Source organism: Streptococcus sp. FSL L8-0526, assembly GCF_038007145.1.
GTDB classification, from domain to species: domain Bacteria; phylum Bacillota; class Bacilli; order Lactobacillales; family Streptococcaceae; genus Streptococcus; species Streptococcus thermophilus.
In genome coordinates this window covers 57672-115342 of record NZ_JBBOWP010000001.1, presented here as the reverse complement: position 1 = coordinate 115342, position 57671 = coordinate 57672, and the positions used below count along the sequence as shown (strand labels likewise).

Here is a 57671-nt window from a genome sequence, read left to right as displayed (position 1 = left end):
GTTTTCTTATATAATCCTCGAATGGCTTCCATGCCTTTAATCGTGGTAGAGGCAATGCGTAAACTTCGATAGAATTTATTGCGTCTCTTTACTGGACGATGGTCTTGTTCAATCAAATTGTTCAGGTATTTAATGGTACGATGTTCTGTCCCTTGATAAAAGCCGTATTCTTTTAGTTTCTTAAAGGCACTTGTAATAGAGGGGGCTTTATCTGTGACTACAACCTTCGGTTCATCAAACTGCTTCACTAACCGCTTAAGAAAAGCATAGGCTGCTTGTGTGTCCCGTTTTTTACGTAACCAAATATCCAAGGTTAAACCATCTGCATCGATGGCTCGATACAAATAATGCCATTTTCCTTTAATTTTGATGTACGTTTCATCCATTTTCCATGAATAAAAGGATTTTTTATTTTTCTTTTTCCAAATTTGATAGAGTAGTTTGCCATATTCTTGCACCCAACGATAAATCGTCGTATGAGAAACGTTAATGCCACGATCATATAAGATTTCTTGAACTTCACGATAGCTAAGGTTATAACGAAGATAGTAGCCCACGGCTACAATAATCACATCCTGCTGAAATTGCTTTCCTTTAAAATGATTCATCGTCATTCCTCCTGCTATCTTTTTCTATTATTCTACCTTATTTGATAGTAGATTTAAAACTTTGCAACAGAACCGATTATTATATGATGGAAGATGTTTTACCAATAATCAGTCAAAACTTTATTTACTCTGAGTTGGTGAATCCAATTATTCAGAAGAAAGAGAAACAGTATCTAGTAAAAATAGCCGTTCGATATTTAGACAATGAAACAAAGATTGAAAATATTTCCCAATACCAATTAACTTTAGAGAAGAAGGATAACTGGAAAATAATAATGAATGAATAAAGAATATTAAGATGAAAACAATACTTGAATATTTAGTATAAGCAAAAAAAATTGTATGTCACTATAGCAAACTTATAATGATTTAGCATAAATAATCCAAAATATAGCGTGAAATCAACCTTCTATGAGAAGTATAAGCAAATTCACCTTTATTCTAACTTATAACTATTTTCATTACATTACTTAAAAAGGTCTCTCCAATTTTTTCCAAATAAACAGTATAACTTTTAATGATATTTTCCAAGTCAAACTTAATATTAACAATTCAAAACTATTGGAACCACTGCAAAATATTTTGTTAAGCAGTATATATTTCAAAAATTATACGTAATATATTTGTAGAAAGGTTGTGGACAGTTGTCCTATTGACCTGAAAAGTAATATAATAGCTGGATGAATAAAGAATCCCTTATGAACTTGTAAATCGTTATTAAATCGCTGAATTTTGATAGCCATTCTGAAGAGTTATCTTCAACTACTACACTAACTTCCATTAATTTCTCATTAATTTCCCTTTCGTTCAAAAAATATGGTTGGCTTTACAAGCATTCTATCATATGATAGAATTAAGATAACATTCAAAAGGAGATAATAAAAATGCGGCAAGGTATTCTTAAATAAACTGTCAATTAGATAGCGGGAATAATTAATTAAGCATCCTTATTTAAAATAAGGACTGGTTTTTTGTGCCCAGTTTAAGAATACTTTTATCATTTTATCATAAAGCATCTGTGGCTATCAGTGTGTAGTATACAGCTATTTTTGTATTAAAATCCCAGTGATAAGAGTATTTATCACTGGGATTTTTTCTGCTTTTTGAGCTTTTGAATGGAGGAAATAAAATTGAAAATTATTAATATCGGTATCTTAGCACATGTTGATGCAGGAAAAACTACTTTGACAGAAAGCTTACTATACAGTAGCGGAGCAATTAAAGAGTTAGGAAGTGTAGATAGCGGTACAACGAAAACGGATACTATGTTTTTGGAACGCCAGAGAGGTATTACTATTCAGACCGCAATAACATCTTTTCAACGGGAAAATGTTAAAGTAAATATTGTAGATACTCCTGGACACATGGATTTTTTGGCAGATGTATACCGTTCATTATCTGTTTTGGATGGAGCTATTTTGCTAATCTCTGCAAAAGATGGAGTACAGTCACAAACTCGTATACTATTCCATGCACTTAGAAAGATGAACATACCTATAATATTTTTTATTAACAAAATTGATCAAAATGGAATAAATTTGCCAGATGTTTATCAAGATATTAAGGACAAACTTTCTGACGACATCATAATTAAGCAGACTGTGAATCTAAATTTGAAACCTTATGTAATAGATTATACTGAACCAGAACAATGGGAGACAGTAATTGTGGGAAATGATTATTTATTAGAAAAATATACCATTGGGAAAACATTGAATATTGCAGAACTTGAAAAGGAGGAAAACGAAAGAATTCAAAGTTGCTCCTTATATCCTGTTTATCACGGAAGTGCAAAGAATAATATTGGAATTAAACAACTTATAGAGGTAATTACTAGCAAATTATTTTCACCCACACAACTCAATTCAGATAAACTTTGTGGAAATGTTTTTAAAGTAGAATATTCAGATGATGGTCAACGGCTTGTCTATGTACGTCTTTATAGTGGAACGCTACATTTGCGAGACTCAGTCAATATATCAGAAAAGGAAAAAATAAAAGTTACAGAAATGTATACTTCAATAAATGGAGAATTACGCCAGATAGATAAGGCAGAGCCTGGTGAGATTATTATTTTAAAAAATGAGCTTTTAAAACTAAATAACGTACTTGGAGATAAAAAAAGATTACCACATAGAGAAATTCTTGAGAATCCTCTTCCTATGTTACAAACAACAATTGAACCATGTAAATCAGTACAAAGAGAAAAGTTACTAGATGCACTTTTTGAAATATCCGATAGTGATCCCCTTCTACAATATTATGTAGATACAGTAACTCACGAAATTGTGCTATCTTTTTTAGGTGAGGTCCAAATGGAGGTAACTTGTACTCTGATTCAAGAAAAATATCATATTGAGATAGAAACAAGAAAACCAACTGTCATTTATATGGAAAGACCATTAAAAAAATCTGAATTTACCATTGATATCGAAGTACCTCCAAATCCTTTCTGGGCTTCTATTGGTTTATCTGTAACACCACTTCCTTTGGGTAGTGGCATTCAGTATGAGAGCCTGGTTTCTCTAGGTTATTTAAATCAATCATTTCAAAATGCAGTTATGGAAGGTATACGCTATGGGTGTGAACAAGGATTGTACGGTTGGAAATTAACAGACTGTAAGATCTGTTTTAAGTATGGTCTATATTACAGCCCTGTCAGTACGCCAGCAGATTTCCGAATGCTTGCGCCTATTGTACTAGAGCAGGCTTTTAGAAAGAGTGGTACAGAGTTATTAGAGCCATATCTTAGCTTCGAAATTTATGTACCACAAGAATATCTTTCGAGAGCATATAATGATGCTTCCAAATATTGTGCAAATATTTTAAATACTAAGTTAAAAGGTAACGAGGTCATTCTCATTGGTGAAATTCCAGCCCGTTGTATTCAAGAGTATCGAAACAGTTTAACTTTCTTTACAAATGGACGCAGTGTCTGTTTAACAGAGTTAAAAGGTTATCAGGTTACTAACATTAAGTCTGCTTTCCAACCACGTCGTCCAAATAATAGAATAGACAAAGTAAGGCATATGTTTAATAAAATCAACTTACATTGATAGTGAACTAAAGAGAAATTTTTAAAATGAATATTGAGTTGTTAATTAGAACAGGAGGATATAGATATTGTAAATACTAGGTGGATACTGTGCCCTATATGTGGCAATAAGACCCGTTTAAAAATGAGGGAAGATACTGAATTAAAAAATTTCCCTCTATTTTGTCCTAAATGCAGACAAGAAATTTTAATTGAAATAACGAAGTTTAGAATAACTGTAATTACAGAGCCAGACGCAAAGACGCAGAGCCGATAATTCGAGATATCAAAATCTCATTTTATCGGCTTTTTCTTTTCTATGCATACCATTGAGCTTAGTTCTTGATATCCTTTATAAGAAAATAAGTGTACTGATTTTTTTGCAGTAGCTGTATTACAGTAGACATCCCTCAAGCATAAAAAGTATACAATTAAAATTCAATACTTGATTATTGATGAAGTACAGAGTTACTCGTCATTTCAAAACTAGTATATCAGTCAAGTTTTTCCTAAGGAACAAAAACGAACTTCGCTATGGGAATCAAAGGTTCTGTTGCAAAGTTTTAAATAAAGAATAAAATCCCTTACGGTATCTATGATTTAAGCTGGGATTCCCAATAATACCTTGATTTCAGTACAGACCGAAAACCCGAAGAGAGTGCCTTCTTTTCGGGTTTTCTTATATAATCCTCGGATGGCTTCCATACCTTTAATCGTGGGTGAGGCAGTGCGTAAACTTCGATAGAATTTATTGCGTCTCTTTACTGGACGATGGTCTTGTTCAATCAAATTATTCAGGTATTTAATGGTACGATGTTCTGTCCCTTGATAAAAGCCGTATTCTTTTAGTTTCTTAAAGGCACTTGTAATAGAGGGGGCTTTATCTGTGACTACAACCTTCGGTTCATCAAACTGCTTCACTAACCGCTTAAGAAAAGCATAGGCTGCTTGTGTGTCCCGCTTTTTACGTAACCAAATATCCAAGGTTAAACCATCTGCATCGATGGCTCGATACAAATAATGCCATTTTCCTTTAATTTTGATGTACGTTTCATCCATTTTCCATGAATAAAAGGATTTTTTATTTTTCTTTTTCCAAATTTGATAGAGTAGTTTGCCATATTCTTGCACCCAACGATAAATCGTCGTATGAGAAACGTTAATGCCACGATCATATAAGATTTCTTGAACTTCACGATAGCTAAGGTTATAACGAAGATAGTAGCCCACGGCTACAATAATCACATCCTGCTGAAATTGCTTTCCTTTAAAATGATTCATCGTCATTCCTCCTGCTATCTTTTTCTATTATTCTACCTTATTTGATAGTAGATTTAAAACTTTGCAACAGAACCGTTTTTCAAAAGGTTAAGAAAAGCTTACGGGGGTTTTTGAAATCAAAAAGTAGTAGGGGACGATAAAATGAAACATACACACAAAATCATATTGGCTGTCACTTCTGTATGCACTGTTATTATTCTAGGTGTAAGTATCTTTTTTGTTACACAAGCAGTAACAAACAATAAATTAGAAAACACTAGTCAAACAACTCAACACTCAAGCAGCAGCTCAAAACCTGTTGAAGATAAACAAACGACGAAACAGCTTGATCAAGCAAAACAGCTTGCTGCAAGTTATCATTATGATGAAGCCATCGCCTTACTTGAAAAAGACGACGCCAAAGAAGCGCAACAATTGTTAGCAACTTTGAAAAAAGAAAAAGAATCCTTGGTAAAATGGGAAGACCCGACCAAAATCTCACACGTCTTCTTTCATAGTCTGATTGTTGATCCAGCTAAGGCTTTTCATACCCAGCAAGCACAAGGGTATAAAGATTATATGGTCACTATTTCCGAATTCAATAAAACCCTTGATCAGTTATATAAAAATAACTATGTTCTTGTTAATCTAAATGGATTAGTCAAAAAAGGAACAGATGGAAAACTGACCTTTACAGGTGTTTCTCTTCCAGAAGGAAAGAAACCGTTAATTCTTTCGCAAGACGATGTCAGCTATTATGAATACATGGACAATTCAGGATTTCCAAGTAAGTTGATTGTCGATAAACAGAACCAAATCAAGAATATTTATATCGACAATAAGAAGGAAACTGTTGGTGACTATGATATGGTTCCATTGATCGATTCATTCATTAAAAAACATCCCGATTTTTCTTATCAAGGCGCCAAAGGAACGTTAGCTTTAACAGGCTATAATGGTGTATTAGGTTACCGTACATCAAAATCAGAATATGGTGATAACGAAAAAACAAACAAAGAAATCGAAGCAGCCAAAAAAGTTGCTGATCAATTAAAGAAAGATGGTTGGAGTTTTGCTTCTCATACTTGGGGACACTTGAATATGACACAAGCTTCTTTAGCCGATATCCAACAAGATAATGAACGTTGGCAAAATGAAGTTGCACCTATTTTAGGCAAAACAAATATTTTGATCTACCCATTTGGCGCTGACATCAGCGATTGGCAACCTTATTCTGAAGCAAATCAAAAATTTGCTTACTTGAAACAACAAGGATTTGATATCTTCTGCAATGTCGATGCCTCAACTCCTGCATGGGGACAACTAGGAACTGACTACTACCGTAACGCCAGAATCAATATTGACGGTATCCGTTTCGAAGTTGACCTAAAAGGAGAAAATCCAATACTTGATCAATTTATCAACGTCAAAGAAGTGTATGACCAAAAAGATCGAGGATAGAGGTTGTGAAAGAAGCGTCCAGCTCCGAGCAAATAAGAACTAGATTTCTAAAATAGTTTCTCATATTTTGGAAATCTAGCGCTTATTGCTGAGGAGTTGCTTCTTGAACACCGTGGATAAGATTGTGAAAAGGCTGGTCTGCATCAAGCAATAAGAATGAACAGAGAAAAACAGCTTCTTGAATACCGCAGATAGGTTGTAAAAAAACCGTTTTGACCTGACGATAACCAGTAAAACAGAGGTGAGACCATTGCTAAAAGTAGCAGTGGTCTCATCTCTTTTTTTGCACAAGTCATATTTGATTGTTTCGTTATTTTAATCAGGATAAAGTTCTTTTTTTTCATGCTAAAGAGTGATTCTTTCTTCTCGATTTTCACTTTCTTCGTTTAACTTTTGGTAGATACTTCTGTCAGAAAAAGCTCTAGGTAGACACACGAAAGCAGATAAAAAGCCTAACTTTTGCAACAGTTTATGCTGTCGTTCAAAGATAGGCTTTTACAGTTTATAAATAGCCCTTTCTATCCATGAATCACATCAAGTAATGTCTGGAATAAGATTGCACTAGAAGCTGCTCCTGGATCAATGTGTCCAATCGCCCGCTCCCCTAAATAAGAAGCACGTCCTTTTTTTGCGACCAAATTTTTAGTATGTTCTTTGGCATTTTCGATGACGTCTGCGGTTAGCTGATTGTTTTTTAATGCTTCCGTAACAGGCAACCAAACATCTAGCATTGTTTTATCCTCTGCTTCAGCTTTTCCTCTTGCTTGTATCCCATTTGTACCTTCTTCGATGATTTTCCCTAATTGCTCTTGTGAATTGATGACGTCAACATCCTTTGTCGCTTTCATCATGTTCATGAATGCTGAACCATATAGCGGACCTGAAGCTCCTCCAACTTTGGAGATCATTGCCATCGAAAGAACTTTAAAGGTATCACGGTTCTGTTGCAAAGTTTTAAATAAAGAATAAAATCCCTTACGGTATCTATGATTTAGGCTGTTATTCCCATTAATACCTTGATTTCAGTAGACACCGAAAAGCCGAAGAGAGTGCCTTCTTTTCGGGTTTTCTTATATAATCCTCGAATGGCTTCCATGCCTTTAATCGTGGTAGAGGCAATGCGTAAACTTCGATAGAATTTATTGCGTCTCTTTACTGGACGATGGTCTTGTTCAATCAAATTGTTCAGGTATTTAATGGTACGATGTTCTGTCCCTTGATAAAAGCCGTATTCTTTTAGTTTCTTAAAGGCACTTGTAATAGAGGGGGCTTTATCTGTGACTACAACCTTCGGTTCATCAAACTGCTTCACTAACCGCTTAAGAAAAGCATAGGCTGCTTGTGTGTCCCGTTTTTTACGTAACCAAATATCCAAGGTTAAACCATCTGCATCGATGGCTCGATACAAATAATGCCATTTTCCTTTAATTTTGATGTACGTTTCATCCATTTTCCATGAATAAAAGGATTTTTTATTTTTCTTTTTCCAAATTTGATAGAGTAGTTTGCCATATTCTTGCACCCAACGATAAATCGTCGTATGAGAAACGTTAATGCCACGATCATATAAGATTTCTTGAACTTCACGATAGCTAAGGTTATAACGAAGATAGTAGCCCACGGCTACAATAATCACATCCTGCTGAAATTGCTTTCCTTTAAAATGATTTATCGTCATTCCTCCTGCTATCTTTTTCTATTATTCTAACTTATTTGATAGTAGATTTAAAACTTTGCAACAGAACTGATGTAACCGTTTATTAATCTTTTTTATCATCTATGGATAACATTTTTTTGTTACACTAGGAGTATGAAAAAGGAGATATGATGAAACAGAGCCAAGCTAAAAAGCATGACAATACGATGACTAATAAGATTTTGATGAGGTTGATTGCTCTTGTCTTAGGTTTGCTTTTTCTTGAAATTTTGATTATTCATAGTAAAAATGAGCAGCAAAAGAGTGTTTCAAATCAAGTACAGACAGCACGTATCATGGCTAATGGGGACTTGCTTTATCATGACGGTCTCTATATGAGTGCCTTGCAGGCAGATGGCAGTTATGATTTTACTGAAAATTTTACATATGTGAAGCCATGGTTAAAGCAGGCTGATTTGGTCTTGGGTGATTTTGAGGGAACTATCAATCCTGATTATCCTTTGTCAGGCTACCCTCTGTTTAATGCTCCTCAATCAGTGACGGCAGCTATTAGTGATGCCGGCTATGATGTTATGGATTTGGCCCATAATCATATTTTGGACTCTGGTTTAGAGGGAGCTTTTACAACAGCCGATGCATTTAAAGAAGTGGGCATTGACCCTGTTGGTGTTTATGAAAATCCTGTGCGTGATAAGGCGCCTCTGTTTATCAAGAATGTTAATGGCATCAAGGTGGCAATACTTTCTTATGCCTATGGTTTCAATGGCTTGGAGTCAAATCTGACCGAAAAAGAGATTGCGAATCATTTGTCGAATCTTGATGAAAAACGGATGAAAGTAGAGATTGAGCGTGCTGAAAAAGAGGCTGACGTTACGGTTATCATGCCACAGATGGGCGTGGAATATCGTTTGGAACCGACAGATGAACAGGTAAAGCTTTACCATAAGATGATTGATTGGGGTGCTGATATTATCTTTGGGGGCCACCCTCATGTGGTTGAGCCGTCTGAAGTGGTTAAAAAGGATGGACAGCAAAAACTCATTATTTACTCAATGGGGAATTTCATCTCTAACCAGCGCATAGAGACTATGGATGGTGTGGATAGTGCAGCATGGACAGAGAGGGGTGTCTTAATGGATGTCACTCTTGAGAAAAAGGATGGTCAAACCACGATTAAGACAGCTCAAGCGCATCCAACCTGGGTTAACCGCACACCTAAGGGAACAATTTCGCCAGAGGGATATCCTTTATATACTTATCAAACCTATATTTTAGAGGATTTCATTAAAGATGGAAAATACAGAAATAAACTAGATGAAGAAACTAAAGAGCGTATAGATTCTGCCTATAAAGAAATGAATGCTCATGTTAATCTAAAGTGGAAATAAAGCTAAGATATCGCTAAAATTTGGCGATATTTTTCTTTATCGACAAGTTACCAACATACTTATCCACAGGTGTGGATAAGTATGTTATAAGTGTTAAATCTTGATTTTTCAAGGTTTTATTAGACTTGTATTGTTTTACTTGTTAACAAGTTTATCCACAAGTTGTTGGATTGATAGAGACTAAATTTTATCAACGATACTGGTTAAATGTCGTAGAAACATTCGTTTTTTTCAATAAAAAAGGCTTAATTTCTATAAAAAATAGCATTTTTAATCAAAACATGCTAAAATTATACAAAATAAAATGATGGAGGCTTCTCATGAAAGCGATTATTACAGTTGTAGGTAAGGATAAAGCGGGTATTGTTGCAGGTGTTGCGACTAAGGTCGCAGAGCTTGGTTTGAATATTGATGATATCACTCAAACAATCCTTGATGAATTCTTTACCATGATGGCGGTTGTATCATCGGAAGATAAGAAAGATTTTACACACCTACGTGCTGAATTAGAAGCTTTTGGTGAATCATTAAACGTCAAAATCAATATCCAAAGCTCAGCGATTTTTGATGCTATGCACAACTTATAAAATAGGGGTAGTTGAAAATGGATATTAAACAGGTTACAGAAACCATTGCTATGATTGAGGAGCAGAACTTTGATGTTCGTACTATCACCATGGGAATTTCACTCCTAGACTGTATCGATTCAGATATTGATAAAGCAGCAGAAAAGGTATACAACAAGATTGTTTCTAAGGCTAAGAACTTGGTAGCTGTTGGTGACGAAATTGCGGCTGAACTTGGTGTTCCGATTGTTAATAAACGTGTTTCTGTTACTCCGATTTCAATTATCGGTGCGGCGACAGATGCGACAGATTATGTACCGTTTGCTAAGGCACTAGACCGTGCAGCTAAGGAAATTGGCATTAACTTTATTGGTGGTTTCTCTGCATTAGTTCAAAAGGGCTACCAAAAAGGTGATGAGATTCTTATTGATTCTATCCCACGTGCGCTTGCTGAGACTGATTTTGTCTGCTCATCTGTTAATATTGGTTCAACAAAAACTGGTATTAACATGACAGCGGTACGTGATATGGGACGTATCATTAAAGAGGCTTCTGAGGCAGATCCAATGGGTCCAGGTAAATTGGTTGTCTTTGCTAATGCGGTTGAAGATAATCCATTTATGGCAGGTGCCTTCCACGGTGTTGGTGAGGCTGACGTTGTAATCAATGTTGGGGTTTCAGGTCCTGGTGTTGTGCAACGTGCTGTTGAGAAGGTTCCAGGTGAAAGTTTTGATGTTTTAGCTGAAACAGTTAAGAAAACTGCCTTTAAAATCACACGTGTAGGGCAGTTGGTTGGTCAAATGGCTAGCGAACGTCTAGGTGTCGAGTTTGGTATTGTAGACTTGTCTCTTGCACCAACTCCAGCAGTAGGTGATTCGGTAGCTCGTGTACTTGAAGCCATGGGGCTTGAAGTTGTTGGTACGCATGGTACTACTGCGGCTCTAGCTCTTCTTAATGACCAGGTTAAAAAAGGTGGTATCATGGCATGTAACCAGGTCGGCGGTTTGTCAGGTGCCTTTATCCCTGTTTCTGAAGATGAAGGAATGATTGCAGCAGTTCAATCTGGGCATATCAACCTTGAAAAATTGGAAGCCATGACGGCTATCTGTTCTGTTGGTCTAGACATGATTGCCGTTCCAGCTGATACGCCAGATACAACAATTGCGGCCATGATTGCCGATGAAGCGGCTATTGGTGTCATTAATCAGAAAACAACAGCTGTTCGTATTATTCCTTATGGTAAGGAAGGGGACATGTTGGAACTTGGAGGTCTTCTTGGTTATGCACCAGTAATGAAGGTAAACAAAGCTTCATCGGCTGACTTCATTGCGCGTGGTGGCCAAATCCCAGCCCCTGTTCACAGCTTTAAAAACTAAACGGATGATAAGTGCTTTACCGGATTGGTAAGGCATTTTCTGATGATTTCGCTAGCTAGATAGTCAGGTGGATTTGTGCTATAATGAGTTCAAAATGACGGAAAGAAGGAGGAGTCATGAGTAAGGTTAAGTTATATATTGCGAGACACGGCAAGACTATGTTTAACACTATTGGTCGTGTCCAAGGTTGGTCTGATAGCCCTTTGACCCCGTTCGGTGAAGAAGGAATTCGTGAGCTGGGAGTAGGTCTGAAAGCGGCAGGTATCCCGTTCAAATCTGCTTATTCTAGTGATTCAGGTCGAACTATTCAGACCATGGACATCATTTTACGTGAGATGGGTTTGGAAACTATTCCTTATAAACATGACAAACGTATTCGTGAGTGGTGTTTTGGTAGTTTTGAGGGTGGCTATGATGGCGAGCTTTTTTATGGTGTGTTGCCGAGAACAGCTGCTTTTCAAGGTAAGAATATACATGATGTAACTTATCCTGAGCTTGCCCAGAGTATCCTTGATGTAGATACGGCTGGTTGGGCAGAATCTTGGGAAGTTCTCAGAAAACGTATTATAGAAGGTTTTACAGCTATTGCAGAGGATCTTGAAAGATCCGGTGGTGGTGATGCTTTCGTCGTTAGTCACAGTATGACCATTGCAACTTTTGCTTGGTTAATGGATCCTTCTGTCGAGCATCCTCCATTGGACAACGGTTCGGTTACTGTCGTTGCTTATGAAAATGGTAAATTCACATTGGAAACACTTGGCGATATGACTTATCGTCAGGTTGGACGAGAGATAATAGAAAAAAGACAATGGTAAAAGATAGCTATCCAAGTCGCCGTCAGGCGAAAAAACAAACCAATTGGTATTTGGTTATCAGTGGCGTCTTGACTGTAATTCTTTTAGTTACAGCAGGACTTTATTCAGTATTTGGTGTCAGTCGTACGGTCCAACAAACCAATGGATCGTCAGTAACAAAAAATAGTAAGGAAGTTACCGATTCGACTCAAAGCAAGGATACAAAAGGACTACCTGATGTATCGCCTAAAGACTGGAAATTGCTTTTGGTAAATCGAGATAACAAGTCTAAAGAGCTTAATCCTGAGCTTGCTAACGTAGATGGTGTTTCTGTAGATGCGAGAATTGCGAAAAATGTTGAAGAATTTTTAGCAGCAGCTCAAGAAATTAATCCAAGCTATCATTTGATTTCGGGTTATCGTAGTGTTGCTTATCAGACAGAACTTTATAACAGTTATGTTCAGCAGGAAATGGCTGATGATCCGACTTTGACAGAGTCCCAGGCTGAGAAGAAGGTTCAGACTTATTCACAACCACCAGGTGCTAGTGAGCATCAGACAGGTCTTGCGATTGACATGAGTACTGTAGACAGCTTAGATGAAGCAGATCCAGCTACTGTGGCTAAGGTCAAAAAAATAGCGCCAAAGTATGGCTTTGTTCTTCGTTTCCCAGATGGTAAGACATCGTCAACAGGTGTGGGGTATGAAGATTGGCATTTCCGCTACGTTGGTAAAGAATCAGCAGAGTACATGACTGCACATAATCTTACTTTGGAAGAATATCTGGTACTATTAAAGGAGAAAGCTAAGTGAGACGACGTTTTAAACTAAAAGCCTTTATAATCTTAGTTGCTGTTTTCGCTTTAGGGATTCTCTTACCGCTGATTCGTCATGCATCTACAGCTGATAATGCTCGTACGGTAAAGGTTGCCTATACGCAGAAAGGGTTTATTGAAAACTTAGCGCCAACAGCACAAAAAATGTCTAAAAACTATGGTGTCCCTGCGTCGATTCTCCTTAGCCAAGCCGCATATGAGTCGAACTATGGTTGTAGTCTCTTATCTGTTAAATACCATAATATCTACAGTCTCCCTGCTCGGCCAGGACAAGAACATATCTATCTAAAGGATAATGTTTATAGTAAAGGCAAATGGCAATATCAAAAAGTAGATTTTGCAGTTTTTAGAGACTGGTCAAGTTCTATGTCATCTTATCTAGAAGAACTGCACCAAGGTAGATGGGGAGAATCAACCTATAAAGAGGTGGCAGGAACTACGAGTTATAAAGTTGCGGCAGAAAAGCTACAAGCTGCAGGTTTTAATAGTGATCCTGATTACGCTAAACATCTTATTTCTATTATTGAGACCTATAATTTGGTAAAATATGATCGCTGAGATTAGAACACCCCTAAGGGTGTTTTTAATGTTTCTAGGTCTCTAGATGTATTTTTGGCACTCTTTCAAAAAGAGTGCTAATTTTTTTGTTTTTTGGGTTGACATGTTTAAGTTTAGGTGTATAATAGAATCATAAGTTAGCAGTCGTTATATGAGAGTGCTAATAAATAGAAATGAGGTGACATCGTGATTACGCAAAGGCAAAACGCTATTTTGAATTTGATAGTTGAGATGTTCACTCGTACACATGAACCAGTTTGTTCTAAAGCATTACAAGACTCAATTGATTCAAGTTCAGCGACCATTCGTAATGACATGGCTAAGTTAGAAAAGATGGGTTATCTTGAGAAAGCTCATATCTCTAGTGGACGCATGCCAAGCCGAGCAGGTTTCCAGTATTTTGTTGCTAATTCTTTGAATCTTGATACGATTGATGAACAAGATGTTTACCAAGTCGTCAAGGCCTTCGACTTTGAAGCTTTTAAACTTGAAGATATCTTGGATGCGGCGGCAAAGCTGCTGGCAGAAATGACAGGATACACAGCAGTGATTCAAGATGTGGAACCGACCAGACAGCGTCTGACAGGATTTGAAATTGTTCAGCTGTCTAATCATGATGCGTTGGCAGTTCTGACTCTAGATGAATCTAAGCCGGTGACAGTTCAGTTTGCCATTCCAAAGAATTTCTTGTCAAGCGATTTGGAAATTTTTCATAAGCTTGTTCAAGGACGGTTTTTAGGAAATACTGTCTTAGATATCCATTACCGATTGAGAACAGAGACTCCTCAGATTGTGCAAAAGTATTTTAAGATAACAGATAATGTTTTAGATTTGTTTGACTATATCTTTTCACACCTCTTTAAGGAACTGATTTTTATAGAAGGTAAGGTTGCATCACTGGCCTATGCTGATTTGAACACTTATCAATTTTTGGATAATCCACAACATGTGGCTCTTGCGCTTCGATCAGCTATCTCCGATGATGAAGTGACCAAAATTTCGGTCGCAGAATCAACTGAAGAAGCTCTTGAAAATGTCACGGTTATGAGTCATAAATTCTTGATCCCCTATCGTGGGATGGCACTCATGCATGTGATTGGACCCATTGAAATGGATTATCGTCGTATGGTTAGTTTAGTCAACGTTATCAGTCGAGTTCTGGTTATGAAACTAACGGATTATTACCGTTATCTCAATAGCAACCATTACGAAGTTTTCTTAAGCCGTAACGTTTTAAAAAATATAGAAAGAGGTGAATGCCTTGACTGAAGATATTAAAAAAGAAGAAGTAAAAGAAGAGGAAGCTACCGAGACAACTGAAGAAGTTGTAGAAGAAACAAAGGAAACTTCTGAGCTTGAAGAAGCTCAAGCGCGTGCAGAGGAGTTTGAAAATAAATACCTTCGTGCCCATGCAGAGATGCAAAATATTCAACGCCGTGCTAAAGAAGAACGTCAACAATTACAAAAGTATCGTAGCCAAGATTTAGCAAAAACAATCTTGCCAGCACTTGATAACATTGAACGTGCTCTTGCTGTTGAAGGATTGACTGATGATGTTAAAAAAGGTTTGGAAATGATACAGGAAAGTTTGATAAATGCTCTTAAAGAGGAAGGAATCGAAGAAATCGCAGCAGACGGCGAGTTCAATCACAACTTCCATATGGCTATTCAAACCATTCCTGCAGATGATGAGCATCCGGCGGATAGCATCGCACAAGTCTTCCAAAAAGGCTACAAACTCCATGACCGCGTCCTACGCCCAGCCATGGTAGTAGTATACAAAGAGAACTAAAAAAACCTTGTCCGAAACGACAATAAACTATGAGAGAAAAGATAAGAGGCAAGCCGAAGGTTTGCAAAAAGAAATATCAGAAAAGAAGAAAAAGCTTAAAAAAAGATTAGAAAAAGCTTAAGGAGATAAAACATATGTCTAAAATTATTGGTATTGACTTAGGTACAACAAACTCAGCAGTTGCAGTTCTTGAAGGAACTGAACCAAAAATCATCGCTAACCCAGAAGGAAATCGTACAACTCCATCTGTAGTTTCATTCAAAAATGGTGAAATCATCGTTGGTGATGCTGCAAAACGTCAAGCAGTCACAAACCCAGATACAGTAATCTCTATCAAATCTAAGATGGGTACTTCTGAAAAAGTTTCTGCTAACGGCAAAGAATACACTCCACAAGAAATCTCAGCAATGATCCTTCAGTACTTGAAAAGTTATGCTGAAGAATACCTCGGTGAAAAAGTAACCAAGGCTGTCATCACAGTTCCAGCTTACTTTAACGATGCTCAACGTCAAGCAACTAAAGATGCTGGTAAAATCGCTGGTCTTGAAGTAGAACGTATCGTCAACGAACCAACTGCAGCAGCGCTTGCTTATGGTTTGGACAAGACTGACAAAGAAGAAAAAATCTTGGTCTTTGACCTTGGTGGTGGTACATTCGACGTATCTATCCTTGAACTCGGTGATGGTGTCTTTGATGTATTGGCTACTGCAGGGGACAATAAACTTGGTGGTGATGACTTTGACCAAAAAATTATCGATTACATGGTTGAAGAATTCAAGAAAGAAAACGGCATCGACTTGTCAACAGACAAGATGGCTCTTCAACGTTTGAAAGACGCAGCAGAAAAAGCTAAGAAAGACCTTTCAGGTGTAACTTCAACACAAATCAGCTTGCCGTTCATCACGGCTGGTGAAGCTGGACCCCTTCACTTGGAAATGACTTTGACTCGTGCCAAATTTGATGATTTGACTCGTGACCTTGTAGAACGTACTAAAACTCCAGTTCGTCAAGCCCTTTCAGATGCAGGTTTAAGCTTGTCAGACATTGACGAAGTCATCCTTGTTGGTGGTTCAACTCGTATCCCAGCTGTTGTAGAAGCAGTTAAGGCTGAAACTGGTAAAGAACCAAACAAATCAGTAAACCCTGATGAAGTAGTTGCTATGGGTGCTGCTATCCAAGGTGGTGTGATCTCTGGTGATGTGAAAGACGTTGTCCTTCTTGACGTAACACCATTGTCACTTGGTATCGAAACAATGGGTGGCGTCTTCACAAAACTCATCGAACGTAACACAACAATTCCAACATCTAAATCACAAGTCTTCTCAACTGCAGCAGATAATCAACCAGCCGTTGATATCCACGTTCTTCAAGGTGAACGCCCAATGGCAGCAGATAACAAGACTCTTGGACGTTTCCAATTGACTGATATCCCAGCTGCACCTCGTGGTGTCCCACAAATTGAAGTAACATTTGACATTGATAAGAACGGTATCGTATCTGTTAAAGCGAAGGATCTTGGAACTCAAAAAGAACAAACAATTGTCATCCAATCTAATTCAGGTTTGACTGATGAAGAAATTGAAAGAATGATGAAAGATGCTGAAGCAAATGCTGAAGCAGATGCAAAACGTAAAGCAGAAGTAGAACTTCGTAACGAAGTCGACCAAGCTATCTTTGCCACTGAAAAAACAATTAAAGAAACAGAAGGTAAAGGCTTTGATACAGAACGTGATGCTGCCAAATCAGCACTTGATGAGCTTAAGAAAGCTCAAGAATCAGGTGATCTTGATGACATGAAGGCTAAATTGGAAGCTCTTAACGAAAAAGCCCAAGCCTTGGCAGTTAAACTCTACGAACAAGCAGCAGCGGCACAACAAGCTCAAGCAGGAGCAGAAGGCGCACAAGCAGCAGATAACTCAGGCGACGATGTCGTAGACGGAGAGTTTACTGAAAAGTAAGATGTAAAGACTGTTAAAATCTCACAGTGAAAATAGGAAATCAGGCGAAGAAGCTTTAGTTTCTAGAAAGAATTGCACCTAAAGGTAGCCTTATATGTAGTTCGCTAAAGCGAAGACTGCTACGTCTCTTTTTCACACAGAAGTTAAGGTGTGCTCAATTCAACCTTACGAGTTCAAAAACAAAGCATGAGAAGAAATCCAGAGGTTGCAAACCAGCCTCTGTTTTTCGCTAAAATAAGTGAAGTGAATATAATGTATATTTTACTTCGTTTCGTAACAAATAAAATAGAAAGGATCAAAGAGTGTTCGTCGTTGAACACGGGCTAAGGAATAAGCCAAAAAGATAGATGGTTTTGAGGGACCAGTAGTCCATCTTCGAAACTATTACTTTGGCTTTCTCCATTAGATGCCCTTTGTATCTTAAATTATGAACAATACCGAATATTACGATCGTCTTGGGTTATCTAAGGATGCCTCTCAAGACGAAATTAAACGTGCCTATCGTAAGCTGTCTAAAAAATACCACCCAGATATCAATAAAGAACCGGGTGCGGAAGAAAAATATAAAGAGATTCTAGAGGCCTATGAAACTCTAAGTGATGCCCAAAAACGTGCAGCCTATGACCAATACGGACCAGACGGTGCGAACGGCTTTGGTGGCCAAGGTAGCTTTGGTGGCCAAGGTAGCTTTGGTGGCTTTGATGGTGGTGCAGGCTTCGGAGGTTTTGAGGATATCTTCTCGAGCTTCTTTGGTGGCGGTGCTACTCGCAATCCAAATGCTCCTCGTCAAGGAGATGACCTTCAGTATCGTGTCAACCTAAGTTTCGAAGAGGCTGTTTTTGGTGCTGAAAAAGAAATTCACTACAATCGTGAAGTGACGTGTAAGACATGTTCAGGATCTGGTGCTAAACCTGGGACAAGTCCTGTAACCTGTGGTCGCTGTCATGGTCATGGGGTTATCAATGTTGATACACAAACACCACTTGGTATGATGCGTCGTCAAGTAACCTGTGACGTCTGTCACGGAACAGGTCAAGAAATCAAGGATCCTTGTCCAACTTGTCGTGGAACAGGTCGTGAAAAACAAAGCCATACAGTATCTGTCAAGATTCCAGCGGGTGTTGAAACAGGTCAACAAATCCGTCTTGCAGGCCAAGGTGAAGCTGGTTTCAACGGTGGTCCTTATGGAGACCTCTTTGTAGTCATCAATGTTAATCCAAGCGATAAATTTACTCGTGATGGATCGACAATTTACTATACACTTAACATTTCTTTTGTCCAAGCAGCTCTTGGTGATACTGTTGAAGTACCTACCGTTCACGGTAATGTTGAGATGGTTATTCCAGCGGGGACTCAAACAGGTAAAACTTTCCGTCTAAAAGGAAAGGGAGCACCACGTCTTCGTGGAGGTTCACAAGGGGATCAACTCGTTACTGTCAAGATTGTAACTCCTACGAAGCTGAATGATGCTCAAAAAGAAGCTCTCCTTGCATTCGCAAAAGCAAGTGGTGATGAAAAGGTTGCACCACAGAAAAAAGGATTTTTTAACAAAGTAAAAGATGTTTTGGAGGATTTATAAAGAAAGGACGCTAAAAGCGTCTTTTTCTTTATTTTGGAAGCTGTATGGGGTCAGTTGGTGATTGACATACTTTTTATCCTTAAAGAAATCTGATATGATAATTTTATGATTAGATATAAAGCGACAATTTCTTATGATGGAACACTTTTTTCAGGTTTTCAAAGACAACCAAATGCTCGTTCTATTCAAGAAGAGATTGAAAAGACTCTTTTGCGGCTAAATAGCGGTACTCCTGTAACTGTACACGGGGCAGGCCGAACAGATGCTGGTGTTCATGCTTATGGACAAGTTATCCACTTTGATTTACCTCGGGAGAGGGATCCAGAGAAGCTGCGTTTTGGTTTAGATACACAGTGTCCAGATGATATTGACATTGTTAGTATCGAGCTTGTATCGGAGGAATTCCATGCACGTTATAGTAAACATATTAAAACCTATGAATTCCTAGTAGATGCAGGGCGACCTAAGAACCCCATGATGCGTAATTATGCTGTCCACTATCCCTACCCTCTAAGTCTAGCTCTTATGCAAGAGGCTGCTATGGAATTGGTTGGGACACATGATTTTACAGGCTTCACAGCTTCAGGGACCTCTGTAGAAAATAAAGTGCGTACAATTACCCAGGCAAGTGTATCTATCGATGAGAAAACTGGGTTTTATGTCTTTACTTTTTCTGGGAATGGCTTTCTTTATAAGCAAGTTAGAAATATGGTTGGAACATTATTGAAAATTGGAAATGGACGCATGCCAGTTTCGCTAGTGAAGACCGTGTTGGAAAGTCGTGACCGCAATCTTGCGGGACCAACCGCAGCAGGTAATGGTTTATATTTGAAGGAGATACGATATGAGTGATGAATTGGTATTAGCGATTTCAGGGAATGATATTTTTAGTGGTGGCGGGCTTCATGCGGATTTAGCGACATTTACAACTAATAAACAAAATGGTTTTGTAGCTATTACCTGTCTAACAGCTATGACTGAGAATGGTTTTGAGGTTATTCCAATCGATAGTAAGGCATTTAAACAACAACTAGACTCACTAAAAGATGTTCCTTTCTCAGCAATAAAAATTGGTTTATTACCTAATGTTGAAATTGCGGAATTAACCTTAGACTTTGTTAAAAAATGTCCAGAAATTCCAATTGTATTGGATCCTGTTCTAGTTTGCAAGGAGACACATGACGTTGAGGTTTCACAGCTACGTGATGAATTGGTTAAATTCTTCCCTTATGTTACAGTCATTACTCCAAATCTCCCAGAAGTAGAACTTCTTATTGACAAAAGAATACATACTATTGATGATATGAAGCTTGCAGCTAGTTGCTTAAAAGAATTGGGTGCTAAGACTGTCGTTGTAAAAGGTGGCAACCGTCTAGATGGTAATAAAGCATTAGATGTTCTATACAATGGAAAAGAATACAAAATATTTGAGAAACCTGTTCTAGATAAAAATAATACAGGGGCAGGATGTACATTTGCTTCCAGCATAGCCAGTGAATTAGTCAAAGGATTTTCAGAAACGGAAGCTGTAGCCAATGCTAAGGTCTTTGTTTTTGAATCAATTAAACAGTCGAATGAATATGGAGTCGTTCAATATGCAAAATAAGAAAATAAAAAAACTAACGTTATTAGCCATTCTAACGGCTTTATCAGTAACCTTTGGGTTTGTAGCGAAAATTCCAACTCCAACAGGACTATTGACTTTGGTAGATGCAGGGATTTACTTCACAGCCTTCTACCTTGGTAAGAAAGAGGGAGCTCTTGTAGGAGGTTTATCTGCTTTTTTGATTGATCTCTTATCATCTGCTCCTCAATGGATGTTCATAAGTCTATTTATTCATGGTGTACAAGGCTATTTTGCAGGGCTAAAAGGTGGCTACCGTCCCCTAGGTCTACTACTAGCCACTGTTGTAATGGTTGGTGGCTATGCCCTTTCTTCGGTATTTATGTACGGAACAGGAGCTTCAATCGCAGAGTTGGTTCCTAATTTTTGTCAGAATGGTTTAGGCATTGTAATTGGTTGGCTATTATATCAAGCGTTCAAAAGAGTTCAATCAAATAAATGACAACAGATTTGTGATAAACCTCTTGACAGCTATCCAAAAGGGTGCTAAGATATAAAAGTTGTCTTAAGTGATTTGTCTCTAACTCGTAAAAGTTCTAAAACTTTTAAAAAAGCTATTGACAAGTTTAAGAAGGGATGATAATATAAAAAAGCTGTTTCGTGAGAGACGGCCAGCACGAAGAAGAGAAAAAAACTTCAAAAAAAGTGTTGACAAGCTATTCTATCTTTGCTAGAATATAGAAGTTGTCTCAAGAGAGGCAAAGACCTTTGAGAACTGAATAAGAAACCAAGTGCAGGGTTATGATAGAAGAATTATAACCTGTCAATTTACAAGAATAAATCGTCAGACGACGGTAATGAGTTAACGCTCAAACAATTATTAAAGTATTAATGAGAGTTTGATCCTGGCTCAGGACGAACGCTGGCGGCGTGCCTAATACATGCAAGTAGAACGCTGAAGAGAGGAGCTTGCTCTTCTTGGATGAGTTGCGAACGGGTGAGTAACGCGTAGGTAACCTGCCTTGTAGCGGGGGATAACTATTGGAAACGATAGCTAATACCGCATAACAATGGATGACACATGTCATTTATTTGAAAGGGGCAATTGCTCCACTACAAGATGGACCTGCGTTGTATTAGCTAGTAGGTGAGGTAATGGCTCACCTAGGCGACGATACATAGCCGACCTGAGAGGGTGATCGGCCACACTGGGACTGAGACACGGCCCAGACTCCTACGGGAGGCAGCAGTAGGGAATCTTCGGCAATGGGGGCAACCCTGACCGAGCAACGCCGCGTGAGTGAAGAAGGTTTTCGGATCGTAAAGCTCTGTTGTAAGTCAAGAACGGGTGTGAGAGTGGAAAGTTCACACTGTGACGGTAGCTTACCAGAAAGGGACGGCTAACTACGTGCCAGCAGCCGCGGTAATACGTAGGTCCCGAGCGTTGTCCGGATTTATTGGGCGTAAAGCGAGCGCAGGCGGTTTGATAAGTCTGAAGTTAAAGGCTGTGGCTCAACCATAGTTCGCTTTGGAAACTGTCAAACTTGAGTGCAGAAGGGGAGAGTGGAATTCCATGTGTAGCGGTGAAATGCGTAGATATATGGAGGAACACCGGTGGCGAAAGCGGCTCTCTGGTCTGTAACTGACGCTGAGGCTCGAAAGCGTGGGGAGCGAACAGGATTAGATACCCTGGTAGTCCACGCCGTAAACGATGAGTGCTAGGTGTTGGATCCTTTCCGGGATTCAGTGCCGTAGCTAACGCATTAAGCACTCCGCCTGGGGAGTACGACCGCAAGGTTGAAACTCAAAGGAATTGACGGGGGCCCGCACAAGCGGTGGAGCATGTGGTTTAATTCGAAGCAACGCGAAGAACCTTACCAGGTCTTGACATCCCGATGCTATTTCTAGAGATAGAAAGTTACTTCGGTACATCGGTGACAGGTGGTGCATGGTTGTCGTCAGCTCGTGTCGTGAGATGTTGGGTTAAGTCCCGCAACGAGCGCAACCCTTATTGTTAGTTGCCATCATTCAGTTGGGCACTCTAGCGAGACTGCCGGTAATAAACCGGAGGAAGGTGGGGATGACGTCAAATCATCATGCCCCTTATGACCTGGGCTACACACGTGCTACAATGGTTGGTACAACGAGTTGCGAGTCGGTGACGGCGAGCTAATCTCTTAAAGCCAATCTCAGTTCGGATTGTAGGCTGCAACTCGCCTACATGAAGTCGGAATCGCTAGTAATCGCGGATCAGCACGCCGCGGTGAATACGTTCCCGGGCCTTGTACACACCGCCCGTCACACCACGAGAGTTTGTAACACCCGAAGTCGGTGAGGTAACCTTTTGGAGCCAGCCGCCTAAGGTGGGACAGATGATTGGGGTGAAGTCGTAACAAGGTAGCCGTATCGGAAGGTGCGGCTGGATCACCTCCTTTCTAAGGAAAAACGGAATGTACTTGAGTTTCTTATTTAGTTTTGAGAGGTCTTGTGGGGCCTTAGCTCAGCTGGGAGAGCATCTGCCTTACAAGCAGAGGGTCAGCGGTTCGATCCCGTTAACTCCCATAGGTCCCGTGGTGTAGCGGTTATCACGTCGCCCTGTCACGGCGAAGATCGCGGGTTCGATTCCCGTCGGGACCGTTCAAGTTGAAATATTTGAGACTCGTTAGCTCAGTTGGTAGAGCAATTGACTTTTAATCAATGGGTCACTGGTTCGAGCCCAGTACGGGTCATATATGCGGGTGTGGCGGAATTGGCAGACGCACCAGATTTAGGATCTGGCGCTTAACAGCGTGGGGGTTCAAGTCCCTTCACCCGCATTAGAAAAAAAGTTAGCCGGCTTAGCTCAGTTGGTAGAGCATCTGATTTGTAATCAGAGGGTCGCGTGTTCAAGTCATGTAGCCGGCATTAAATGCGAACGTAGTTCAGTGGTAGAACACCACCTTGCCAAGGTGGGGGTCGCGGGTTCGAATCCCGTCGTTCGCTTGAGGAGCCGGGGTGGCGGAACTGGCAGACGCACAGGACTTAAAATCCTGCGAAAGGAAACTTTCGTACCGGTTCGATTCCGGTCCTCGGCATAACTTAATAATGAGCACCCTTAGCTCAACTGGATAGAGTACCTGACTACGAATCAGGCGGTTAGAGGTTCGACTCCTCTAGGGTGCATTTTTATCGGGAAGTAGCTCAGCTTGGTAGAGCACTTGGTTTGGGACCAAGGGGTCGCAGGTTCGAATCCTGTCTTCCCGATTAAGACCTTTGAGAACTGAATAAGAAACCAAGTGCAGGGTTATGATAGAAGAATTATAACCTGTCAATTTACAAGAATAAATCGTCAGACGACGGTAATGAGTTAACGCTCAAACAATTATTAAAGTATTAATGAGAGTTTGATCCTGGCTCAGGACGAACGCTGGCGGCGTGCCTAATACATGCAAGTAGAACGCTGAAGAGAGGAGCTTGCTCTTCTTGGATGAGTTGCGAACGGGTGAGTAACGCGTAGGTAACCTGCCTTGTAGCGGGGGATAACTATTGGAAACGATAGCTAATACCGCATAACAATGGATGACACATGTCATTTATTTGAAAGGGGCAATTGCTCCACTACAAGATGGACCTGCGTTGTATTAGCTAGTAGGTGAGGTAATGGCTCACCTAGGCGACGATACATAGCCGACCTGAGAGGGTGATCGGCCACACTGGGACTGAGACACGGCCCAGACTCCTACGGGAGGCAGCAGTAGGGAATCTTCGGCAATGGGGGCAACCCTGACCGAGCAACGCCGCGTGAGTGAAGAAGGTTTTCGGATCGTAAAGCTCTGTTGTAAGTCAAGAACGGGTGTGAGAGTGGAAAGTTCACACTGTGACGGTAGCTTACCAGAAAGGGACGGCTAACTACGTGCCAGCAGCCGCGGTAATACGTAGGTCCCGAGCGTTGTCCGGATTTATTGGGCGTAAAGCGAGCGCAGGCGGTTTGATAAGTCTGAAGTTAAAGGCTGTGGCTCAACCATAGTTCGCTTTGGAAACTGTCAAACTTGAGTGCAGAAGGGGAGAGTGGAATTCCATGTGTAGCGGTGAAATGCGTAGATATATGGAGGAACACCGGTGGCGAAAGCGGCTCTCTGGTCTGTAACTGACGCTGAGGCTCGAAAGCGTGGGGAGCGAACAGGATTAGATACCCTGGTAGTCCACGCCGTAAACGATGAGTGCTAGGTGTTGGATCCTTTCCGGGATTCAGTGCCGTAGCTAACGCATTAAGCACTCCGCCTGGGGAGTACGACCGCAAGGTTGAAACTCAAAGGAATTGACGGGGGCCCGCACAAGCGGTGGAGCATGTGGTTTAATTCGAAGCAACGCGAAGAACCTTACCAGGTCTTGACATCCCGATGCTATTTCTAGAGATAGAAAGTTACTTCGGTACATCGGTGACAGGTGGTGCATGGTTGTCGTCAGCTCGTGTCGTGAGATGTTGGGTTAAGTCCCGCAACGAGCGCAACCCTTATTGTTAGTTGCCATCATTCAGTTGGGCACTCTAGCGAGACTGCCGGTAATAAACCGGAGGAAGGTGGGGATGACGTCAAATCATCATGCCCCTTATGACCTGGGCTACACACGTGCTACAATGGTTGGTACAACGAGTTGCGAGTCGGTGACGGCGAGCTAATCTCTTAAAGCCAATCTCAGTTCGGATTGTAGGCTGCAACTCGCCTACATGAAGTCGGAATCGCTAGTAATCGCGGATCAGCACGCCGCGGTGAATACGTTCCCGGGCCTTGTACACACCGCCCGTCACACCACGAGAGTTTGTAACACCCGAAGTCGGTGAGGTAACCTTTTGGAGCCAGCCGCCTAAGGTGGGACAGATGATTGGGGTGAAGTCGTAACAAGGTAGCCGTATCGGAAGGTGCGGCTGGATCACCTCCTTTCTAAGGAAAAACGGAATGTACTTGAGTTTCTTATTTAGTTTTGAGAGGTCTTGTGGGGCCTTAGCTCAGCTGGGAGAGCGCCTGCTTTGCACGCAGGAGGTCAGCGGTTCGATCCCGCTAGGCTCCATTGAATCGAAAGATTCAAGTATTGTCCATTGAAAATTGAATATCTATATCAAATTCCATATGTAAGTAATTACATATAGATAGTAACAAGAAAATAAACCGAAACGCTGTGAATATTTAATGAGTTAGGTCGAAAGGCCAAAAATAAGGTTAAGTTAATAAGGGCGCACGGTGGATGCCTTGGCACTAGAAGCCGATGAAGGACGTGACTAACGACGAAATGCTTTGGGGAGCTGTAAGTGAGCAATGATCCAGAGATGTCCGAATGGGGAAACCCGGCAGGTAATGCCTGTCACTCATTACTGTTAAGGTAATGTAGAGGAAGACGCAGTGAACTGAAACATCTAAGTAGCTGTAGGAAGAGAAAGCAAAAGCGATTGCCTTAGTAGCGGCGAGCGAAACGGCAAGAGGGCAAACCGAAGAGTTTACTCTTCGGGGTTGTAGGACTGCAACGTGGACTTAAAGATTATAGAAGAACTACCTGGGAAGGTAGGCCAAAGAGAGTAATAGCCTCGTATTCGAAATAGTCTTTATACCTAGCAGTATCCTGAGTACGGCGAGACACGAGAAATCTCGTTGGAATCTGGGAGGACCATCTCCCAACCCTAAATACTCTCTAGTGACCGATAGTGAACCAGTACCGTGAGGGAAAGGTGAAAAGCACCCCGGGAGGGGAGTGAAATAGAACCTGAAACCGTGTGCCTACAACAAGTTCGAGCCCGTTAATGGGTGAGAGCGTGCCTTTTGTAGAATGAACCGGCGAGTTACGATATGATGCGAGGTTAAGTTGAAGAGACGGAGCCGTAGGGAAACCGAGTCTTAATAGGGCGCATTAGTATCATGTCGTAGACCCGAAACCATGTGACCTACCCATGAGCAGGTTGAAGGTGAGGTAAAACTCACTGGAGGACCGAACCAGTGCACGTTGAAAAGTGCTTGGATGACTTGTGGGTAGCGGAGAAATTCCAAACGAACTTGGAGATAGCTGGTTCTCTCCGAAATAGCTTTAGGGCTAGCGTCGATGTTAAGTCTCTTGGAGGTAGAGCACTGTTTGGGTGAGGGGTCCATCCCGGATTACCAATCTCAGATAAACTCCGAATGCCAATGAGATATAATCGGCAGTCAGACTGCGAGTGCTAAGATCCGTAGTCGAAAGGGAAACAGCCCAGACCACCAGCTAAGGTCCCAAAATATATGTTAAGTGGAAAAGGATGTGGGGTTGCACAGACAACTAGGATGTTAGCTTAGAAGCAGCTATTCATTCAAAGAGTGCGTAATAGCTCACTAGTCGAGTGACCCTGCGCCGAAAATGTACCGGGGCTAAAACATATTACCGAAGCTGTGGATACCTTTATAGGTATGGTAGGAGAGCGTTCTATGTGCGAAGAAGGTGTACCGTGAGGAGTGCTGGAGCGCATAGAAGTGAGAATGCCGGTATGAGTAGCGAAAGACAGGTGAGAATCCTGTCCACCGTAAGACTAAGGTTTCCAGGGGAAGGCTCGTCCGCCCTGGGTTAGTCGGGACCTAAGGAGAGACCGAAAGGTGTATCCGATGGACAACAGGTTGATATTCCTGTACTAGAGTATATAGTGATGGAGGGACGCAGTAGGCTAACTAAACCAGACGATTGGAAGTGTCTGGCCAAGCAGTGAGGTGTGATATGAGTCAAATGCTTATATCTTTAACATTGAGCTGTGATGGGGAGCGAAGTTTAGTAGCGAAGTTAGTGATGTCACACTGCCGAGAAAAGCTTCTAGCGTTAATTATACTCTACCCGTACCGCAAACCGACACAGGTAGTCGAGGCGAGTAGCCTCAGGTGAGCGAGAGAACTCTCGTTAAGGAACTCGGCAAAATGGCCCCGTAACTTCGGGAGAAGGGGCGCTGACTGATGGTCAGCCGCAGTGAAAAGGCCCAAGCAACTGTTTATCAAAAACACAGCTCTCTGCTAAATCGTAAGATGATGTATAGGGGGTGACGCCTGCCCGGTGCTGGAAGGTTAAGAGGAGTGCTTAGCGTAAGCGAAGGCATGAATTGAAGCCCCAGTAAACGGCGGCCGTAACTATAACGGTCCTAAGGTAGCGAAATTCCTTGTCGGGTAAGTTCCGACCCGCACGAAAGGCGTAATGATTTGGGCACTGTCTCAACGAGAGACTCGGTGAAATTTTAGTACCTGTGAAGATGCAGGTTACCCGCGACAGGACGGAAAGACCCCATGGAGCTTTACTGCAGTTTGATATTGAGTATCTGTACCACATGTACAGGATAGGTAGGAGCCTATGACCTCGGGACGCCAGTTTCGAGTGAGGCGTTGTTGGGATACTACCCTTGTGTTATGGCTACTCTAACCCAGATAGGTTATCCCTATCGGGGACAGTGTCTGACGGGCAGTTTGACTGGGGCGGTCGCCTCCTAAAAGGTAACGGAGGCGCCCAAAGGTTCCCTCAGAATGGTTGGAAATCATTCGCAGAGTGTAAAGGTATAAGGGAGCTTGACTGCGAGAGCTACAACTCGAGCAGGGACGAAAGTCGGGCTTAGTGATCCGGTGGTTCCGTATGGAAGGGCCATCGCTCAACGGATAAAAGCTACCCTGGGGATAACAGGCTTATCTCCCCCAAGAGTTCACATCGACGGGGAGGTTTGGCACCTCGATGTCGGCTCGTCGCATCCTGGGGCTGTAGTCGGTCCCAAGGGTTGGGCTGTTCGCCCATTAAAGCGGCACGCGAGCTGGGTTCAGAACGTCGTGAGACAGTTCGGTCCCTATCCGTCGCGGGCGTAGGAAATTTGAGAGGATCTGCTCCTAGTACGAGAGGACCGGAGTGGACTTACCGCTGGTGTACCAGTTGTTCTGCCAAGAGCATCGCTGGGTAGCTATGTAGGGAAGGGATAAACGCTGAAAGCATCTAAGTGTGAAGCCCACCTCAAGATGAGATTTCCCATGATTTTATATCAGTAAGAGCCCTGAGAGATGATCAGGTTGATAGGTTAGAAGTGGAAGTGTGGTGACACATGTAGCGGACTAATACTAATAGCTCGAGGACTTATCCAACGAAAGTAACTGAGATATATTGACAACGATTTGGTTTCTTGATACAGTATAGATATTCAATTTTGAGTTGAGAATACTCAGAGTTAAGTGACGATAGCCTAGGAGATACACCTGTTCCCATGCCGAACACAGAAGTTAAGCCCTAGTACGCCTGATGTAGTTGGGGGTTTCCCCCTGTTAGATACGGTAGTCGCTTAGCCTTTATCCGCCATAGCTCAGTTGGTAGTAGCGCATGACTGTTAATCATGATGTCGTAGGTTCGAGTCCTACTGGCGGAGTATAATTTTTTAAGCTAGACATTGTCTAGCTTTTTTGTGTTATTTGTTAACTGTAGTTGATGACGAAAAGTGGCTCTTTGTCAACTATAGTGGGTAGATTAAAAGCTAACACCTAGAGAGGACGAAGTTCGTCCTCTCTTTCTTATAGGATTAACAGTGGCTATTTCCTGTTCGATGAGACTGAAGAAATGATCTGAGTTTTTCTCTTGGAAATGGAACAAGAGAAATTGATAGAGTTCATAGTGCTGTCTGAGTTCATCTGAGTAGGATAGGAGTTTTTCTAGGATTTCCTTGTTAGTCAAATGCATTCGAAACATAGGACGATAAAATCGTTTATCGCTGAGTTTACGGCTATCTTGTTGTATCAATTTCCAGTAACGTTTCAAGGCTCGGTATTCCTGCGATTTTCTGTCGAATTGATTCATAATTTGAATACGGACACGGTTCATATCACGACTAAGGTGTTGCACGATATGAAAGCGATCGAGTACAATTTTTGCATTCGGAAAAAGCTGTTTAGTAAGTTGATAATAGGGACTAAACATATCCATGGTAATCACTTTGACCCGATTTCTAACCTTTCTAGGATAGCGTAGAAAGTGGTTTCGGATGGTTGCTTGAGTTCTTCCGTCGAGAATGACGATGACATTTAGGGAGTTGAAATCTTGAGCGATGAAGCTCATTTTCCCCTTCTTGAAGGCATACTCGTCCCAACTCATCACCTCAGGTAGGGTATTCCAATCCGTTTCAAACTTGAACTCATTTAGCTTTCTCATAACTGACGATGTTGAAATTGATAGCCTGTGTGCAATATGTTTCATTGCTTGATTTTCGATGAGTAATTGTGCGATTTTCTGGTTAACAGCGACAGAGATTTGGTGGTTTTTCTTGACAAGAGGAGTTTCAGCGACCGCCATTTTTCCGCAATCTTTACACTTGAAACGACGCTTTCGAAGACGGATAAGTAAAGGGTAGCCAGCAGTTTCTAAGTAGGGGATTTTAGAAGTTTTCTGGTAGCCGTACTTAGCCATTTGTCCCTTGCATTTTGGGCATTTAGGGGCTGTGTAATCCAAGTGACCGTGGAGTTCTAAGTGAGTTCCCATATCATATTCATCAGTGATAGTGATATTTTGTCTTTAATTCTGAGAAAATTTGTGATAAGATTTAGTTATGCCATATGAGTCTTTCTAAAATGATAGTTTGAGAACTTTTCATTATAGGTCATATGGGACTTTTTGTATATACTCAAAAAGGCTCCATAATTTCCATGGTGGATTTACCCACTACAGAAATTATAGAGCCCGAAAAGCTAATATCTAGATGTGTCTTTTCAACGGCTTTATTTGCGCTTAAGGTTTGATAAAAAGTTTTCGAGCTAGTGGCATATAGGCTTCTGTCATATTCATCGTAAGAAACTGTATCTTATTCATCTTAGAACTTAATAGCTGGGACTTGCTCTTTATGTTACTTGAAAGTAAACTGATCAAGTTTAAGATGGATAAATGAAACCCTTTTTAGTAAGGCATTTTTTAACTTTTTGTCGAACTAGATCTGAAATAATGTCTTTCTTACACCCTTTACACTAGAAGCAAGGCTTTTTAAGCACGTAGTAGTGTTGGTGTTCTAGTTTTGTTTAAACCTCGATTAAAGTAACTTTTTCAAATACAAGAGAAATAATGATGTTAGTATCTGCAATTCTGTGGTATTCTTAATAGATCTCATGAGTTCTTCCTAATAATGGTTAAGTTGCTTTTCATTATAGTTCTTATGAGAGTTTTTGGGTACATTAAAAAAGCTCTATAATCTCTACAGTGGTTTTACCATCTACAGAAATTATAGATCCTCGAATTCCTCTAGCTGTGCTAGTGGTTCTGAAAAGCTTTTAGCGATATATTAAAAATATCTCTCTAAAGTGTTATATTAGATAAGTTTTCGTGATCACTAACTAATATACTAAAGAAAATCCTTTATGAGACAGGATAATAATAGTTTAGTACATACTACAAGGAGTTATAAGTATCATATTGTGTTTGCACTAAAATATCGACGACAGCTAAATTTATGGAAAATACAAAACAAGTATAGGTCAAATCTTACGATTATGATGAAATACATGAAGTAGAAGCTTGCCCAGATCATATTCAGATGTTGGTGAGTAAATTATATAAACTAATTGTTTCTTCATTTATGGGATATTTAAAGGGTAAGAGTAGCTTAATAATATTTATCGGAAACGCTAATTTAAAGTATAAATATGAGTATTGTAAATTTAGTTTTTATGTTTTTGTTGATATTGAGAGTAGTTAGTCGGGTTAACGAGAAAAGGTGAGATGAAGGGAAACGATTCGTTAGATCTTTAGGCGTCCATCGTTAGCGGTGCCTTTTAGCTGAAGAACGAACCACCTGTTCTCGTGGGTGGTTTTGACTCTATCTCGCTTATTTAATTGTTTTAGTCAAGTTATTTATAGTGACATATATGTCTCTATTTTATTTTTCTACATTCTTTTATAATAGGTCTGTAATTATCTAATTACAAAATTTATATTTATTATTGGAGGTTCAATGGAACAAGAAGTTTTTGTTAAGGCATATGAAAAGGTAAGGCCAATTGTACTTAAGGCTTTTAGGAAATACTTTATTCAGCTTTGGGATCAAGCTGACATGGAGCAAGAAGCGATGATGACTTTGTATCAGCTTTTAAAAAAGTTTCCTGATTTAGAGAAAGATAATGATAAGTTACGTCGTTACTTTAAAACTAAGTTTAGGAATCGACTGAATGATGAAGTGAGGCGGCAGGAGTCAGTAAAACGTCAAGCTAATAGACAGTGCTATGTTGAAATTTCAGATATTGCCTTTTGTATTCCCAATAAGGAGCTAGATATGGTTGATAGACTTGCTTATGATGAACAGCTTAATGCTTTTCGTGAGCAGTTATCATCGGAGGATTCTCTTAAGTTAGATCGATTGTTGGGTGGTGAATGCTTTAGGGGAAGGAAAAAGATGATACGAGAGTTAAGATTTTGGATGGTTGACTTTGATCCATGTAATGAAGAAAACTGAGTTGAAATTATTCTCTAGTTTGTTTTATTCAATAGTTATGGACATTATTCGTATCAGTTAATTTATTTATTAGTGACTCTCATTATAAGATGAGTTTGTTTATTTTGCCTCTATTGTGTTTCCAGTAATTCTTGGAAGGTCAACCTTTTCTTTAATTAGAGCTTCATAGTAAAGTTTTAAGAATTCTGCATAGATATGGACTTGTTGTCCATTTTTTGTAAAAATGTCAACACGAAAAACCAGTTGTCCGGAAGGTTTTGAAGTTAATCCGATGATATTGGGACTCCCAATAATTTCAGGATAATTTTCAATGTTGTCTTTATTAACTTGTTGAATAATGCTTGTTACTTTATTGATATCGGTAGAAGTATAGACTGGGATATCAATTTGAGCTCTCATATCTCCACGAGATTTATTGGAAACGATTGTGATATTACGATTAGGTATAAAATGAAGTGTTCCATCAAAGCCTCGAATCTGAGTAGTGCGGATACCCATAGTAGAAACAAGACCTGTAATGGTTCCTACCTCAACAGAATCACCAACTTCAAATTGATCTTCTAATAAGATGAAAAAACCATTAACGACGTCAGATAGGAATCCTTGAGCTCCTAGACCAAGGGCAACACCGGCAAGTCCGGCTCCAGCTAGAAGGCTAGATACGGGAACACCCAAAATACTTAGAAGCCAGTATACAAGGAAAAAGTAAAGGATATAGTTCATGCAATTGTGCAGTAGGTGTTCAATAGTTTTTTTACGGGCGGATGTTTGAATGGTCCATGATAGTGAACGTCCGATAGTATGTTTAAACAGAAAGTTGATAATCTTTTTACTATGCAGAAAGATGATGAGGAGAATGAGAAGTTTAATCCCTTTCGAAATAAGTAGCATTAGGCTTTCTTCGAAATTAAATTGCTGTATATATTTTTGTAAAATATTCATATCTCTAGTTTATCAAAATTTGTAAAAAGAAACAGTCTATAACATTTTTCTTGTTATTAAATTGGAGAAAAAAACTTTCAAAAGACTTTGAAATATGGTAAACTAAACTGTATCTATAAAAAATTTTAAGGAGAATGACTACATGTCTGTATCATTTGAAAACACAGCCACAAACCGTGGTGTGGTGACATTTACTATCGGTCAAGATAAAATTCAACCAGCTTTGGATCAAGCGTTTAACAAGGTTAAAAAGAATTTGAACGTACCAGGTTTCCGTAAAGGACACATTCCTCGTGCCGTATTTAACCAAAAATTTGGTGAAGAAGCTCTTTACGATGATGCTTTGAATGCAATACTTCCAGCAGCTTATGAAGCAGCGATTGCTGAACTTGGTCTTGATGTTGTTGCACAACCAAAAATTGATGTAAAATCAATTGGAAAAGGTCAAGATTGGACACTTACTGCAGAAGTTGTTACAAAACCAGAAGTAAAACTTGGAGCATATAAAGATCTTGAAGTTTCAGTAGAAGTTTCAAAAGAAGTTACTGACGAAGAAGTTGATGCTAAGCTTGAAAATGAACGTAAAAACTTGGCTGAATTGATTGTTAAAGACGGTGCAGCTGAATATGGAGATACTGTGGTTATTGACTTCGTTGGTTCAGTAGACGGTGTTGAATTTGACGGTGGTAAAGGTGAAAACCACTCTCTTGAACTTGGTTCAGGTCAATTTATCCCAGGTTTCGAAGACCAATTGGTTGGAGCAAAATCTGGTGATGAAGTAGAAGTTAAAGTAACTTTCCCAGAAGACTATCAAGCTACTGATCTTGCAGGTAAAGCTGCTGTATTTGTTACTAAAGTTAACGAAGTTAAAGCTAAAGAAGTTCCTGCTCTTGATGATGAGTTGGCTAAAGACCTTGATGACGAAGTTGAAACTCTTGATGAGTTGAAAGCTAAATATCGTAAAGAACTTGAAGCAGCTAAAGAAATTGCATTTGATGATGCTGTTGAAGGTGCTGCACTTGATTTGGCTGTTGAAAACGCTGAAATCGTTGAATTGCCAGCAGAAATGGTTGAAAATGAAGTTGACCGTGCTATGAACGAATTCATGGGTAACTTGCAACGTCAAGGTATTTCTCCTGAAATGTACTTCCAAATTACTGGTACAACCCAAGAAGATCTTCGTAAACAATATGAAGCTGATTCTGATAAACGTGTGAAAACTAACCTTGTTATCGAAGCTGTTGCTGCTGCGGAAGGATTTGACGCTACAGACGAAGAAATCCAAAAAGAAATCAATGACCTTGCAGCTGAGTACAATATGGAAGTATCACAAGTTTCTGCACTTCTTTCACCTGAAATGCTTAAACATGATATTGCTATGAAGAAAGCTGTTGAAGTTATTACAAGTTCAGCAAAAGTTAAATAATATGTCTAAAATCAAGTTTCTGTTGAGACTTGATTTTTTATTCTATAAATACTTTGACTATTGACTCTTTTTAGCGTAAATAGAGGATAGCGAAATTTGATTGCTGAGTTATTTTCTAGTAGGAATTAGCTTGAGTAATAATGAAGGAGAACCGCTTTGGAACTAGACGTATTTGCTGGACAAGAAAAAAGTGAATTATCAATGATTGAAGTGGCCCGTGCTATCTTAGAAACACGTGGTCGTGATAAAGAAATGTATTTCAACGATTTAGTCAATGAAATTCAAAATTACTTAGAAAAATCGGATGCCGATATCCGTAGTGCGTTGCCATTCTTTTATTCAGATTTGAATACGGATGGAAGTTTCATTCCACTAGGTGATAACAAATGGGGCTTGCGTTCATGGTATGCTATTGATGAAATCGATGAAGAGGTTATCACATTGGAAGATATTGATGAAAATGCACCAAAACGTAAAAACAAGAAAGTTAATGCCTTCATGGATGGTGATGAAGATGCCATCGACTATAATGATGATGATCCAGAAGATGAGAACTTTACACCTTCTTCTGCTATTCTTGAATATGACAATGATAACGAAGATGATGAGAAAGCCGAAGTGGAATCTTATGATTCTGAGTTGAATGAAATTATTCCAGATGACGATTTAGATGATGCTGGGTTGTCTGAAGAAGATGACGATGATGACTATGAAGATGAGACAAACGACTAAGTTTTCATTGACAAATGGTTTTGGATAGTTTAGACTATTTATCGGGCACCTCTTTTAAAGAGGCCATGATTAAGGCTCCCAGAGTAAAACTCTTGGGGTCATTTTTGTTTTCAGTCATCTACTGGTTTTGTTGCTATTGAGTTACTAAATAGCACTCATGTTGTATACTGGTAAAGGACAATTTTGATTATCGAATACGGTAATCAATCTGCTTTTTTCATTGTTTTGTATTATTTTATAAGGAGTTAACATGACAAAATATATTTTCGTCACTGGTGGTGTGGTATCTTCAATTGGTAAAGGGATCGTAGCTGCGAGTCTTGGACGTTTGCTTAAGAATCGTGGGCTTAAGGTTACCATTCAAAAATTTGACCCTTACATCAATATTGATCCAGGAACGATGAGTCCTTACCAACATGGTGAAGTTTATGTCACTGATGATGGTGCTGAAACGGACCTTGACCTTGGCCACTACGAACGTTTTATCGATATTAACCTTAACAAATACTCTAACGTTACTACTGGTAAGATTTATAGTGAAGTTTTACGTAAAGAACGTAAAGGGGAGTATTTAGGTGCGACTGTTCAGGTAATTCCGCATATCACAGATGCTTTGAAAGACAAGATTAAGCGTGCGGCGACAACGACTGATTCAGATGTTGTTATCACTGAAGTTGGTGGGACTGTTGGTGATATTGAAAGTCTTCCATTCTTAGAAGCTCTTCGTCAAATGAAGGCTGATGTGGGCTCTGATAATGTTATGTATATCCACACAACGCTTCTTCCATACTTGAAGGCTGCTGGGGAAATGAAGACAAAACCAACGCAACACTCTGTTAAGGAATTGCGTGGTTTAGGTATTCAACCCAAAATGTTGGTTATTCGTACAGAGGAACCTGCTGGGCAAGGAATCAAGAATAAGTTGGCTCAGTTTTGTGATGTAGCACCTGAGGCTGTTATTGAATCACTAGATGTGGAACATATCTATCAAGTGCCACTTAATATGCAGGCTCAGGGTATGGATCAAATCGTTTGTGATCATTTGAAGCTGAATGCACCAGCTGCAGATATGACAGAATGGTCTGCTATGGTTGATAAGGTACTTAACCTTAAGAAAACAACTAAAATTGCTCTTGTTGGGAAATATGTGGAGCTTCACGATGCTTATTTGTCAGTGGTTGAGGCGCTTAAACACTCAGGTTTGGCAAATGATACTGCCATTGATATTGACTGGGTTAATACTAATGATTTGACTGCTGAAAATGTTGCTTCTCGCTTGGCTGATGCTGATGGTATTATCGTTCCTGGTGGTTTTGGTCAACGTGGTACAGAGGGCAAGATTCAAGCTATTCGTTATGCACGTGAAAATGATGTGCCGATGTTGGGTGTCTGCCTCGGTATGCAATTGACATGTATTGAATTTGCTCGCCACGTTCTTCACTTGGATGGCGCTAATTCAACTGAGCTTGATCCAGAAACTCAATACCCAATTATTGATATTATGCGTGATCAAATTGATATTGAAGATATGGGTGGTACTCTTCGTCTTGGCCTTTACCCATGTAAGTTGAAACCAGGTTCTAAGGCAGCAGCCGCTTACGGCAACCAAGAGGTAGTGCAACGTCGTCACCGTCACCGTTATGAATTTAATACTAAGTTCCGTGAGCAGTTCGAGGCTGAGGGCTTTGTATTCTCAGGCGTGTCACCAGATAATCGTTTGATGGAAGTCGTAGAACTCCCAGATAAGAAATTCTTTGTTGCAGCGCAATACCACCCAGAATACCATAGCCGTCCAAACCATGCTGAAGAACTTTACAGTGCTTTTGTAACAGCAGCGGTTGAAAATGCTAAATAATGAACTAGAACAGAGTGGAATAGCCTACTCTGTTTTTTATTGGCTTCTTTTATGCTAAAATAAAGGGAATAATAAGAAAGAGCGAGGAAAACAAATGGCTAAGTTTGGCTTTTTGTCAGTATTAGAAGAAGAATTAGATAAGCACCTGGATTATGATTTTGCGATGGACTGGGATAAAAAGAATCACGCTGTGGAGGTGACGTTCATCCTAGAAGCGCAAAACAGTGGTAATGTGGAGACTATTGATGATAAGGGTGAAGTGTCTGATGAAGATGTTATTTTTGAAGATTACGTGCTCTTTTACAATCCAGCAAAATCGAGATTTGATGAGGAGGACTACTTAGTAACAATCCCATATGAACCTAAAAAAGGTCTGTCTCGTGAGTTTTTAGCTTATTTTGCAGAAACCTTAAATGAGGTGGCAACGGAAGGGTTGAGTGACTTGATGGATTTTCTATCTGATGATGGACCTGAGGAATTCGGTTTGGTTTGGGACAAAGAAGCTTTCGAAAAAAGGAAAGCTCAACTTGAAGAGAAAGTGTTTTTTGCTTATCCAAGGTATTAAAGGGAGCGAAAAGGGATGGATGCTTATCTAAAGGATCAGTTAGATTTTACAGGTGTTAAGGTTGCCTTACTCGTAGAGAAAAGTATTCTGGTCGTTCTTAGAGATAATAAGACATATATTCCTTGGCCAAATATGTGGGAATTACCAGGTGGTGGAAGAGAGGGCATAGAAACGCCACTTGAGTGTCTTCAACGTGAAGTCTGGGAGGAGCTGGGCTTGACTTTGAAAGAGGAATCGATTATTTGGTCGCGAATCTACCCTAGTATCTTGGATAAAGATAGGTTAGCTGTTTTTGTGGTTGCCCAAATTAGTCAGAAGCAGTATCAAGAGATTCGTTTTGGAGATGAAGGGCAGGAATTTAAATTGATGCCTATAGAGAATTTTATAAAAGCAGAAGGTGTCATTCCCCGGTTGCAAGAACGTTTTAAAGACTATTTAGTAGGAAAGGAAATAGATAATTAATGAACAAATGGCAAGAATTAACGATTGAAGTTAATCGTGAGGTCGAAGAGGCGGCTTCTAATATTTTAATTGAATCTGGTAGTCAAGGTGTGGCTATTGATGATAGTGCAGATTATTTGGAAAATGCGGACCGTTTTGGGGAACTTTATCCTGAGGTTGAGCAGGTTGAAACGGTTAAAATTACGGCTTATTATCCGGAATCAGCAGATATCGAGGCCATTACTAAGCAGGTTAATGAGCGTTTGGCTGAGTTGACGGATTTTGGTCTTGAAACGGGAGATATTCACTTGGCTACTCAAGAATTGGTTGAAGAAGATTGGGCTGAGAATTGGAAAAAATACTATGAACCAGCACGAATTACCCATGATTTGACCATCGTACCGTCATGGACGGATTATGAGGCATCAGAGGGGGAAAAAATCATTAAGTTGGATCCTGGTATGGCCTTTGGGACAGGAACACATCCAACGACTAAGATGAGCCTTTTTGCACTCGAACAGGTGCTTCGTGGTGGTGAGACGGTGATTGATGTGGGAACTGGTTCGGGAGTTCTCTCGATTGCTAGCTCTCTTCTTGGAGCCAAGGAAATCTATGCTTATGACCTTGATGATGTGGCGGTTCGAGTCGCACAGGAAAATATCGACATGAATCCTGGTATGGAAAATATCCACGTTGCTACGGGAGATCTTTTGAAGGGTGTGACTCAAGAAGCTGATGTTATCGTGGCTAATATTTTGGCGGATATTCTCATCCACCTGACGAAAGACGCCTATCATTTGGTTAAGGACGAAGGTTATTTGATTATGTCAGGGATTATCTCTGAAAAATGGGATATGGTGCGTGAATCGGCTGAGAAAGCTGGTTTCCTTCTGGAAACTCACATGGTTCAGGGAGAGTGGAATGCTTGTGTCTTCAAGAAGACGGATGATATTTCAGGTGTGATTGGAGGATAAATGCAACAGTATTTTATAAAGGGGCAGGTTGAAAATCCAGTGATCATCAAAGACAAGGATACTGTGAAGCATATGTTTAACGTTATGCGTTTAACAGAGGATGATCAGGTTGTCTTGGTTTTTGAAGACGGTGTCAAGCGCCTTGCTCATGTGATTGATTGTGAGAATCATGTCTTTGAAGTGATTGAAGACTTAAATGAGACTGTCGAGATGCCTGTATCTGTAACCATTGCTTCTGGTTTTCCCAAGGGAGACAAGCTGGAACTGGTGACACAAAAGGCAACAGAGCTTGGAGCTCAGGCTATTTGGGGCTTCCCTGCCGACTGGTCTGTAGTTAAATGGGATGGTAAGAAGCTTGCCAAGAAGGAAGATAAACTTGCCAAAATTGCTCTAGGAGCTGCAGAACAATCCAAGCGTAATTGTGTTCCAGAAGTCAGATTGTTCGAGAAGAAGGGAGAATTTCTATCAGAATTAGCTCATTTTGATAAGATTTTTATTGCCTATGAGGAAACAGCTAAAGCCGGTGAGTTGTCCACTCTAGCTCGTGAGTTGGCTAAGGTGGAAAATGGACAGAAGCTTCTCTTTATCTTTGGACCAGAAGGTGGTATTTCTCCGTCTGAGATTGATGCATTTGAAGAAGCTGGTGGCGTTAAAATTGGTCTTGGACCGCGTATTATGCGGACGGAAACAGCTCCCCTCTATGCTTTGAGCAGTGTGAGTTATGCCCTAGAATTGAATAATTAAGAGAAAGTTGGCTTTGTTCCAACTTTTTTTGTGTTTGACACTTTTAAGCTAAGATTGAATCATGTCATTGGTTTTGTATGACAAATCGAGCAATTCTAAAAAAAGTTGATATTCTTATTTCGGTTTAATATAATTGTATTATCTTTATAAAAGAGGAAGAATTTTAATTTTAATGAAAACGAATCGTTATGTGACTCAATCCGCTGTTGTTTTGGGCCTTTTTGCTCTCTTGACTGTGCCACAAGTTGTGGGGCATGCTGATGAGGCAACGGCACCAGTTCCAACTACCTCAACTGAAACTGTGACAGATAGTGGAGCTACTATCGTATCAGGACAAGAAACTTCGGGGACAGCTGTTCAAGGAGGAACAGAGACTGTATCTGCTACACCAACACCAGTAGCGACAAATGCGTCTGTAGAAGCATCATCTTCTAGCTCAACAGCCCAAGCAAGTCAAGAAGCTAGTGCTATTTTGACTAATGCCAATCAAGTGACACCAGCAGTGCCAGTACAGCCTGAAACCGTTACTGAACCTGCTCATGAGGGACAGGCTGTTGATATGCAGATTTTGTCAACAACAGATATTCACACCAACTTGGTTAACTATGACTATTATCAAGATAAGCCGTCTCAAGCCGTTGGTCTGTCCAAAACTGCTGTCCTTATCAAAAAAGCCCGTGAAACCAATCCCAATACGGTCTTGGTGGACAGTGGGGATACGATTCAAGGAACTCCTTTTGGAACTTATAAGGCCTTGATTGATCCTGTTGCCCAAGGTGAGACTCACCCTATGTACAAGGCTTTTGAGATGCTTGGTTACGATGCTGAAACGCTTGGAAATCACGAGTTTAACTATGGCCTCGAATTTTTGGATCGCATGGTTAAGACCGCTAAGATTAACATTATCAATGCTAATGTGCGCAATGCTCAGACAGGTGACTACTATTACAATCCCTATAAGATTGTTAATAAGACCTTTACCGATACGGATGGCAAACAGGTAACGCTAAAAATCGGTATTACTGGTGTCCTTCCAACGCAGATTTTGGTTTGGGATAAGGCCAATCTTGAAGGTAAGGTAACTGTCGACGATCCAATGGAGGCTGTTAAGACTATTGTTCCTCAAACGAAGGCTGCTGGGGCTGATTTTATTCTTGTTGCTGCTCATTCTGGTATTGGCGACAATGAATATACTAAGAACGAGGAAAATGAAGGTTACCAAATTGCTGGTATCGAAGGTGTTGATGCTGTTGCGACAGGGCATTCTCATGCGGATTTCCCAAATGGTGATGGTACAAGTTTTTATGCCAAATATCCTGGTGTAGATGATGTCAATGGTCTCATCAATGGGAAACCTGTAGTTATGGCTGGTAAGTTCGGAGATCATCTCGGTATCATGGATGTCAAGTTGACTTATACGGATGGCAAATGGAAAGTTGTCAACAGTAAGGCCAAGCTTGAAAAAATTGATACTAAGTCAGATATTGCGGATAAAGCTCTAATTGACATGGCTGCTCATGACCACAATGGGACAATCAACTATGTTCGTAAGGAGGTTGGTGAGACCACTGCCCCAATCACTAGCTATTTTGCTCAAGTTCAGGACGATCCATCTATTCAAATCGTAAACAATGCGCAATTGTGGTATGCCAAAAAACAAGTAGCGGGAACAGCAGATGAAAATCTACCAATCCTTTCAGCAGCTGCACCTTTCAAGGCAGGGACTCGTGGGGATGCAAGTTACTACACTGACATTCCAGCAGGTCCATTAGCCATTAAGAATGTCGCAGACCTCTACCTCTATGATAATGTCACTGCCCTTCTCAAGGTGACTGGTGCGCAGATTAAAGAATGGTTGGAAATGTCTGCAGGACAGTTCAATCAAATTGACCCTAACAGCAAAGAACCCCAACAACTCATTAACAGTAGCTATCGCTCATATAATTACGATGTGATTGATGGGTTGACTTACAAGTTCGATTTAACGCAACCTAACAAGTATGACCATGAAGGTAAGTTGGTTAACCCAGATGCCAGTCGTGTCCGTGATTTAGCTTATCAAGGTCAACCAATTGATTTGAATCAAACCTTCCTTGTCGTAACCAATAACTACCGTGCGACTGGTAATTTCCCTGGTGTTAAGGATGCCGTAGAAAAACGTCTTCTCAATCTTGAAAATCGTCAGGCCATCATTGACTATATTGTCAGTGAGAAAACGATTAATCCGAGTGCCGATGGGAATTGGAGTTTCCTTCCAAACATTGCAAATGCGGATATCCGTTTTGCCTCATCGGACAATGCACGTGCCCACCTTGCTAATCAGGATGCTATTAGTTATGTAGGGGCATCAACACAGGCAGGATTTGCGGAGTACCGTTTGATTGTTAAGGAAAAAGCAAATCAAGTCGAGGATATGGCTAATAAAGAATCTGAGAAGTTATCAAAAGATGCTGAGACAGTGGATCAAACTAAGCGCGTGACACCAAAGGTTATCGAAGGGTCTAGCTTGGTTAAACCAGCTACAGCTATTCAGTTGTCAAATTCTCAGGTAATCATCTTGCCTCAAGCTCAAATCCAAGAAACTCAAGTTTCAAGTTCTGCTGAGACTTTGCCAAATACAGGTTCGGATGAATCCATGTCAGCAACTTTAGCTGGTCTGGTTCTTGTGACCTTGGCTGGTTTCTTTGGAATCAAGAAATACGAAAAAAATTAAGCAAGAGAAAAAGCCCATGTCAGGGCTTTTTTGCTCTAGTTTTACAGTTGGATAAAGTTCTTTTGTGCTTCTAGGATAATAGGTGCTAGACGCTCAATATCGGACTGTGTACCACGTAGTTCAAAGTCTCCCAACATTGGGAAGCCAAAACGCTGGCTGTACTGTTTAGCAGTTAGGCAGTATTGGTTATTGAAGTTGCGATTCCCAGAACCGATGATACCAAAGCAACGTTTGTGGTTGTCATGGGCTGCGATAAAGTCTCCCAGTGGATTAGTTAGGATTTCGACATCTCCATTGTCAACACCATTCCCACCTTCAAGGTAGGTTGGTAAGATTGCAACAAACGGTTCATCCACTTGGAAGGTTTCATGATTAAGCTCTTTAATATTGATTTGGCGGCAATTAATCCCATGATTTAGGGAGAGATAATCAGACATACGTTTTACAAAGCTTTGGGTGTTACCGCTCAGGCTAATATATACGAAGGTGAGTTGAGACATGAGTGTCCTCTTTCTATCTATATCTTGTGTTTGTTCAACCATTCTAACACAAGATGTTGTGTTTTTCAAGTTGACTCCTCCCAGTTAATAATTGCTTATCTAGCTCTTTTTCTTTACTTACAAAAGTGATAAAATAAAGGTTAATTATAAAGAAGCGAAGGAAGAAATCATGGCTAAAAATAAAAATGTAACAGGAGAAGAAATTTTAGACGTTTGCTCGGTATATATGTCAGCAGATGATTTGAAATTAGTCGAAAAGGCCTGGCATTATGCGACAGATGCTCATAGTGAGCAATTTCGTCAGTCAGGAGAACCTTATATAATCCACCCTATTCAAGTGGCAGGTATTTTGGCAGATCTCCATCTTGATGCAGTAACAGTGGCCTGTGGTTTCTTGCATGATGTCGTTGAAGACACGGAAAAGACGCTAGATGATTTAGAAGCGGATTTTGGTACGGATGTACGCAATATCGTAGACGGTGTTACCAAGCTTGGTAAGGTTGAATATAAGTCTCACGAGGAGCAGTTGGCTGAAAATCACCGTAAGATGCTTATGGCCATGTCTAAGGATATCCGAGTAATCTTGGTTAAGTTGGCAGACCGTTTGCACAATATGCGTACTCTCAAGCATCTTCGTAAGGATAAGCAGGAGCGCATTTCTCGTGAAACGATGGAAATTTACGCTCCTTTGGCCCACCGTTTGGGTATCAGCCGTATCAAATGGGAATTGGAAGACACGGCTTTCCGTTACCTTAACGAGGTAGAATTTTATAAGATTTCCCACATGATGAAGGAAAAACGCCGCGAGCGTGAGGCACTTGTGGACGAGATTGTCGATAAAATTAAGACATATACAGCTGAACAAGGGCTTGTCGGTGATGTTTATGGCCGTCCAAAACACATCTACTCTATTTTTCGTAAGATGCGTGACAAGAAGAAACGCTTTGATCAGATTTATGATTTGATTGCTATTCGTTGTGTCATGGAGACGCATAGTGACGTTTATGCTATGTTGGGATACATCCACGAGCTCTGGCGTCCTATGCCTGGACGTTTCAAAGACTATATTGCCAATCCTAAATCCAATGGTTATCAGTCTATCCATACGACGGTTTATGGTCCCAAAGGGCCTATTGAAATCCAAATCCGTACCAAGGATATGCACCAAGTTGCCGAATACGGGGTTGCAGCTCACTGGGCTTACAAGAAAGGTATCAAGGGCAAGGTCGATTCGAAAGAGTCTGCTTTGGGAATGAATTGGATTAAAGATCTTGTGGAACTCCAAGATGCCTCAAACGGGGATGCTAAGGGATTTGTTGACTCTGTAAAAGAGGATATCTTCTCAGAGCGAATTTATGTCTTTACACCAAAAGGTGATGTTCAGGAATTGCCTAAAGATTCAGGTCCTATTGACTTTGCCTATGCCATCCATACCCAAGTCGGCGAGAAAGCCACAGGTGCCAAGGTTAATGGTCGTATGGTGCCTCTGACTGCCAAACTCAAGACGGGTGATGTGGTTGAGATTGTTACCAATGCTAATTCCTTTGGCCCTAGTCGTGACTGGATTAAGATGGTCAAAACGACTAAGGCCAGAAATAAAATTCGTCAATTCTTTAAGAATCAAGACAAGGAAGCTTCAATCACCAAGGGTCGTGAGCTTTTGATAGCCTATTTCCAAGAGCATGGCTATATTGCCAACAAGTACCTAGACAAGAAACATATAGAGGAGATCCTTCCTCGTATGAATGTGCGTAGTGAGGAAGCTCTCTATGCTGCTGTTGGTTTTGGTGAAATTAGTGCCGCTGCGGTTTTCAACCGTCTGACAGAAAAAGAACGCCGTGAGGAAGAGCGTGCTAAGGCGAAAGCTGAAGCTGAAGAACTAATGAATGGTGGCGAAGTCAAGACTGAGAAGAAAGATGTTCTCAAGGTTAAAAGTGAAAATGGGGTTATCATTCAAGGTGCCTCAGGTCTCCTTATGCGTATCGCTAAGTGTTGTAACCCAGTACCTGGAGATGAGATTGATGGTTATATCACTAAGGGACGTGGAATAGCTATTCATCGCTCAGATTGTAATAATATCAAGAATCAAGAAGGTTATGAGCAACGTTTAATTGAAGTTGAGTGGGATGAACGCAATACCAATAAATCTTACTTAGCTGAAATTGATATCTATGGGCTTAATCGTTCGGGTCTTTTGAACGATGTTCTTCAAATCTTGTCAAATACAACCAAGAGCATTGCTTCGGTTAATGCACAACCAACTAAGGATATGAAGTTTGCCAATATTCACGTTAGCTTTGAAATTGCTAACCTTATTGAATTGACTGGCCTTGTGGATAAGATTAAAATTATTCCAGATGTTTATAGTGTTAAACGTACTAATGGTTAAGGAGTTGCTGCTATGAAGATTGTGATTCAGCGCGTGCAAAGTGCTTCTGTAGCTATCGAGGATAGTACGGTCGGTGCTATTAAGCAAGGGCTTTTGCTCTTGGTTGGAGTTGGCCCAGAAGACACTAAAGAGGATCTTGACTATGCGGTTCGTAAGATTATCAATATGCGCATTTTTTCAGATGAAGATGGCAAGATGAATCTCTCTATTAAGGATATTGGCGGTCAGATTTTATCGATTTCTCAGTTTACGCTTTTTGCAGATACGAAAAAAGGGAATCGACCGGCATTTACGGGAGCTGCAAAGCCTGACACGGCCAGCCAGTTCTATGACGATTTCAACCAATCCTTGTCAAGTTACGTTCCTGTAGAAAGAGGACGCTTTGGTGCAGATATGCAGGTTAGTCTGGTCAATGATGGCCCTGTTACTGTCATCTTGGATACTAAACATAGATAAACAAATCATTTCTCACTTTGCATGGGAGATGTTTTTTATTCTCATCAAATTTAGGAGTTTAAGAGCTGAAATGTCATCATTTACTGTTTATTTTTATCATTCTAGATAGAATTAGATAACTGGATATCTAATTTCTGAAAAAACAGACTATTCAAGATGAAAAAATTACCGTTTATGGGGATTTCCGGAAATTACCTTGTTTTACAAAAAAATAACTCGAGTTTACAGCATGCAAATACAAATAGTAATAATTTGAAACGCTGAGGTGATTTAAACTTTTTTAGAGGGATAGGTAGATATATGAAAGAAAGTAGCGTCAACTAAATTATTATCAGTGTTGTTTGTAGCCGGTGGTATCCTAGGGATGAATCAAGCTGCTAAGGCAGGTAATGTGGTCAATTCAGAAGTAATAAAACCAGTTATTAGTTATTCCAGGTCGTATGCAGGTTGCCTACGGTGATTTGAAAGCACGTATTGATATGGTACGCAACAAAACTGAATCACTTATCGTTGGTGCTTACATGGAAGAATCAGGGATTGACTATACTGTTTTTGCTGGAAAAGCAACTAACAGTGTTGGTAAAAATGTTTTTGCGAGCAAGCCATTACAAGCCGACGTGACTTTTCTGGTAAATGCGACAGTAGTTGCAGTTGGTGGTTATCACATGTCCATTGCAGCTCTTAACGTCTTTCAAAGTTGCCTATTACCAAACTCCATACCTTAGTGTAGCTAAGTATACTATCCGTAAGCTTTACAACTACCAACAGTTTATCACTGCTTATGAAAATCTTCTCCGTAGTGAGGGTGTGACTAACAGTAATCGGTCTGTATCTACTAAGAATGCTACTGGTGAAATCCTTTCTAAGGATGCTCTAGGTGTGACAGGTGATCAAGTTTGGATATTTGTCAAGTCTGGGAAAGGCTTATCAACTGTTCAAATTGTTCAAATGATTAACATAATCGGCATCAATGTGAGCTGGCATAATGAAGAGGGGGAGGTGGACAAATAAAACACCGTATGCTCAAGAAAATCTCACAGTTCGTCTTAGCCTATCAGGGAAAACAGCTCAAGAGGCTGTTAAAATTGTAGATCAACTCTACTTGACGTCACCAGATAACTAGGCAAATTCGAGTATGAGAAAGGCACAAGCAAGGCTTGAAACAGATGAAAATGATTAACCGGTACTTGTCATTTGAGTTCCTAAACTAACTCTATCAGAGATCTTGCATGATAAGAAAGGTGATAACTCAGCGTCTAATACGGATCAAGGTTCAGTAGTATCAGATTCAATCAATATTTTAATTTCGGAGGCCGCAAGTATATCTGTTTCAGTCGCCTTGTCAGAAGTGTCAGAAACTACAACAGCATCATTAGAAGCGCCAACTTCAGAATCAGAAGTAGTTGAAGAACCAGCAGTTTATTTGACAGAATTAGAGAGCCAGGCAAGCACTTCAGAGGAAATGATCTTTGGAGGAGTACCAGAAAACATCAATAGTTGGAATCGTCTTTCTGAAATTTCACGGGTCTCAGAATTTTTACCAAGTACTTTTAAAACAATCACAGAAGTAGCATCACTCTTTAGTAATTATGAAAGATATTCAGAAACAGCTAGCTCGGAATCTCACTCTATGGTAGTAGCTACCTCAGAGGTTCCTATCGAAAAATTAGCAGTACCTATCTTGAGGGATACGGAGGGGGCTTGTATGCTGCAACAACAATCAGAAATATTGTTGAGATGATTGACAGCATCACAATGGATGTCAGCTATATGCGTAGCAGTCGTCAAGATCTTGTCAATATACCTTCGTCAGAGAAGACCTACAATGGTAGTTAAGATCTTAACCTTGCCAGTAAGATAAAGATGCAAGCAGATGATAAAAGATCAACTAAAAATCTTAAGGCTACATTGATAAAACAGCAAAATCTCATAAGTGGGGAGATCGTGTTGTTGCTATACTTACAGCTATAGTCCTAGCAGAGGTGACAGTTCTTCATAATTTCTTGATGTCAAAATAGAATAAATTATAGGTAAAACTTTTTGTATGAACAGGGAGTTTTCTTTTGATAGACTGCTGATAGACTGCTATTTTTCTGAAAATTGTGATACAATAGAAATAGTTTGAATTTTGTGTCAAAGGAGAGCCAATGATTACTGCAAATGATATCGTAAAGGCTAATGAAGTCTTAAAAAACGTGGTGGAGCGTACCCCACTAGATTTTGATCGCTACTTATCTGAAAAATATGGAGCGACTATTTATATTAAAAAAGAAAATATGCAAAAGGTACGTTCCTTTAAATTACGTGGTGCCTACTATGCAATCCATCAGTTAAGTGATGAAGATAAGGAACATGGTGTGGTCTGTGCATCAGCCGGAAACCATGCCCAAGGTGTTGCTTATACTTGTAATGAAATGAAGATTCCTGCAACTATCTTTATGCCAGTAACAACTCCTCTCCAAAAAATTGGTCAAGTACGTTTCTTTGGTGGCAAGTTTGTAACAATTAAATTGGTTGGAGATACCTTTGATGAATCCGCTAAGGCGGCACAAGAGTATACGAAGTCGGAAGGGATGACTTTCATTGATCCATTCGATGATTATAATGTCCAAGCGGGTCAAGGAACTGTTGCTTATGAAATTTATGAGCAAGCTCAAGAGGAAGGTGTTTCCTTTGATAGTATCTTAGTGCCGGTAGGTGGGGGTGGACTCATCTCTGGTGTGGCTACCTATATCAAGGATGTGGCACCCTCTATAGAGGTTGTAGGTGTTGAGGCTAGTGGCGCTCGTAGTATGCGTGCAGCCTTTGACCGTGGTTATCCTGTAAAACTTGAAAAGATTGATAAGTTTGCAGATGGGATTGCTGTCCAAAAGGTAGGTGCAAAAACTTACGAAGTTGCTCATAAATATGTAGATCGTCTCTTGGGAGTTGATGAAGGATTAATCTCAGAAACCTTAATTGATATGTACTCGAAGGTTGGTACTATCGCAGAACCTGCAGGGGCAGCATCAGTTGCGGCACTTGAAGTGATTAAAGATGAAATTAAAGGAAAAACTATCGTTTGCATCATTTCAGGCGGTAATAATGATATCAACCGTATGCCAGAGATGGAAGAACGTGCCCTTATCTATGATGGGATCAAGCACTATTTTGTGGTTAATTTCCCACAACGTCCAGGAGCCCTTCGTGAGTTTGTAAATGATATCTTAGGGCCAAATGATGACATTACTCGTTTTGAGTACATCAAACGTGCCAATAAAGGGAAAGGTCCAGTTCTCATTGGTATAGCTCTTAGTGATAAGAATGATTATGATGGCCTTCTTGAGCGTCTTTCTGAATTTGATCCAAGTTACATTAATCTTAACGGAAATGAAACACTTTACAACATGCTTGTCTGAGGACGGGTTCATATAATGAAGAAAGAACTGATATTAGTCAGTTCTTTTCTATGTGTAAACTAGCGATGAAATACTTTGAAGAATCCATCATAATCTAGAAAGACTTAAGGAGGATCATGTCTTCAATCTAAATCCCCAGTATCTCTACTGAGGATTTTCATTATTCGATAATCAAGAGTCCATCCTTGATAGTAAATGGATTGTCTTTATTGATACGGTCGTAGAACATGATACCGTTAGTATGATCGATTTCATGTTGAACAACGATTGAGTCGTAACCACGGAGTTTAATCCGTTTCTTTTCACCCTCTTTGTTGAAGTATTCAATAGTAACACGAGCATGGCGAACGACATATCCAGGAACATCGCGATCGACTGAAAGGCATCCTTCACCGTCACCTAGAGCAGCCTCCTGAACAGAATGGGCAACTACTTTAGGATTATACATGATTTCTTGAAGGCTATAAGCTGCTTTAGGTGGGTTCCCCTTAGCGTCTTCAGGATTTGGAACGAGAACAGCAATAATGCGTTTTGAAATATCTAATTGTGGTGCTGCAAGACCAACACCTCCTCGAAGTCCCATTTTTTCAGCGATAACAGGGTCCTGTGAATTACGAAGAAACTGCATCATTTTTTCACCAAGGATAATATCTTCATCTGAAAGTGGCAGGGTTACGTCTTCAGCGACAGCACGCAAGGTTGGGTTGCCTTCGCGTATGATATCGTTCATATCAATCATGTGGCTGGCGCGGATAATTTTGGTTTGAGCATCCATTTGTATACCTCTATTTTATTTGATTTACTTGTTTATAACTATAGCACAAAAGGGTTGAAAGTTAAACCATCAAGGGCTAAAATAGCGTTTTTTTAATCGATGAAAGCCAAGGTTTCCAAGCTATCTCTCTGTAAAATGCGATAGGTTTTAAAAGCTTTCTTCTCAATGATTCCTTGGTCGATAAACTGTTTGATGACTCGCTGTACATGTCGATAGCTAGTCCCAAAACTAGAAGATAAAATGGATGGTGATAACTGAAAGATATCTTGTTCCTCAATATTCAAAATATGAGTAGCTAGACGCTCTTTGACAAAGTAGCTGGCATTCGTTGAGGCAGTAACGCCCTGTCTATGCAGGGCCATTGCTAGGTTACGCCCAATATGATAGAGAAAAATAGGGTCTTTGAGGAGTGCTTCTTTATTATTTAATGGGAGCTGGGCTGCTTGAACTTCTTCTAAAGCAATGACTGAAGAACCCGCTAATTGATTGGTCATGAGTTCAACGTCTCCCAGTAGCTGTGGTTGTTGAGGCATTTCTAGGATGTGTTCTTTACCATTGGATAGGGAGCGAACAATTTTTACCCTACCTGATAAAATGTAGGTTAACTCAGTGATATTTTGTCCCTGAGTGCAAATGTAATTGCCTTTTTGAAAGGTGACTTTCTGTAATTGGCTGAAATAGGGGGCTGAGAAGACTTGTTCAAGTTGAGGGTGAATAATGTGGTTAAGCATACATCTCCTTTTTAGGACTTAGGTCCTATTTTTTTAGCTCTTCTTAGATTATAATGAAAAAATAACTATCAGACAAGTAAGGAAAGGATGCTCTTATCCCTATATCATGATTATGACAAAGATTTTAGAAAAAATGAGCCTACTCGGGCTATCTTTTCTTTTGATTTCGGCCTTCTCCATTTCAACCGCTCTACCACCTATGTTGGACTACTATAGTCCAACATATAATGCTTCTCAAGTCGAGCTTTTGGTGTCTGTCCCTTCTTTTTCCGTAGTGGCTATGCTCTTACTTAATCCTTTTGTTGACAAATGGTTAAATGACAGGCAATTGATTATGACAGGTTTAATTTTACTAAGTAGTGCTGGAATCTTTCCTTTCTTTGTACAATGGTATCCACTTGTTTTACTGTCTCGTCTTGTTTTTGGAATGGGTATCGGTTTCATCAATGCCAAGGCTATTTCTATCATTAGTCAGCGTTACCAGGGCAAAGAGAGAATTCAGATGCTTGGATTTAGAGGATCCGTGGAATTGATTGGTGGGGCATCATGTTCCCTTTTGGTTGGACAATTACTGAAAATTCATTGGACACTTGCTTTTCTTATCTACGGTTTTGGTTTTATCATCCTAGCCATGTACCTTCTCTTTGTACCACCGATGGAGCAGATAGAGAAGAAAGAGATACAAAAAAGTAAACAAGGTTTTAATAAAAAAGATTTTGCTATGATTTTAGGCATGGCCTTCTTGTCAGGTTTTGTGATTTGCATTAATTCATCAATTAGTTTGCGCGTGCCTCTTTTTCAAGTTGATGGTAAGACCATTGTAGGTGGGGAATCAGCTCTGGTACTTAGTTTGGAGCAGGGAATTGGGATTGCAGCTGGACTTAGCTTTGCTTCATTGCTAGCTCACATTAAGAACCGTCTCTTGCCGATGGCCCTGCTTTGCCTATCTATCTGTCTATTTGGAATATCTCTGGCTAACAACTTGCTGACATTGATTTTGTCTTCTGTTGGTGTTGGTTTCTTTTACAGTATTATTTTGACCTTTATCTTTCATCGTCTTTCTGAATGTATTGCTAGAAATTTGCTGAATAAAGCGACGGCTTATGTTCTCTTAGGATGCAACCTAGGCTCAGCCGTATCCCCTTATGTTTTGAAATTGCTGGCACTGGTTTCTTCAAGTTTTAGTTGGATTTTCTTAGCTTATGCTATAGTTAGTTTTCTACTTTTCTTAGGATTCCTTCTGAATTCAAGAATGGTCAAAAAAGCCTAAGTTAGAAAGTCTCGAACAGTGAATTTGACGATTGACAAAGATTAGTAGATAAGCTAGAATAGAGAGGTCGTAAAGACAAACCAACTCTTTCTTGGTTTTAGGAGAGCCAATCCTAAGACTCGGATGGAGCAAAAAAAGGAGAAAAAACATGGCAATCTCAAAAGAGAAAAAAAATGAAATCATTGCACAATACGCACGTCACGAAGGTGACACTGGTTCAGTAGAGGTTCAAGTTGCTGTCCTTACTTGGGAAATCAACCACCTTAACGACCATATCAAACAACACAAAAAAGACCACGCTACTTACCGTGGTTTGATGAAAAAAATCGGTCACCGTCGTAACTTGTTGGCATACCTTCGCCGCACAGACGTTAACCGTTACCGTGAGTTGATCAGCTCACTTGGACTTCGTCGTTAATTCAAGATAGCTTTGTATCTTGAATGAACGAAATTGAAACTGCTCCATCATGGAGCAGTTTTTATTTTTGATTAGGATTTTAGCCCGAGTTCAAAACAGCTAGCTGGATTCAGAAAGCTATTATTTTTTTCTTTTATTCCGAACCTATAAGACGTCCTCGTTTAATTTTTTTGTATTCATCTAAAAAAGTGCCCTAACGAAACCTCCAGATTTAAGTTCTGGAGGCTTTTCTATGTTAAAATTTTTTTGATTAATGTTTGAAACTGAGGGAGTTGATGAATTGCAGTCCCGACAAGGAGCCCTAACATATTTAAGACGATATCTCCTAAATCAAATATTCCAAGATGTCCAAAGTATTGGATGGATTCGACGGAGAAAAGGGCGATAAGACAGAGTAGGAGATTACTCATTTGGGAAGAAAAGAGGAGTCCTAGGGGGATGAACATTAATAGGTTCATGATGGGAACAAAGTGGCTACCCCAGTATAGTTCCTGAGCGAAGGAAAGAGGACTAAGGGATAGCCCTTGGATGCCGATGTTTTTCAAGAAAAGTAGGTAGAAGAGAGAAAGAAAGTAAATGAAGTAAAGTAGGAGAAGTGTTTGTTTTTTTATTTTCCTAGTGAGAAGGAGTTTCAAAAAAGCGTAGATGAAGTACCCTAATAAAATAATAATGACTAGGTTTAGGAAAACTTGGAAGTAGGGACCGTAATGGGCGATATAATGAACATATTGTTCCAGATGTCCTCTGTAAAACCAGTAAGACAAGCCAAGTGAGATGATTCTTAGTAGGATGTTACTCAATACTTTTTCCACTTTTCCCTTTCTTTTACATATGATGAGTACACATTATATCAAAAAATGTTTAAAGAAAGTTAAAAACTGTAACGAAGATTTTATAGAATAGGTGGGTAGGGCAAAATCAAAGGCTAAAAAGGGACTTTGAAACAGAAATTCTACTTTTGACTAACAATTTCTGTAAGCAGACTATGAAACCTTATAAAATAATTAAATTTTAAAAATTAGAAGATAGTATCCTGCCTTAATACTGTTAAAATATTATATAGTAGTGATTTTTAATAAAAAGTAGTTCGTCTTATGAATAAAAAGGTTTTGGCGATAGCTGGAATTGCAGCACTTGCAGTTTCAGCTTCAGTTGCTAAAGCTGATGAGGTAACGACAAATGATCAAATCTTAACAACAGCATCAGTATTATCGACAGCTACACAAGCTATCCCAACTCAATCACAAGTAGAAACGGCTAAGGAACAAGCAAATGCTGCAAGTCAAGCGGTATCGCATCAAGAGTTAGTAGTCGCTAATCACGAAGAGACTATCAATCATGCTAAAGCAAACTTAGCGACTGCAGATGCTAACTTGCAAAAGGCACAAACAGCAGCCGATGAAGCAAGTCTAGAAGCTATTGCTGTAGCTCAAGGTCAAGTTATCCAGCGCTGAAAATGAGGCTAACGAAGCTAAGACAGCAGTAGCGACCGCTCAATCAGCAGAAAAACTGCCAAAGATGTAGCAGACAAACAACAAGCTGTAGTTAATGCGAATCCAGCTAATGTTAATACTAAAGCAACTGAAGTTGCTGACACTCAAAAATCAGTAGATGTAGCAAAAACAGCACTTAATCGTTCTAGTGCTTCTGAGGTAGCTTCTATCCAATCTAAAGCACAATCAGATTTTGATGATGCAACTGCAGCTGAGCAAAAAGCCCAAGAAGAATTGGCAGTCGCTCAGGCAGCTTATAAGGAAAAAACTACTGCTATTTTATCTAAAGAAGGTCAATTGGCTGCAGATCAATCAAAATGCTGCTAACCAAGCTAAAGCAGCCTATGAAACTGCTCAAACAGTAGCGAATGAAAAGGCAGTCGCTCTTGCTACTGAAGCAGCTAAGAAAAAAACAGAAGCTTCAACAACTAATATTCGCCAAAGATTCACAGTATCATCAGAGTACATCAGTGCTCTTAAGATTTATGAGTCAAAAACATCAACTGCAGAAGAAAAAGTTCAAGCTGAACAAACCTTGAAGGATGTTAACAAACGTGATTGTGAAAACAATAAGTACCAAGATAATGAGGAAGATAAAAACTTTACAATCAGCGACTTGAACAAGCTTAGCGAAGCTCAAATTACAGATTTGTCATTGTATGCTTCAAGCCTGATTAACCAAATCCGTTCAGCTTTTGGTACAACTGAAACGTCTGTATCAAAGGGGAGTGTTATTGCAGCAGACCGTGTTACAGATGGCTATGTGGCAGATAACTGGGGTTGGGAATCTATTAGTAACCGTAGACACGATAGTGCCACTCTTGACCGTGCTGGTAAGTCATTTCATACTGTAAGTATTGGTGAAAACCTTAATACTTGGCAAGGTTTGACAGGACCATTTACTCTTAACAAGATTAAGGAGTATATCTATGAAGTTATGCTTGACTTCATGTTTAATGGTCAGGAGTGGAACCACGACCGTTCTATTGTTGGACTTACATCTGACGGTGGCGAAACATACATTGGTACTGATCTCAGTGTAGTTGCTGGTGCCTTTAATGTCCACGTAAACAATATCAATGAAAATTCTATTTCTTTTGATAGTAGTTTTGACACAACTAAGATTGCTAACCCATATATAGGTAGCCAATCTCAGCCATCTTCAAATGCAAATCTAGCAGCTCCAAAAGTAGCTTATGAAACTGCTAAGCAAGCTAACAATCAAGCTCAAAGTGACTTGGATAGCAAGAAAGTTGCTTCTGAATCAGCAATTCTGAAACTTAAAAAGACTCAATCAGAACTTACAGCTCTTAAAGCGGCTGCAAGCAAGTTGGCAGCTGCTCAGACTAACCTTTCTAAAAAACAAGCAGCCTTGAAACAAGCTAACTAAGCTTTGGCTTCTCCTAAGAATCATGTGGTCGCCCTTACAAATGCTTCAGCTAACCTAGCTAAGCTAAAGAAGAACGTGCAACAGCCTTTGCTAAACTTACTGCTGCGAAAGATGCATTTTCAACTGTGCGTGCAAAACTTATTGAATTGTCAGCTAAACGTGATAAATTGACGAGCAAATACACGACTGTTCAAACTACCTTTGATAACTATATGAAAGCTAAGGAAGACAAAGAACGTCAAACACAATTGGCTAAAGAGTTTGCTAAAATCATATCTAAAGGTCTTACACCAGTACCAATTTATAACGTAGATGGTAAAGTTGTTGCTCTCACAACACAAGAAAAAGCCACTCAAACAAACGTTGAAAAACAAGTACCTGTTCAAGAAGTATACAGCTTGCCAGAAACAGGTGTGGTAACTGTAGTAGGACTTGCCTTTTTAGGTCTTTTTATGACACTATTGGCCTTTCTTGGTTTTGTCGACAGACATACACGTCGTAACTAAGCAAATAGAGACAAAAAACGGCAGTTGCCGTTTCTTATATCAGAGAATCTAAAAAAGTTAAGGCCGAAACCTTAACTTTTTCGTTTTTAACCCAAGAAACGTTTGAGGAATTCCTTGGTACGTTCTTCTTTAGGATTTTCAAAGATTTGTTCTGGGCTACCTTGTTCAGCGATTACCCCTTTATCCATGAAGATGACACGGTCTGAAACATCGCGTGCGAACTCCATTTCATGGGTAACGATAATCATGGTCAACCCGGTTCCAGATAGCTCCTGCATGGTCTTGAGTACTTCCCCTACCATTTCTGGGTCAAGGGCAGAAGTTGGCTCGTCAAAGAGGATGGCTTCTGGGTCAACAGAGAGGGCACGAGCAATCGCCACACGTTGTTTTTGGCCCCCTGAAAGTTGTTTTGGTTTAGCTTTCCAGTATTGTTCCCCCATACCAACTTTCTCTAAGTTAGCTTTGGCGATACTCTCGGCTTCTTTACGGTCACGTTTGAGAACAGTTGTTTGAGCTACGATAGCATTTTCCAAGACATTAAGGTTTTCAAAGAGGTTGAAGGATTGGAACACCATACCGAGTCTCTCACGATAGGTAGTGAGATCATAACCTTTTTCAAGGACGTTATCCCCATGATAGAGGATTTCACCACCTGAAGGTGATTCGAGTAGGTTAATAGAGCGAAGGAAGGTTGATTTTCCTGAACCTGAAGAACCAATAATTGAGATAACCTCCCCCCTTTTGACACTGAGGGAGATATCTTTGAGAACTTCGTTTTTTCCGTATGATTTTTTGAGGTTTTTGATTTCTAAAATCGTCTCAGTCATTAGTGAACCCCTCCTCCTTGTGTGTAAGTATCTTGATCCAAACGGCGTTCTACATAACGCAAGATACGAGTTACTGTGAAAGTAAGAACAAAGTAGATTGCTGCAATAACAAAGAATGTTTGGAAGTATTGGTAAGTTTGGGTTGCAACAGTGTTCCCTGCGAAGTAAAGTTCCACGACAGAGATAACATTCAACACAGAGGTATCTTTAATATTAATGACGAACTCATTACCAGTGGCTGGCAAGATGTTACGGATAACCTGTGGAAGAACAATCTTGCGCATGGTTTGACCGTGGGTAAAACCAAGAGCAGTAGCAGCTTCGAATTGCCCCTTATCAACAGCGAAGATACCACCACGAACAATTTCACTCATGTAGGCTCCGGTGTTAATAGAAACAATGAATATAGCTGCCAGTGTACGGTCAATATTGATGCCAAAAGCTTGGGCAGTACCGTAATAGATAACCATAGATTGTACAATCATTGGTGTACCACGGAAAACTTCGATATAAACGTTAAGAAACCAACCGAAGATTTTTTGGAGCAAGGCTACAAATTTATTAGCAGCCTTAGGAGCTGTACGGTAAACACCAATCATAAGACCGATAAAAGTTCCGACAACAGTACCGATAATGGAGATAAGAAGTGTCATTGCTGTACCACGCAAGAATTGTGGCCAGTTTTTAGCAATAATAGTAGTCACTTGGCTAAAGAAGTTTCCTTTTTTAGCTTCATCAGTCTTATCTGCAGGTTGAATGTCAATGATGTGATCCATCAGTTTGACACGCTTTTCTTGGCTGATACCAGCAAGAACCTTATTGACTTGTTCCATTTGCTGGTTGTCTCCTTTACGAAGACCGACAGCCAAGGAAACATCATCGTCTGATACCTGGAAGCCGCCATCTTTAAGTGAAATCATCTTATATTTTGAGCTAGCCTTTTCAGCAGTGCGTGCTTCTGGTCGCTCTGAGACATAACCATCGATGATACCAGATGCAAGGGCTTGCCGCATCGCACCGAAGTCCCCCATGGCAGTTTGTTTGTTCACATTTGGAATCTGATCAATCAAGTTGTAGAGGTAAACTCCTTGTTGAGCTGTGATTTTAGCATTCTTGAAATCCTTGACGCTCTTAGCCTTGGCGTAATTGCCATCAGAGCTAACAACTATAACAGGTTCACTACGGTAGTAGCTATCTGAAAAGTCAATTTCTTGACGACGTTCAGCTGTTGGACTCATACCTGCGATAATCATATCAATCTTGCC

At 40.0% G+C, this 57671-nt stretch carries 49 protein-coding genes, 11 tRNA genes, 4 rRNA genes and 2 pseudogenes (2 of these 66 cut by a window edge); 53 read left to right on the top strand and 13 right to left on the bottom strand.

Going from position 1 to position 57671, the window contains the following annotated elements:
- On the bottom strand, window positions 1-608 hold the 5' portion of the coding sequence (locus tag NSQ85_RS00600; protein WP_064355854.1) for an IS6-like element IS1216 family transposase. It extends 73 nt beyond the left edge of the window; the window shows 608 of its 681 coding nt (coding positions 1-608); the start codon lies at window positions 606-608; its stop codon lies off the left edge, out of view.
- Between the two features lie 83 nt (window positions 609-691).
- Between NSQ85_RS00600 and NSQ85_RS00595 the strand changes: the two genes are divergently transcribed.
- Entirely contained in the window at window positions 692-895 is a 204-nt protein-coding gene (locus tag NSQ85_RS00595; protein WP_017370349.1) for a conjugal transfer protein, read from the top strand.
- 718 nt (window positions 896-1613) lie between these two features.
- On the opposite strand, the gene NSQ85_RS10675 is transcribed toward NSQ85_RS00595, so the two are convergent.
- Window positions 1614-1739 carry a hypothetical protein gene (locus NSQ85_RS10675; RefSeq protein WP_193393255.1) on the bottom strand — a complete coding sequence of 42 codons (126 nt, stop codon included), beginning with the start codon at window positions 1737-1739 and terminating at the stop codon, window positions 1614-1616.
- Between NSQ85_RS10675 and tet(S) the strand changes: the two genes are divergently transcribed.
- Window positions 1724-3664 (top strand): tetracycline resistance ribosomal protection protein Tet(S), encoded by a 1941-nt coding sequence (gene tet(S) / locus NSQ85_RS00590; protein WP_002405437.1) that lies wholly within the window; start codon window positions 1724-1726, stop codon window positions 3662-3664. The two genes, NSQ85_RS10675 and tet(S), sit on opposite strands and share 16 nt — an antisense overlap.
- Window positions 3665-3730: 66 nt before the next feature.
- Window positions 3731-3919, top strand: coding sequence for a cysteine-rich KTR domain-containing protein (locus NSQ85_RS00585; RefSeq protein WP_425531079.1), 189 nt, complete (start codon window positions 3731-3733; stop codon window positions 3917-3919).
- Between the two features lie 323 nt (window positions 3920-4242).
- Here the strand turns inward: NSQ85_RS00585 and NSQ85_RS00580 are convergent, their stop codons facing one another.
- Window positions 4243-4923: an IS6-like element IS1216 family transposase gene (locus NSQ85_RS00580; RefSeq protein WP_013646119.1), complete on the bottom strand. Its 681-nt coding sequence runs from the start codon at window positions 4921-4923 to the stop codon at window positions 4243-4245.
- Window positions 4924-5064: 141 nt separating this feature from the next.
- Between NSQ85_RS00580 and NSQ85_RS00575 the strand changes: the two genes are divergently transcribed.
- Window positions 5065-6363 (top strand): polysaccharide deacetylase family protein, encoded by a 1299-nt coding sequence (locus tag NSQ85_RS00575; RefSeq protein WP_071417287.1) that lies wholly within the window; start codon window positions 5065-5067, stop codon window positions 6361-6363.
- Window positions 6364-6881: 518 nt separating this feature from the next.
- On the opposite strand, the gene dhaL is transcribed toward NSQ85_RS00575, so the two are convergent.
- Window positions 6882-7376 carry a dihydroxyacetone kinase subunit DhaL gene (gene dhaL, locus NSQ85_RS00570; RefSeq protein WP_256498068.1) on the bottom strand — a complete coding sequence of 165 codons (495 nt, stop codon included), beginning with the start codon at window positions 7374-7376 and terminating at the stop codon, window positions 6882-6884.
- Window positions 7355-8035 (bottom strand): IS6-like element IS1216 family transposase, encoded by a 681-nt coding sequence (locus tag NSQ85_RS00565; protein WP_064355854.1) that lies wholly within the window; start codon window positions 8033-8035, stop codon window positions 7355-7357. The genes dhaL and NSQ85_RS00565 overlap by 22 nt, the downstream gene beginning before the upstream one ends.
- 155 nt (window positions 8036-8190) lie before the next feature.
- Between NSQ85_RS00565 and NSQ85_RS00560 the strand changes: the two genes are divergently transcribed.
- The 28 genes from NSQ85_RS00560 (at window position 8191) to NSQ85_RS00425 (ending at window position 28801) form a co-directional block, all read left to right on the top strand.
- A complete protein-coding gene (locus NSQ85_RS00560) occupies window positions 8191-9408 on the top strand; it encodes a CapA family protein (RefSeq protein WP_340781507.1) in 1218 nt (405 codons plus the stop codon).
- 320 nt (window positions 9409-9728) lie between these two features.
- Window positions 9729-9995, top strand: a complete 267-nt coding sequence (locus NSQ85_RS00555) for an ACT domain-containing protein (protein ID WP_071417285.1) — start codon at window positions 9729-9731, stop codon at window positions 9993-9995.
- A 17-nt stretch (window positions 9996-10012) separates the two neighbouring features.
- Entirely contained in the window at window positions 10013-11350 is a 1338-nt protein-coding gene (locus tag NSQ85_RS00550) for a PFL family protein (RefSeq protein ID WP_111679115.1), read from the top strand.
- Window positions 11351-11466: 116 nt separating this feature from the next.
- Window positions 11467-12165 carry a histidine phosphatase family protein gene (locus tag NSQ85_RS00545; protein WP_179973236.1) on the top strand — a complete coding sequence of 233 codons (699 nt, stop codon included), beginning with the start codon at window positions 11467-11469 and terminating at the stop codon, window positions 12163-12165.
- Complete coding sequence (locus NSQ85_RS00540; protein ID WP_340780897.1) at window positions 12159-12956, top strand: M15 family metallopeptidase; 798 nt, start codon at window positions 12159-12161, stop codon at window positions 12954-12956. Before NSQ85_RS00545 ends, NSQ85_RS00540 begins: the two co-directional genes overlap by 7 nt.
- Complete coding sequence (locus NSQ85_RS00535; protein WP_100284997.1) at window positions 12953-13537, top strand: glycoside hydrolase family 73 protein; 585 nt, start codon at window positions 12953-12955, stop codon at window positions 13535-13537. Before NSQ85_RS00540 ends, NSQ85_RS00535 begins: the two co-directional genes overlap by 4 nt.
- 186 nt (window positions 13538-13723) lie before the next feature.
- Complete coding sequence (hrcA, locus tag NSQ85_RS00530; protein WP_024704303.1) at window positions 13724-14806, top strand: heat-inducible transcriptional repressor HrcA; 1083 nt, start codon at window positions 13724-13726, stop codon at window positions 14804-14806.
- A complete protein-coding gene (grpE, locus tag NSQ85_RS00525; protein WP_340780896.1) occupies window positions 14799-15329 on the top strand; it encodes a nucleotide exchange factor GrpE in 531 nt (176 codons plus the stop codon). Before hrcA ends, grpE begins: the two co-directional genes overlap by 8 nt.
- Window positions 15330-15463: 134 nt before the next feature.
- Window positions 15464-17287, top strand: coding sequence for a molecular chaperone DnaK (dnaK, locus tag NSQ85_RS00520; protein ID WP_179974166.1), 1824 nt, complete (start codon window positions 15464-15466; stop codon window positions 17285-17287).
- Window positions 17288-17714: 427 nt separating this feature from the next.
- Window positions 17715-18866 carry a molecular chaperone DnaJ gene (dnaJ, locus tag NSQ85_RS00515; protein WP_226003786.1) on the top strand — a complete coding sequence of 384 codons (1152 nt, stop codon included), beginning with the start codon at window positions 17715-17717 and terminating at the stop codon, window positions 18864-18866.
- 105 nt (window positions 18867-18971) lie between these two features.
- Entirely contained in the window at window positions 18972-19718 is a 747-nt protein-coding gene (gene truA / locus NSQ85_RS00510) for a tRNA pseudouridine(38-40) synthase TruA (RefSeq protein ID WP_340780894.1), read from the top strand.
- Window positions 19711-20472, top strand: coding sequence for a bifunctional hydroxymethylpyrimidine kinase/phosphomethylpyrimidine kinase (locus NSQ85_RS00505; protein WP_179973229.1), 762 nt, complete (start codon window positions 19711-19713; stop codon window positions 20470-20472). Before truA ends, NSQ85_RS00505 begins: the two co-directional genes overlap by 8 nt.
- Complete coding sequence (locus NSQ85_RS00500; protein WP_014621078.1) at window positions 20462-20932, top strand: ECF transporter S component; 471 nt, start codon at window positions 20462-20464, stop codon at window positions 20930-20932. The genes NSQ85_RS00505 and NSQ85_RS00500 overlap by 11 nt, the downstream gene beginning before the upstream one ends.
- A gap of 385 nt (window positions 20933-21317) precedes the next feature.
- Window positions 21318-22865: ribosomal RNA gene (locus tag NSQ85_RS00495) — 16S ribosomal RNA — on the top strand.
- Window positions 22866-22919: 54 nt separating this feature from the next.
- Window positions 22920-22992: transfer RNA gene (locus NSQ85_RS00490), tRNA-Val, on the top strand.
- Window positions 22993-22994: 2 nt separating this feature from the next.
- Window positions 22995-23067, top strand: a tRNA-Asp gene (locus tag NSQ85_RS00485).
- 19 nt (window positions 23068-23086) lie between these two features.
- Window positions 23087-23159 (top strand) — tRNA-Lys (locus NSQ85_RS00480).
- Window positions 23160-23164: 5 nt separating this feature from the next.
- A tRNA-Leu gene (locus NSQ85_RS00475) sits at window positions 23165-23246 on the top strand.
- Between the two features lie 15 nt (window positions 23247-23261).
- Window positions 23262-23334: transfer RNA gene (locus NSQ85_RS00470), tRNA-Thr, on the top strand.
- A gap of 6 nt (window positions 23335-23340) precedes the next feature.
- A tRNA-Gly gene (locus NSQ85_RS00465) sits at window positions 23341-23412 on the top strand.
- Between the two features lie 6 nt (window positions 23413-23418).
- Window positions 23419-23504 (top strand) — tRNA-Leu (locus NSQ85_RS00460).
- A gap of 14 nt (window positions 23505-23518) precedes the next feature.
- A tRNA-Arg gene (locus tag NSQ85_RS00455) sits at window positions 23519-23592 on the top strand.
- A 7-nt stretch (window positions 23593-23599) separates the two neighbouring features.
- Window positions 23600-23673 (top strand) — tRNA-Pro (locus NSQ85_RS00450).
- A 128-nt stretch (window positions 23674-23801) separates the two neighbouring features.
- A 16S ribosomal RNA gene (locus tag NSQ85_RS00445) occupies window positions 23802-25349 on the top strand.
- Window positions 25350-25403: 54 nt separating this feature from the next.
- Window positions 25404-25476 (top strand) — tRNA-Ala (locus tag NSQ85_RS00440).
- Window positions 25477-25623: 147 nt separating this feature from the next.
- A 23S ribosomal RNA gene (locus tag NSQ85_RS00435) occupies window positions 25624-28523 on the top strand.
- An 83-nt stretch (window positions 28524-28606) separates the two neighbouring features.
- A 5S ribosomal RNA gene (gene rrf, locus NSQ85_RS00430) occupies window positions 28607-28722 on the top strand.
- Together the 16S, 23S and 5S rRNA genes with 11 tRNA genes alongside form the textbook arrangement of a ribosomal RNA operon.
- 5 nt (window positions 28723-28727) lie before the next feature.
- Window positions 28728-28801: transfer RNA gene (locus tag NSQ85_RS00425), tRNA-Asn, on the top strand.
- A gap of 143 nt (window positions 28802-28944) precedes the next feature.
- Here the strand turns inward: NSQ85_RS00425 and NSQ85_RS00420 are convergent.
- Window positions 28945-29960 (bottom strand): annotated as a pseudogene (locus tag NSQ85_RS00420) (ISL3 family transposase); the annotation flags it as partial.
- 810 nt (window positions 29961-30770) lie between these two features.
- On the opposite strand from NSQ85_RS00420, the pseudogene tnpA reads away from it, so the two are divergent.
- Window positions 30771-31072, top strand: a pseudogene (gene tnpA, locus NSQ85_RS00415) (IS200/IS605 family transposase); the annotation flags it as partial.
- 291 nt (window positions 31073-31363) lie between these two features.
- Window positions 31364-31861 (top strand): sigma-70 family RNA polymerase sigma factor, encoded by a 498-nt coding sequence (locus tag NSQ85_RS00410; protein WP_179974167.1) that lies wholly within the window; start codon window positions 31364-31366, stop codon window positions 31859-31861.
- A gap of 99 nt (window positions 31862-31960) precedes the next feature.
- Here NSQ85_RS00410 and NSQ85_RS00405 read toward each other — a convergent pair whose 3' ends face one another.
- Window positions 31961-32803, bottom strand: coding sequence for a mechanosensitive ion channel family protein (locus NSQ85_RS00405; RefSeq protein ID WP_340780890.1), 843 nt, complete (start codon window positions 32801-32803; stop codon window positions 31961-31963).
- 142 nt (window positions 32804-32945) lie between these two features.
- Here NSQ85_RS00405 and tig point away from each other — a divergent pair, with 142 nt between their 5' ends.
- The 8 genes from tig to NSQ85_RS00365 all read left to right on the top strand — a co-directional run bounded on the left by tig (window position 32946) and on the right by NSQ85_RS00365 (window position 42253).
- On the top strand, window positions 32946-34229 hold the full coding sequence (gene tig, locus NSQ85_RS00400) for a trigger factor (RefSeq protein WP_179972533.1): 1284 nt from the start codon (window positions 32946-32948) through the stop codon (window positions 34227-34229).
- Window positions 34230-34385: 156 nt separating this feature from the next.
- On the top strand, window positions 34386-34961 hold the full coding sequence (gene rpoE / locus NSQ85_RS00395) for a DNA-directed RNA polymerase subunit delta (protein ID WP_179972534.1): 576 nt from the start codon (window positions 34386-34388) through the stop codon (window positions 34959-34961).
- A 250-nt stretch (window positions 34962-35211) separates the two neighbouring features.
- Window positions 35212-36816: a CTP synthase gene (locus tag NSQ85_RS00390; RefSeq protein WP_179974170.1), complete on the top strand. Its 1605-nt coding sequence runs from the start codon at window positions 35212-35214 to the stop codon at window positions 36814-36816.
- Between the two features lie 94 nt (window positions 36817-36910).
- Window positions 36911-37381: a DUF3013 family protein gene (locus NSQ85_RS00385; protein WP_179974171.1), complete on the top strand. Its 471-nt coding sequence runs from the start codon at window positions 36911-36913 to the stop codon at window positions 37379-37381.
- Between the two features lie 15 nt (window positions 37382-37396).
- Entirely contained in the window at window positions 37397-37843 is a 447-nt protein-coding gene (locus tag NSQ85_RS00380; RefSeq protein ID WP_179974172.1) for an NUDIX hydrolase, read from the top strand.
- Window positions 37843-38796: a 50S ribosomal protein L11 methyltransferase gene (gene prmA, locus NSQ85_RS00375; protein ID WP_179972538.1), complete on the top strand. Its 954-nt coding sequence runs from the start codon at window positions 37843-37845 to the stop codon at window positions 38794-38796. Before NSQ85_RS00380 ends, prmA begins: the two co-directional genes overlap by 1 nt.
- Window positions 38797-39540, top strand: coding sequence for a 16S rRNA (uracil(1498)-N(3))-methyltransferase (locus NSQ85_RS00370; protein WP_179974173.1), 744 nt, complete (start codon window positions 38797-38799; stop codon window positions 39538-39540). It begins immediately after the preceding gene.
- Between the two features lie 172 nt (window positions 39541-39712).
- Window positions 39713-42253, top strand: a complete 2541-nt coding sequence (locus NSQ85_RS00365; protein ID WP_179974174.1) for a bifunctional 2',3'-cyclic-nucleotide 2'-phosphodiesterase/3'-nucleotidase — start codon at window positions 39713-39715, stop codon at window positions 42251-42253.
- A gap of 41 nt (window positions 42254-42294) precedes the next feature.
- Here the strand turns inward: NSQ85_RS00365 and nrdI are convergent, their stop codons facing one another.
- A complete protein-coding gene (gene nrdI, locus NSQ85_RS00360) occupies window positions 42295-42753 on the bottom strand; it encodes a class Ib ribonucleoside-diphosphate reductase assembly flavoprotein NrdI (protein WP_179974175.1) in 459 nt (152 codons plus the stop codon).
- 169 nt (window positions 42754-42922) lie between these two features.
- Here nrdI and NSQ85_RS00355 point away from each other — a divergent pair, with 169 nt between their 5' ends.
- The 6 genes from NSQ85_RS00355 (at window position 42923) to ilvA (ending at window position 48996) form a co-directional block, all read left to right on the top strand.
- A complete protein-coding gene (locus NSQ85_RS00355) occupies window positions 42923-45142 on the top strand; it encodes a RelA/SpoT family protein (protein WP_011680659.1) in 2220 nt (739 codons plus the stop codon).
- A gap of 12 nt (window positions 45143-45154) precedes the next feature.
- Complete coding sequence (gene dtd, locus NSQ85_RS00350) at window positions 45155-45598, top strand: D-aminoacyl-tRNA deacylase (protein WP_179974177.1); 444 nt, start codon at window positions 45155-45157, stop codon at window positions 45596-45598.
- 440 nt (window positions 45599-46038) lie between these two features.
- Window positions 46039-46323, top strand: coding sequence for a glycoside hydrolase family 66 protein (locus NSQ85_RS00345; RefSeq protein ID WP_179972543.1), 285 nt, complete (start codon window positions 46039-46041; stop codon window positions 46321-46323).
- Window positions 46271-46609, top strand: coding sequence for a glycoside hydrolase family 66 protein (locus NSQ85_RS00340; RefSeq protein ID WP_269473100.1), 339 nt, complete (start codon window positions 46271-46273; stop codon window positions 46607-46609). The genes NSQ85_RS00345 and NSQ85_RS00340 overlap by 53 nt, the downstream gene beginning before the upstream one ends.
- A gap of 214 nt (window positions 46610-46823) precedes the next feature.
- Window positions 46824-47339: a hypothetical protein gene (locus tag NSQ85_RS00335; RefSeq protein ID WP_232086935.1), complete on the top strand. Its 516-nt coding sequence runs from the start codon at window positions 46824-46826 to the stop codon at window positions 47337-47339.
- Between the two features lie 406 nt (window positions 47340-47745).
- Window positions 47746-48996: a threonine ammonia-lyase IlvA gene (gene ilvA / locus NSQ85_RS00330; RefSeq protein ID WP_179972544.1), complete on the top strand. Its 1251-nt coding sequence runs from the start codon at window positions 47746-47748 to the stop codon at window positions 48994-48996.
- Window positions 48997-49156: 160 nt separating this feature from the next.
- On the opposite strand, the gene def is transcribed toward ilvA, so the two are convergent.
- A complete protein-coding gene (gene def, locus NSQ85_RS00325) occupies window positions 49157-49771 on the bottom strand; it encodes a peptide deformylase (RefSeq protein WP_179972545.1) in 615 nt (204 codons plus the stop codon).
- Window positions 49772-49863: 92 nt separating this feature from the next.
- Entirely contained in the window at window positions 49864-50502 is a 639-nt protein-coding gene (locus NSQ85_RS00320) for a cyclic nucleotide-binding domain-containing protein (protein ID WP_179974178.1), read from the bottom strand.
- Window positions 50503-50608: 106 nt separating this feature from the next.
- On the opposite strand from NSQ85_RS00320, the gene NSQ85_RS00315 reads away from it, so the two are divergent.
- Together NSQ85_RS00315 and rpsO are read left to right on the top strand one after the other, a co-directional pair.
- The gene (locus NSQ85_RS00315) at window positions 50609-51772 is read left to right on the top strand and encodes an MFS transporter (RefSeq protein ID WP_179974179.1); all 1164 of its coding nucleotides are present in this window, start codon (window positions 50609-50611) and stop codon (window positions 51770-51772) included.
- 148 nt (window positions 51773-51920) lie between these two features.
- Window positions 51921-52190 carry a 30S ribosomal protein S15 gene (rpsO, locus tag NSQ85_RS00310; protein ID WP_008535715.1) on the top strand — a complete coding sequence of 90 codons (270 nt, stop codon included), beginning with the start codon at window positions 51921-51923 and terminating at the stop codon, window positions 52188-52190.
- A 230-nt stretch (window positions 52191-52420) separates the two neighbouring features.
- On the opposite strand, the gene NSQ85_RS00305 is transcribed toward rpsO, so the two are convergent.
- Complete coding sequence (locus NSQ85_RS00305; protein WP_179972548.1) at window positions 52421-53002, bottom strand: VanZ family protein; 582 nt, start codon at window positions 53000-53002, stop codon at window positions 52421-52423.
- Between the two features lie 282 nt (window positions 53003-53284).
- On the opposite strand from NSQ85_RS00305, the gene NSQ85_RS00300 reads away from it, so the two are divergent.
- From NSQ85_RS00300 to NSQ85_RS00290, 3 genes are all read left to right on the top strand, one after another.
- Entirely contained in the window at window positions 53285-53644 is a 360-nt protein-coding gene (locus NSQ85_RS00300) for a hypothetical protein (protein ID WP_232086218.1), read from the top strand.
- 235 nt (window positions 53645-53879) lie between these two features.
- Window positions 53880-55073, top strand: a complete 1194-nt coding sequence (locus NSQ85_RS00295; protein WP_232087348.1) for an SEC10/PgrA surface exclusion domain-containing protein — start codon at window positions 53880-53882, stop codon at window positions 55071-55073.
- Window positions 55074-55198: 125 nt separating this feature from the next.
- On the top strand, window positions 55199-55579 hold the full coding sequence (locus NSQ85_RS00290; protein ID WP_232087349.1) for an LPXTG cell wall anchor domain-containing protein: 381 nt from the start codon (window positions 55199-55201) through the stop codon (window positions 55577-55579).
- 86 nt (window positions 55580-55665) lie between these two features.
- Here NSQ85_RS00290 and NSQ85_RS00285 read toward each other — a convergent pair whose 3' ends face one another.
- Entirely contained in the window at window positions 55666-56406 is a 741-nt protein-coding gene (locus NSQ85_RS00285) for an amino acid ABC transporter ATP-binding protein (RefSeq protein WP_179974180.1), read from the bottom strand.
- Window positions 56406-57671: the 3' portion of an ABC transporter substrate-binding protein/permease gene (locus NSQ85_RS00280; RefSeq protein ID WP_011680665.1), read on the bottom strand. It continues 285 nt past the right edge of the window; 1266 of the gene's 1551 nt are visible here — the last part of the coding sequence; the start codon falls outside the window, past its right edge; its stop codon occupies window positions 56406-56408. Before NSQ85_RS00280 ends, NSQ85_RS00285 begins: the two co-directional genes overlap by 1 nt.

Excerpts from the sequence above, each read along its gene's own strand:
- NSQ85_RS00320 (WP_179974178.1), bottom strand. The coding sequence starts at position 50,502 with ATGCTTAACCACATTATTCACCCTCAACTTGAACAAGTCTTCTCAGCC.
- NSQ85_RS00365 (WP_179974174.1), top strand. The coding sequence starts at position 39,713 with ATGAAAACGAATCGTTATGTGACTCAATCCGCTGTTGTTTTGGGCCTT.
- NSQ85_RS00545 (WP_179973236.1), top strand. The coding sequence starts at position 11,467 with ATGAGTAAGGTTAAGTTATATATTGCGAGACACGGCAAGACTATGTTT.
- NSQ85_RS00390 (WP_179974170.1), top strand. The coding sequence starts at position 35,212 with ATGACAAAATATATTTTCGTCACTGGTGGTGTGGTATCTTCAATTGGT.
- NSQ85_RS00385 (WP_179974171.1), top strand. The coding sequence starts at position 36,911 with ATGGCTAAGTTTGGCTTTTTGTCAGTATTAGAAGAAGAATTAGATAAG.
- NSQ85_RS00550 (WP_111679115.1), top strand. The coding sequence starts at position 10,013 with ATGGATATTAAACAGGTTACAGAAACCATTGCTATGATTGAGGAGCAG.
- prmA (WP_179972538.1), top strand. The coding sequence starts at position 37,843 with ATGAACAAATGGCAAGAATTAACGATTGAAGTTAATCGTGAGGTCGAA.
- nrdI (WP_179974175.1), bottom strand. The coding sequence starts at position 42,753 with ATGTCTCAACTCACCTTCGTATATATTAGCCTGAGCGGTAACACCCAA.
- dnaJ (WP_226003786.1), top strand. The coding sequence starts at position 17,715 with ATGAACAATACCGAATATTACGATCGTCTTGGGTTATCTAAGGATGCC.
- NSQ85_RS00500 (WP_014621078.1), top strand. The coding sequence starts at position 20,462 with ATGCAAAATAAGAAAATAAAAAAACTAACGTTATTAGCCATTCTAACG.
- NSQ85_RS00560 (WP_340781507.1), top strand. The coding sequence starts at position 8,191 with ATGAAACAGAGCCAAGCTAAAAAGCATGACAATACGATGACTAATAAG.
- rpsO (WP_008535715.1), top strand. The coding sequence starts at position 51,921 with ATGGCAATCTCAAAAGAGAAAAAAAATGAAATCATTGCACAATACGCA.
- NSQ85_RS00410 (WP_179974167.1), top strand. The coding sequence starts at position 31,364 with ATGGAACAAGAAGTTTTTGTTAAGGCATATGAAAAGGTAAGGCCAATT.
- ilvA (WP_179972544.1), top strand. The coding sequence starts at position 47,746 with ATGATTACTGCAAATGATATCGTAAAGGCTAATGAAGTCTTAAAAAAC.
- NSQ85_RS00285 (WP_179974180.1), bottom strand. The coding sequence starts at position 56,406 with ATGACTGAGACGATTTTAGAAATCAAAAACCTCAAAAAATCATACGGA.
- NSQ85_RS00405 (WP_340780890.1), bottom strand. The coding sequence starts at position 32,803 with ATGAATATTTTACAAAAATATATACAGCAATTTAATTTCGAAGAAAGC.
- NSQ85_RS00555 (WP_071417285.1), top strand. The coding sequence starts at position 9,729 with ATGAAAGCGATTATTACAGTTGTAGGTAAGGATAAAGCGGGTATTGTT.
- NSQ85_RS00315 (WP_179974179.1), top strand. The coding sequence starts at position 50,609 with ATGATTATGACAAAGATTTTAGAAAAAATGAGCCTACTCGGGCTATCT.
- NSQ85_RS00580 (WP_013646119.1), bottom strand. The coding sequence starts at position 4,923 with ATGAATCATTTTAAAGGAAAGCAATTTCAGCAGGATGTGATTATTGTA.
- truA (WP_340780894.1), top strand. The coding sequence starts at position 18,972 with ATGATTAGATATAAAGCGACAATTTCTTATGATGGAACACTTTTTTCA.
- NSQ85_RS00370 (WP_179974173.1), top strand. The coding sequence starts at position 38,797 with ATGCAACAGTATTTTATAAAGGGGCAGGTTGAAAATCCAGTGATCATC.
- NSQ85_RS00505 (WP_179973229.1), top strand. The coding sequence starts at position 19,711 with ATGAGTGATGAATTGGTATTAGCGATTTCAGGGAATGATATTTTTAGT.
- NSQ85_RS00540 (WP_340780897.1), top strand. The coding sequence starts at position 12,159 with ATGGTAAAAGATAGCTATCCAAGTCGCCGTCAGGCGAAAAAACAAACC.
- NSQ85_RS00575 (WP_071417287.1), top strand. The coding sequence starts at position 5,065 with ATGAAACATACACACAAAATCATATTGGCTGTCACTTCTGTATGCACT.
- dnaK (WP_179974166.1), top strand. The coding sequence starts at position 15,464 with ATGTCTAAAATTATTGGTATTGACTTAGGTACAACAAACTCAGCAGTT.
- NSQ85_RS00355 (WP_011680659.1), top strand. The coding sequence starts at position 42,923 with ATGGCTAAAAATAAAAATGTAACAGGAGAAGAAATTTTAGACGTTTGC.
- dtd (WP_179974177.1), top strand. The coding sequence starts at position 45,155 with ATGAAGATTGTGATTCAGCGCGTGCAAAGTGCTTCTGTAGCTATCGAG.
- NSQ85_RS00295 (WP_232087348.1), top strand. The coding sequence starts at position 53,880 with ATGATGCAACTGCAGCTGAGCAAAAAGCCCAAGAAGAATTGGCAGTCG.
- NSQ85_RS00595 (WP_017370349.1), top strand. The coding sequence starts at position 692 with ATGATGGAAGATGTTTTACCAATAATCAGTCAAAACTTTATTTACTCT.
- NSQ85_RS00380 (WP_179974172.1), top strand. The coding sequence starts at position 37,397 with ATGGATGCTTATCTAAAGGATCAGTTAGATTTTACAGGTGTTAAGGTT.
- tig (WP_179972533.1), top strand. The coding sequence starts at position 32,946 with ATGTCTGTATCATTTGAAAACACAGCCACAAACCGTGGTGTGGTGACA.
- NSQ85_RS00345 (WP_179972543.1), top strand. The coding sequence starts at position 46,039 with ATGCAGGTTGCCTACGGTGATTTGAAAGCACGTATTGATATGGTACGC.
- def (WP_179972545.1), bottom strand. The coding sequence starts at position 49,771 with ATGGATGCTCAAACCAAAATTATCCGCGCCAGCCACATGATTGATATG.
- NSQ85_RS00300 (WP_232086218.1), top strand. The coding sequence starts at position 53,285 with ATGAATAAAAAGGTTTTGGCGATAGCTGGAATTGCAGCACTTGCAGTT.